The following is a 57,671-nucleotide window of genomic DNA, read 5'->3' on the forward strand; positions in this document are numbered from 1 at the left end:
TTCAAAAGCAGTATAACAGAAATCTACGACTTTCAAAACGGTCTTGACAAGGTATTAGCTGGTTTTACTTTTTAATATAACGTTTTCGCAAACTTTCGATCAGCGAGTGCGCAGGTGCGCCACTTCTTCGGACTGCTGTTCATTGTATAAATGCATTACATATTATAGATTTGTATTATTTTTGTCCCAAGCTCCCCTGGATACAATAAGAGCATCACAGATAAAGACGCAACAACGAGGGAGAGTTAATTATGACGAATGCCATGAAAATATCAAAGCGCAATAAGTTGGTCGACGGACTATGGGGATACGCATTCATATCGCCTTGGCTAATCGGGTTGTTTCTGTTGACGCTTATTCCAATGGGACAATCGCTATATTTTTCGTTAACGAATTATCATTTGCTTGAGAGTCCTCAGTTCTCCGGCCTTGGGAACTACAAAGAAATCTTTATGAATGACCAAACATTTACACAAGCATTAAAGGTAACCTTTCTTTATGTATTTGTATCGGTTCCGCTGAAGCTGGCGTTTGCGTTGGGCGTGGCGATGCTTTTATACAAATCGATCAAAGGGATGTCGATATTCCGCGCTGTCTATTATTTGCCATCCTTAATAGGCGGCAGTGTGGCTATAGCAGCGATTTGGCGTAATTTGTTCGGATACGACGGATTGGTCAACAAGCTGCTTGGCACGTTTGGAATACCTACGACGGATTTCATTAATATGCCTAACACTTCTTTATCTACACTTATTGTTTTGTCGGTCTGGCAATTCGGTTCATCCATGGTTATTTTTTTAGCGGGTTTAAAACAAATTCCGAAGGATTTATACGAAGCAGCTGCGGTTGACGGTGCCTCTAAGACTCGTATCTTTTTCAAAATGACGCTGCCGATGCTGACACCGATTATTTTGTTCAATACGGTTATGCAAACGATCAATAGCTTTCAAATGTTTACGCAGGCATTTGTTATTACAAAGGGCGGACCCATTGATTCGACTTTAGTTTATGCCTTGTATTTGTATCAAAAAGCGTTTGTATTTTTCGATATGGGTTATGCCAGCGCGCTTGCATGGATTTTGCTCGTCATTATCGGTATTTCGACTGTCATTATTTTTGGCACATCGAAAAAGTGGGTGCACTATGAAAACTAATACGAATAAGCGGCAAGAAGGAGGAGCTATGTGATGGCTCATACAAAGCTGTGGACGAAATATATCGTCCTGATTGCAGGCAGTATTTTAATGATTTACCCAATTCTATGGCTGTTCGGCAGCTCAGTGAAATCCAATACGGAAATGAACAGCACGAGCTTATTTCCCTCACATTTCGAATGGAATAACTTTTTGGACGGCTGGACCGCGATACCGGGATTTACTTTCGGACAGTTTTTTCTGAATTCGTTTTTTATTGCCGGTCTATCTGTTGTTGGCACGGTACTGTCAAGCGCGCTCGTTGCATACGGTTTTGCGCGAATTAAATTTCCGCTTAGAAATTTCTGGTTTGCGATTCTCATGATTACGCTTATGCTTCCAACACAAGTTACTTTGGTGCCGCAATATATATTGTTTAAAAATTTCGACTGGATTGGAACAGCGCTGCCGATTATTGTTCCTCACTTTTTGGCGGTAGGACCATTCTATGTGTTTCTTATTAACCAATTTGTGCGCGGCATCCCGAATGATTTGGATGAATCTGCGAAAATCGACGGCTGTTCACAGCTCGGCATAGCGTTTCGAATCGTGCTGCCGCTCTGTATGCCGGCTATTATTACTTCTGCACTGTTTTGTTTCATTTGGACATGGGATGATTTTCTTGCACAGATGCTCTATCTGACAGATACGGCAAAATATACGGTACCGCTTGCGCTTCGCCTATTTTTGGATAACTCTTCTGCTGTTACTTGGGGTCCGATGTATGCGATGAGTGTTCTGTCTATTTTACCTTGTTTTATACTATTTATGTTCTCGCAAAAATACTTTGTGGAAGGGATCGCTACAACGGGGATCAAGTAGAAAATTATTCTCGTGTACAATTGACTAAAAATCAATTAATCTATTAACCTGGAACCATGAGACTACTACCATGAGACGACGGTGAAGGAAATGAAAAATCCGATTAAAGTGTTTTCCCTTCAGGCCAATCTCTTTACTTCCTTTATTATTATTTCTGCTATTCTCATCTTAACGCTCGGAATAACCAGCTATATGATTACGAATCAAGAGGTCGTCGAAAAGACGATCTCTTCGCGCATTTTATTGCTGGATGAAATTAACAAGCAAATCGATATTCAACTGCAGGCTGTAGAATACGATTCCTTAGTTGCGGCCAGTCATCCCTTGATTGTAGAGTATTTGCAGGAGGAGGAAAACTCATTTTCCAGAATTGAGAAAAATGAGCAAGTGATCGATCTGCTAAGCAGACAGAGCTATATTAAGGAAGGTATTCATTCTGTTCAGCTGTATGCCAAGGGGAGTTCCAACAACTATTATTCAGGGGTTAACGGCATTTTTTCCTACTCGATTTTGGAGCAATCCCCTATGTATGACATGATCCAGCATGCTGATTATATTTGGCTGGGTACCAATAAACTTATTAATGGCAGCTTTGTGCAGCGCAAGGACGATGTCGTCAGCTTTAGCCGCAAGGTGCTCTCGCCTGAGGGCAAGGAGCTGGGGGTGCTCGTTTTTAACGTGAATATTTCATACATGCATAAGCTCATGTCGAGTCATGCAGCCGATGCCGGAAGATTTTTGCTGGATACGAATTCAAGGCTAATTCTCGATTCCAGTCAAGTGAAAAACGACGCTTTGCCCTATTCCGCTATTTCCGAAGCGCTTCCTGACATGATGAATCAGGGAAACTTTCAAAAGCAATATGCCATTCACCATTTTGATGAAAAACAGCTGTTGGTTTGGAGCAAGCAGCAGCGCACGCAATGGGTGTCGCTGGATTTGATTTCATGGACGAGCATCACGGCCGGCAGTCAAAAAATTAAAAATACAATTGTCATTGTGGCGATAATTTGTGTTCTGTTGGCGACAACGTTTGCTTATTTTTTGGCGAGACAATTTGTTCATCCGATTAAAGGGCTTGTAAATGCGATGAAACATTTGAAAACCGGCAGACTGAATACGCGAATCGACAATGAATATGATAACGAATTCGGCTATTTAAATAATCATTTTAATAATATGGCTATCCATATTGAGGAGCTTATCGAGCAGCTGAATCGAAAAAATCAGCAAAAAAGAGAAGCGGATATTAAGGTGCTGCAGGAGCAAATGAACCCTCACTTTATTTATAACACGCTGGATGTGATGAATTGGCATGCCATTGAAGCAGGAGCGGGCGAGATTAGCCGTATGCTTTCATTGCTTGGAAAAATGCTCAGGATCGCGCTTTCGAGCGGCGAATCCTTTATACCGATTAGAAAAGAGGTTGAGCATATTACCTGCTACGTTGAGCTGCAAAAAATTAGATATCAGGATCAAATTCATATCCTTCTTCATATTCCGGAAACAATCAATGATTATTATTTACCTAAATTAACTTTGCAGCCTTTTGTCGAAAATGCGATTATTCATGGCTTTCATTCCAGAAGAAAAGGGTTTATAGCCATTCGTGCTTTGGAGTTGACCGATTCCATCGTTTTTATTGTTGAAGATAATGGTCATGGTATGGAAGATACGGCGAAGGTAAGGGAACAGCAGCATCATGGCGTGAGTAATGTTTCGGATAGAATGGATCTTTACTTTGGTTCTGCCTATGGCGTAAATATAGAAAGCGTTCTTGATAAAGGCACAACGGTTACAATTTCAGTTCCGAAGCTTTCGTCTGTTCCATTGGATTGGGAAAGGTTAAGAGAGGGGCATGATGGTCATGAGCGCAAAGATTAAAGCAGTCATTATCGATGATGATCAAATGACTCTGCAGGGGTTAACCAGAACGATTGATTGGCAAAAGTTGAATGTAGAGATTGCAGGTCTCGCGATTGACGGCATGGAAGGGCTTGCGATGATTGAGGAGCATCAGCCCGACTTAATATTGACGGATATTTACATGCCCAGAATGGACGGAATCGCTATGCTGCAGTCAGCGCGACAAGCAGGCTCCAAGGCAGAGGTCATTATTCTAAGCGGTTATGATGATTTTAATTATGCTAAGTCTGCTTTAAAGCTGAAGGTTTCCGACTATTTGTCCAAACCGGCGACCGTTCCGGAAATTGAAGCCGTACTGCTGGAAACCATCCAAAAGATAAAGCAAAGCAATCAGCATGAGGAGAAAGAACGGGAACTTAAGGATCTTGTAAAATACCACTTGCCTGAAACAAAGAAGAGACTGCTTAAGGGAATGCTTGAGCCTCATTTTTGTGAAAAAGAGTTTTTTGGGAAGGCAACGAAGCAGTTAGGGCTGCACTTTACCAATCAGATTTTTACTGTTGCTGTGCTCGAGTACGTGGTTCCGATCGGCAAAGCTCATTTTGAAAGCAAAGATTTATTAACGTATACCTATGCGGTAACAAACATATTGGAAGAATTAATTTCCAAGCAAGCGAACGTTTATTTGGCGGATGTTCAGAAAAATAAATTTGTTCTCGTCTTCGCCCAGCCTCATCATCTAAGAAAAGAGACGTCTAAAAATAGAATGAAATATGTCATTAAACAGTTTATTGAGCCAATTAAAAATTATTTAAAGCTGGATGTATGGGTTTCGCTGGGCACAATTGAAAATGAGGTTTCTATGGTTTGGCGATCCTACCGCCAGGCGATCAATGCGCTGATTGAGAGAGCGTCTGTAGAGGAGAATTGGCTCGTAGCTGATGAGCAAAGCTTGAACAAGCCGTCCGAATCGCTTCCATCCAAGCCGATTGAACATTATCAGTCACTAATGGAAGTCGTATTGGAGGGACGCTCCGATGAACTTGCCGCGCATATTTCGGGTCTGCTTCTTACCTTGAATGAGCATAAGGCCATGAACGTGCATTATATGCGAAGCGTTGTCATTGATTTGATGGGTATGCTTGCGATCAGCTTGTACCAGCAAGGTATTAATGTAGAGGATATTTATTCGAATGTACGTTGGTATCAGGATCTGGAGCGTATCAATCATGCACAGGATTTGGAGTCCTGGCTGAAGGAAACGATGGCCCTCGTGTGCGATGCGATGGCGAATCGAGTCAATCACAAGCATAAGAAAACGGTAGATTATATTAAAAAGTATGTGAAAGAGCATTTGAATGAGGATGTTACGTTAGACATCATTGCCGATAAAGTGAGCTTGACTCGAAATTATTTGAGTCAAATTTTCAAAGATGTAACGGGTGAAAATTACAACAGCTACGTGACGCATGTTCGAATGGAGCGGGCTAAGGAGCTTATGATGAGCGGAAAGTATAAGCTATATGAAATTACGGCTATGGTTGGCTATAAAAACAATGCCTATTTCAGTCAGCAGTTTAAAAAGCATATGGGATGCAATCCGTCCGATTATTGTTAACCGTATTCATATATTAACGATACTTTTTATAGATTTATATTATTTTGTTTACGATACGGGTTCCTATAATTAAAGACAGCAAGGATAAACGCATACGAGGAGTGAATGACATGACGGGCAGCAACAAGTGGTTTAAAAAGCCTTTATTGATCGCATCCATATCTGCTTTACTAATGTCGCTATTAGCGGCATGCGGTCAAGACAACGGCAATGGCGGCAGCAGCACAACAAAAGGGGAAAATGGCAATAAGGAGCAAGGAGCACAAGAAGAAAAAATTGAATTGCGCTTTGCTTGGTGGGGATCGCAGGGCAGACATGACAGAACTTTGCAAGCGATTGCAAAGTTTGAACAGAAATATCAGAACATTAAAGTGATCCCCGAATATTCCTCTTGGGACGGGTATTGGGAGAAGCTTTCTACGCAGGTATCGGCAGGCAACGCGCCTGACGTGATGCAAATGAGTATTTTGTATATTAAAGAGTATTCCGAACGCGAAGTATTGGCAGATCTCAATCCTTTCGTTGGCAGCGCTCTAAAGATCGACGATTTAAATGCGGATGTGTTAAGCAATCAAGGTACAATAGGCGGAAAGCTGACAGGCATCCCGGTTGCCGATAACGCATCCGTCTTGCTCGTTAATAACGAAATGTTCGATCAAGCTAAAATCGGCAAGCCTGAAAAGGATTCGACTTGGGATGAGCTGTTTGCCATATCGCGTGAGCTGAAAGCGGCGTTAGGGGACAATGTTTACGGAATGTTCGACTCCTCTTCTTCGCTTGAGGCCTTTATGTACTATTTGTTCTCCAAAGGCGACAAGATGTACTCGGAAGATAATCGACTAGGCTATAACGATGAAAATCTTAAAGCATGGATGAGCATGTGGGAGACTGCACGCAAGGAAGGGATAGCTCCTCCCGCTAATATTACGGCTTCAGCCTTGCCGCTAAGCAATGCGGATCCGAATAAGGATGCGCTGTTAAAAGGAACAGTAGCGATGATGGGACCTACTTGGATTGCCGCTTTCCCAGCTTATCAATCCGTCATGACAGATAATGTGGATATGATTTCTTATCCGCGTGCAGAGCAAACAGGCAGCGTACTGCAAACAGCGATGTTCTTTAGCGCCTCCGCCAAATCCAAGAAGCAAGAAGCAGCCGCTTTGTTAATTGATTTTTTAGTCAACAGCGAAGAGGCGGCTGATATATTGGAAACAGAGCGCGGACTGCCTGAGAACAAAAAAGTACGTGAGTATTTAGCTCCGAAATTTACGGATCGCGACAAAAAGATGATTGCGATGCTGGAGCATGTATCGCAAAGCAATCCAGCCTGGTATGATGCTGGTCCAAAGGGGGCTGGCGAAGTAACGGCATTATTCGAGAAAGTTATTCAGAAGCATCAATTTGGCAAAGCTACGATCGAAGAAGCGGTTAAGGAATTCCGCGTAGAGGCTGACAAAATTTTTGCTAGAAACAACGGATAGAGTAAGACAGAGGAGAAGAGATATGGGAGAAAAAAAGTTTGCAATTATCGGCTGTCAGCATAATCATATTGAAATATTCATAGAGCAAATGTATCAGTTGGGCTACAGCTGCGCCGGTATTTTTGAGGAGCATGAACGAACGTTAGCTGCAGTGATTGCTGAAAAATACGAAATCCCACTCGCGGAGGACAAGCTCTCCTTGTTGGGAGAAGCGATTCAAATCGTAGGCTGCGCAAGCATGAATCATGAAAAAATAGAAGTGATTGAGCTGTGCGAGCAGTATGGAAAATCGATTATGGTCGATAAGCCGGCTGTCGTAAATCAAGATGGACTGGCGCGCTTGGAAGCGATTATTGAGCGAAACCGGATTAAAGTGGGGATGCTTTTAACCGAAAGGTTCCATCCGGCTATTTATACGCTAAAGCAATATATCAACCAAGGAAAGCTGGGGGAGCTTGTTCATATTGGCATGAGAAAGCCGCATAAGCTTAACGCTTCTTCACGTCCTGCATGGTTTTTTAACAAGGAGCAGTGCGGCGGGATTTTGATCGACCTATTAATTCATGACTATGACCTTCTGCGCTGGTTTACGGGGAAAGAGATCAAGAGCTCTGCAGGTCTGGTAGGCAAAAGCGTTCTTCCAGAGCATCCAACCTTCTATAATACGGTGAATGTTCAAGTAGAGCTTGACGATGGTTTACTGACGCAGCTTTACGCCGATTGGCATACGCCGTCAAAGAGCTGGACCTGGGGCGACGGGCGTATCTTCGTAACAGGAACAAAGGGCTTTGCCGAGCTGCGGCTTAGCGGCGATCCTTTAATGGGGTCAAGCGATCCAATCATGTTGTACGCTAGCGAGGAAGAGGAATGGAGCAAGGTGGATCTTATCCAGCCTCATGCCACCATTACGGCGGATTTTCTTGGTTTTATAAAAGGAGAAGCTTCTCTGCTTACGCATGAGGAGCTGATCAAAGCGAGCAGAGCTGTACTGGACGCCGATGCTGCCGTACTCTATCAGTTAATTCCATCATCCAAGGAGAGTGAGCCGCATGTTTAAGCCGGTTCGATTTGCGATAGTGGGCTGTGGAGTGATCGCCGATATTCATGCCCAGGGCATTAACCAGCTTGAAGAAACGGAACTGTCCGCCGTATGCGATGCAGATGAGGAGAAGGGCCGGGCATTCGCGGACAAGTATGGCGCCAAATACTATGCGAGCTTTGAGGAAATGCTTGCCGATCCGGATATTGAGGTTGTAAATATATGCACGCCAAGCGGGATGCATCCCGAGCACACGATGCTTGCCGCTCGTGCAGGCAAGCATATTATTTGCGAGAAACCGCTGGCAATCAAGCTGGACGACCTGCTGCATATGATTCGGGTATGCAAAGAGGAGAACGTAAAGCTGGCAACGGTTTTTCCTAGACGAATGGCGCCAGCTGCGCAATATGTAAAGCAGATGCTGGGAGAAGGCAAGCTGGGCAAACTCACCTTATGCGATGCTTACGTAAAAATATATCGTTCTCAGCAATATTACGACAGCGCCGGCTGGAGGGGAACATGGGCGGTTGATGGCGGAGGAGCGATGATGAATCAAGGCATTCATATCGTGGACCTTCTGCAATGGTTTGCAGGGCCCGTAAGAACCATCTATGGAAAGGCCTGCGCTCTGCAAAGAAGCATTGAAGTAGAAGACACAGCCGTTTCGGCACTTACCTTTGAAGGAGGCGGACTGGGCGTCATGGTCATGACGACAACCTCTAATCCGGAGCTTGGACAACGAATCGAGCTTCATGGAGAAAGAGGGACTCTCGTCTATGAAGATGATCAAATTAAGCAGCTTATGATAGACGGCGAACCTGTGGAACTGCCGATATTCGAGCCATTTGCAGTTCTTCCTGACGGCCACCGTATTCAAATCCGCGATATGGCGTATGCCGTGCGTGAAGGCCGGGAGCCTGTCGTAACGGGCGAGGACGGCATTCATGCTCTGCAAATGATATTGGGTACGTATGAATCTTCTCGAATGGGCAAAGAAATTGATTTGAGCATGACCGCAGACTGGTGAAGGATTCTGGATAAAACGTAAAAATAGTGAAATATGATTAATGCTAGTCGGTATGCCGGGTGTTTTAGCACTCGGCTATTTTTATGGGTTATGCGATATTTTTTGCCAAACAGGGGCAAGATATGCCATTATCATCTTAGACAATGCGGAAAAGGTGATGACAGATGAATATTCGCAAGCTCAGGCTGCATGACATAGGAAATACGCTATCGAGCGAGGATCGCGACGAATACGAGAAGGACTACGCCAGACTGATCCAGTCGCCGGCATTCCGGAGGCTGCAAGGCAAATCGCAGGTGTTCGGGGCGGGCTCCGGAGATTATTATCGCACCCGGCTGACCCACTCGCTGGAAGTATCGCAGATCGCCAGAGAGGTGGCGCGCCGGCTAGGCAAAACGTATTCGTTCCTGGCGAAGAACGAGCATCCGGGCTTGCTGCTGGTTCCCGAGGTGGTGGAATGCGCGGCGCTCGCGCACGACCTCGGCCACCCGCCGTTCGGCCACAAAGGAGAAGAGGTGCTGAATCATATTTTGCGGGCCGGATACGGCATTCCGTATGAAGGCAACGCGCAAAATTTCCGTATTCTCATGTTTCTGGAAAAGCGGGCCGGAAGCGATCGCGGGCTAGACTTATCTGCCGCCGTACTTCTTGCGACCAACAAATACCCCTTTAATCTGGACGACCCTGGGCGGATGAAGGGCGTTTATCCCATGGAGTGGGCGGGAATCGACTATTTGCGCGGATTATGGGGGATGCCGGAGGGCTGCAGCACGCTGGAAGCCCAGCTCATGGATCTTTGCGACGATATCGCCTATTCCACCCACGACATCGAAGACGGCATTCGCGCGGGCAAAATCCTGTTGTCCGACGACTTTTTTGAGGACGATCGGCTTGTGAAGCGGGTCGTGCAGGAAATCATCGATGATCCCGCAACGATGGAGGCTGTCCATTGGGAGAAGGCGGATCTAAGGGGCATGGTAAAGACGGTCCTCGACGACTACTACCGGCAATGGAAGGAAGTGTACGTCCAGTACGGTCGCGAGGCTTCGCGAACACGCCGCGAGATGAAGGCGCGGTGGGTCAGCAGGTTCGCCAACAGCGTCGGTATCATCGACGATCCCAGGACGGGGTGGAAACGAATTACATTCGTGAGAGACGGAGCGGAGGATCTGGAGCTGCTGCGGACGATGGAAATATTGAAGAAGCTCGCATGGGTGACGCTGATCAAGGATTTCCGCGTACAACGGCTGCAGAAGCGGAGCGAAAATATGTTGAAGCGTCTATGGGACAGCCTGGAAGATTACGAGACCGGGCGTCTCATCCTGCCGCCGGATTGGGTGGAGAGCTACGACACGCAAAATGGCGCATGGCCATGGGAACGGCTTGTCGCCGATTACATCGCCGGCATGACGGACGCCTACGCCGAGAAGGTGTATACGGAACTGTTCGCCAGCCGCTCGGGCTCCATCTATGAGCGGGATTAAGGGAAGTCGAAAGAAGCGGTTCAAACAGCAGATGATTCCTGGCAGGAAGCGGGAATCATCTTTTTTGTTCTTCTGCATATAGTTTAGGGCAGAAGTACGAGCCCGTTCCGCTGGCGCCAGCCTGTTGGAGACGAGCCGTCAGTCCCTGCGGATCGGAGTCGATGGAGGATGAAGAGAAGCGTAGCTTTCGAGGAGGCCGGTCGCGACGGAGTCGTGACGGAGCTGGATTTTACGATACAAGGGATGAGCTGCTCGGCCTGCGCGGGCAGAATTGAACGTGCGGTTGGCCGATTGGAAGGAGTTCATGAAGCGGCGGTCAGCTTCCCGCTTCGTACAGCGTGGGTGCAGATGGATGCCGGCAAGGTTTCGCGCGAGGAAGTCGAGCGCAAAATCAATACCCTCGGATTTACCGCTATGACGACGGAGTCGGCGGGACGAGGGCTGCGCAAGGAACGTACCGCATTGCTTGTCCGCTTTATCGCTTCGGCGCTGCTCACGCTGCCGCTGCTGGCTTCGATGCTGCAGCATATTCCCTTCTTGCAGCCCCTAGCGGGCTTCTTGCCTCTATGGCTTCACCAGCCTTGGCTGCAGTTGATTCTGGCTACGCTGATCCAGTTCGTCATCGGAATGCCGTTCTACTTCGGCGCTTATCATGCCATCAGGCAGCGAAGCGCCAATATGGATGTCCTTGTTGCGCTGGGCACGACGGCGGCTTATCTGTACAGCCATTACGTCGTTTTTACGGAAGGCTTTGTACATTCGACGGATTGGCCGCATCATGCGGCTCCGCTTTATTTTGAGACGTCGGCGGTCGTCATAACGGCCATTCTCCTCGGCAAGCTGATCGAGACGAACGCCTCTCTGCGCACATACGACGAATCGTTCGGTTTCGGACAACTTCAGAGCGGCACGGCGAAAGTGGAGAGAGAAGGGGAGATCGTCGAGATCCGGACGGAATTCGTCCGCGAAGGAGAGATCGTCATCGCGAACGGCGGCGATCTGATTCCGGTGGACGGTACGGTCGCAAGCGGCGAATCCATGGTGGATGAGTCGTTGCTGACCGGCGAAAGTCTAGGCGCGGCGAAGCTGCCCGGCGACGATGTATGGGCGGGGACAATGAATGTATACGGCACGCTGCGGATCCAGACCAAGGCGGCTGGTCACGATACGATGGTAAGCCGAATTGCGGAGCTGGTCAGACAAGGGCAGCGCTCCAAGTCGAGCATACAATCCCAGGTAGACGCAGCTGCGGGCTGGTTCGTTCCGATGATGCTTATGGTGGCTGCTTTGAGTTTATTGTTATGGGGATTATGGCTGAAGCCCGGCGATTGGGGGCATGCGGCGACTTGCGCCATTGCCGTCCTGCTCGCCGCTTGTCCTTGCGCGTTGGGACTGGCGGCGCCAATCTCGCTCGCCATCGCATCGGGCAGACTTGCGAAGCGCGGCATCATCGCAAAGGAAGCGAGCGTGCTGGAGCGGCTTGCCGCGATTCGGACTATCGTTCTCGACAAGACGGGAACGTTGACGGAGGGCAAGCCGAAGGTAAAGCATATGCAGGCATTTTCGATGGGCCAATCAGCCCTGCTGCGAGTGACCGCAGCCTTGGAAGCGGAGTCCCGCCATCCTTTGGCGGAAGCGTTACGGGAGGAAGCTCGAAGGCTCGGCATGAAAGTCACGGCAGCGGAGGAGATTGTGACGACCGTCGCCGGAGGCGTGAAGGGACGGATACATGGCATTACTTACACTTACGGCAATCTGAGGCATGTCGAACGCGAAGGATACCGCATCGGAGCTGTTGCTGGGCAGGCGGCCAAGCTGCGGGAGCGGCTTGGGGAGACGGTGCTGTATGCGATGAAGGAGGAGGAATGTATCGGTATCGTCGGCTATTCGGATCGTTTGAAAAGCGACGCGGCACAGACAGTCAAGGACCTTCGCAAGCTCGGCGTCGAACCGATGATCGCGACCGGAGATCATGAAGCCCCCGCAAGAGCCGCGGCATCGATGCTTGGCATCCGCGATGTAAGGTCGTCCATGCTTCCGGAAGACAAGCTTGCTTATGTCGAGAGCTTGAAGTCTCGCGGCGCAAAGGCTGCTTTTGCCGGAGACGGCTGGAACGACGCGCCGGCGCTGGCTGCCGCGGATGTCGGGATCGCGATGGGAGACGGGACGGAAGGCGCGCTGTCTGCCGGCCATATGACGCTGCTGTTCTCGAGGCTGCCCGCCATACCGGAGGCCATACGGATCAGCCGCCAAACCTTGAGCAACATTCGGCAAAATCTGGCTTTCGCGCTGCTTTATAACGCCTTCATTATCCCCTTCGCCGCGATGGGCATGTTGCAGCCATGGATGGCCGGAACCGCGATGGCGCTTAGCTCGGTATCGGTAGTCGGCAACGCGCTGCGCCTGCGGGGACGGCTGAGCATGGCGGAAGCAAGAGGATTGCAAGGATGATCACCTGGCAGACGGCCGGACTGGTGCTGCTGACGGGATTGTTCAGCGCTCCGCATTGCATCGGCATGTGCGGCGGCATCGTATCTTCGGTATCGTTGCATTCGGGATTGACGGCGACGAGGTCGATGCTGTTGTACAACGCGGGACGGATTTTGTCTTATAGCGCAATGGGCGCGATGATGGGCGCGGTAGGTTCGTTCGTCGATGTTGCGGGCGACCTGGCTGGCGTGCGGGGGCTGGCCTCCATCATCGGAGGCGCGTTCGTGCTTCTCTGGCTTTGGCGCAGATTTCAACTTCCGCTTATGGGCAGGCTGTCCGGCATGCTTCATCGAGGTTTGGCGAGCGGGGGAGCTTCGGCAGATGGAGAATCCGTTGCGCGCCCGAGTCGCACCAGCGACTCCATGCACGTGATCGCGACGGGCATCGCCTTCGGTTTTTTGCCTTGCGGCTTAACTTATGCCATGGGGATGAATGCAGCGGCATCAGGCTCGATGCTGGAAGGCGCTTTGATCATGATGCTGTTCGGATTTGGCACCTTCCCTGCGTTGGCTGCAGCCGCATCCATCGCGGCATTCGCGAACCGTCGCTGGCGGCGTTTTATGCGCAGGGCAGGCGTCGTCACGGCAGCTGCGGTCGGCGTTGTCGCGATTCTCAGAGGGCTGGCGGTAAACGGATGGATTCCGTCGATCTCGCCTTGGTTGTGGTAATCCGCCGGCGAATGCGAATACGAACAACTTATGGTGCAAGGCAGGACGTCATCGCATAAAGCAGCATCAGATAGCTGGACAAGTTACCGTGATTAAATATTAATGACATTAATATACTGCCTTCAAAGTTCTGGAGGTTGTAAAAGAATCGCCGTTAGCAGGCTCTATAACTGCGGTCGCACGCCATAGGCCAGCCATAAGTGGCATGCCGTCTCCTTCGTATTGACCGGGGGATGTTTCCTGCATGTCGAATAAATAATCGCCGCATAACATATTCAGCATTTCCAGCTTTACGTTAATAACGGAATCCGTTAGGGGCTCGCCGAAGTCGTCCCGCAAGACGAGTACAAAAGGGTTCGGTTGAAGTACGACGGCCGGATATTGTTCGATGGACCACTCGATTTGCGCATCGGGCCGATCATGCAGCGTTGTAGCGGAATCGGCAGCGCCGGCAGACAAGGAGAGCGTGGCCAGATAGATGACAATAGCTATTAATAAAATGGCTGCTGCCCAAAGCATATATTTCCATCGGTTTGACGATCCTGCTGTTTTTTGCCCGGTTGTATTCGTAAGCTCGGTTTTAGACAATCGATTACCTCCTTCAAACATGTACCGCCGGGTTCCGGAGCAGGTTCCCGTTTCTTACTCGTATGCAGGGACGCGCACCCGTTATGCGAATCAGGCATTAAAAATACGGATATACGATGGACAAATGTGGGGAGCAAGTGTATAGTTACTACTGACCAAGTTGAATAGCAATGATAGAGGCGTCAAGCTCTACCGCAAGGCCGCTGCCCAGCGTCCCGCGCGGTTGAGCCTTGACTTAATTGGGGAAGCCGGTTGAAATCCGGCGCGGACCCGCCACTGTAAGGAAGGGAGCCTGCATAGATTGTTTGCATGGTCTCCGAGCGCGGCAGCATGAAAACATTGAACATTCCGTTCGATAGAACATGCCGACTCAACTTCCAAGCCAGGATACCAGCCTGTATCTTTACGCCGTTGCCTACGCGGAATTAGGCTGGTGTTGGATGGGGCAATATCCGGCCGAATTGGCGGGTATACGCGAGCATTTCCGGCACATGTGCTGGAAGTGCTTTTTTGTTGTTAATTTCGCTGAAATCATGAACTGTGAAACGGGTCTAAGATGAAGAGAGAGTGGGGAACCAACCTTGAAACAAAAAAAAGTATGGAGCGCGCAATCCTGGCTTAGCTTGCTGATGATCGTCCTTATGCTGACGCTTGCGGCATGTTCGGGCAACAATGACAAAACGACGGGAGGCGCATCGGCCGAACCATCGCCAACGGCGTCGACACAACCGCAAGAGACGGAAGCGACAGCCGAAGAGACGGTTTATCCGCTGACGATAGTCGACGTTACCGGGACGGAGCTTGTGTTTGACAAAGCGCCGACTGCTGTCGTATCGATCGCCCCTAGCGAGACGGAATCCATCTTTGCCATCGGCGGCGGCGAAACGGTCGTTGGCGTCGACAGCAACAGCAATTATCCGGAGGAAGTGAAGGGATTGCCGCAGGTCGGCGATTATATAACGAATATCGAAGCCGTTGCCGCGCTGAATCCGGATCTCGTACTGGCTGCTTCCATGAACGGCGATGCCATTACGAAGCTCCGCGAACTGGATATTCCCGTATACGTAACGGATCCGAAGTCTTACGAAGAAGTCGTTGCCAAACTCGAGGATCTTGGTAAAATAATGAATATGAATACTGCAGCTGCGGAAGCGGCCGATAAAATGCGCTCAACGCTTGCCCAAGTGACGAACGCGGTGAAGGATGCCGAAAAGAAAAAGGTTTACCTGGAGATTAGCCCAGGCTGGACGGTCGGCTCCGGCGAGTTTCTGGACGCTATGATTACGCTGGCCGGCGGCACAAACGTCGCTGCTTCGCAGCCAGGGTGGTTCGAGGTCAACGTCGAGGAAGTCATTACGCAGAATCCTCAAATAATTATCTATCCTGAATACGGAGAAGGAAGCCCGGCTGAAGCGGATATCGTGGCGCGCCCTGGCTGGTCTGAGCTTGACGCCGTGAAAAACGATGCCATCATCGCTGTAGCGAACGATCCCCTCGTACGCGTGGGTCCGCGCCTGGCCGACTCCTTGCTGGAGCTGGCCAAGGCTATTCATCCCGAGCTTATAAAATAAGCACATGAACAGAACATTAATCGGTTATGGAGGAGCAGCTATGCTCCTTCTTGCTGTTTCTATCACTGCCAGTTTGTCTACGGGCTCCGCTGGGCTGTCTTTCGCGGACGTATGGGGCATCTTGCTCCATCAGCTGCCCTGGATGCCGGACGCGGATACGATATGGTCCCGCGGCGAGGTGGCGATCGTCATGCAGGTCAGACTGTCGCGCGTGCTGCTAGCCGTGCTAGTCGGCGCTTGTCTTGCGCTTGCGGGCACGGGCTTTCAAGGCGTGCTTCGCAACCCGCTTGCTGATCCGTACACGCTTGGCGTTGCTTCGGGGAGCTCGGTTGGCGCGGCTTTCTTGATTTTATTCGGTTTCCAGCTGGCCATTGGCGTCTGGACGATTCCGATTGTCGCTTTCCTGACGGGAATTGCGACCCTGCTGGGCGTAATCGCCTTATCGCGTTCCAATGGCGTGATGCAAATCCAGACGCTTATTTTGTCCGGAGTCATTCTGCAATCGTTTCTTGGCGCTTTCGTTTCGCTGATGGTGTCGATGTCGGAGGGCGTCGTCAATCAAATCCTGTTCTGGATCATGGGCTCGCTCGCGATGCGAGGATGGGAGCATGTGACGATGCTGCTTCCGTTTCTATTGATCGGGCTGGTCATATTGATCGCATACAGCGGCACGATGAATTTATTCGTCCTCGGAGAAAGGCAGGCCGCCCATCTTGGCGTGCGGGTCGAACGAACCAAGCTGATCGTGTTGGTCGCGTCCACGCTGCTAACGGCAGCCGCGGTATCCGTCTCCGGCGTAATCGGTTTTGTAGGTCTCGTTGTGCCGCATATGATCCGGCTAATCGTCGGACCGGATTATCGGTACATCACTCCTTTGTCGGCGATTGCCGGCGGTATTTTTCTACTGTGGGCGGATACGCTGGCCAGGACGGCGCTTAGTCCAAAGGAACTGCCGCTCGGAGTCGTTACGGCGCTGGTCGGCGCGCCTTTTTTTGCTTACTTGCTGCATCGCCGGATGAAGGATCAGAAAGGAGAGGAGTAGGATGGAGCTTTCGCTATGTAACATCTCCTATTCCGTGCCAGGCAAACGAATCTTGCAAAACATAAACGAGAGTTTTAAACCGGGGCGATTCTACGGCATAATTGGGCCTAACGGCGTTGGCAAGTCGACGCTGCTCAAGCTGCTGTCCGGGATCGAGAAGCCAGAGCAAGGTGAAGCTCGTTTGGAAGGACGCGACATTAGCGCTATCCCGCGCAAGGAACTTGCTCGTGACGTTGCGGTTCTACAGCAAGGCGGCTTGGCGCCGGTTGGTTTTACCGTAAAAGAGATTGTGCGGATGGGCCGATTTCCATATCAGAGCTGGCTTGGAGGCGAGTCCGCCGATCCGGAGCCATTAATTAATGAAGCGTTGGAGTCGATGGGGTTGACCGGGCTGCAGCATCGTCGCTTGCATCAGTTAAGCGGAGGCGAACGTCAGCGCGTTGCGCTTGCCAAGCTGATGGTGCAGCAGCCTCGGATTTTGCTGCTCGACGAACCTACGACGTACCTCGATATCGGGTATCAGATCCAATTGCTGGACAATGTGCGTGCTTGGCAAAAGAGCGAAGGGCTGCTCGTTATCGCCGTTTTGCATGATCTGAATTTGGCGGCGATGTATGCGGACGAGCTTATTGCTTTGCATGAAGGCAAAGTGCTGGCGAGAGGCGTGCCGGATGCCGTTTTGCAGCCTGATCTCATCGAGACGATGTATGAGACGCGAGCGACGATTATTCGTCATCCCGAGCTGGACGTTCCTCAGGTTATGCTCGCTCCTGGCGTTATAAAATCTAACGGGCTATAATCCAGAAGTTTAGAAGCGCATGTAAGACGTCTTTAGCCGCTATCAAGGAGGAAGTATCATAATGGCAATCGAGGAATTGGAGCAGAAGTTGAAGGACGTCATCATGTCTATTCCTGCATATGACACGGATGCCGCAGAACGGGCACGGCGACATTCGGATCAATTGACGAAGCCTCCCGGCAGCTTGGGCAAGCTGGAGGAAATGGCGGCAAGGCTGGCTGGCATAAGCGGCAAGCTGTGGCCGGACCTGTCGCGGCGAGCGGTTATCGTAATGGCCGGCGATCATGGCGTATGCGAGGAAGGGGTCAGCGCGTTTCCATCCGCCGTAACGCCGCAGATGGTCATGAACTTCCTGCACGGAGGCGCGGCAGTGAACGTATTAGCCCGCCAGGCCGGCGCGGAAGTGGTCTGCGTAGATATGGGGGTAGCGGCAGATCTGTCTCATCCGGATTTGATATCGCGTAAAGTTGTTTATGGAACCGCCAATATGGCGAAAGGCGCGGCAATGAGCCGAGAACAGACACTTCAGGCCATTGTGGCAGGCATTAATATCGCCGAAGAGAAGGCAAAGCAAGGCATCGCCCTGTTCGCTACCGGAGAGATGGGAATCGGCAACACGACTGCAAGCGCGGCAATCGCATCCGTGCTGGGCGGTTTGTCTGCGGAGCTGGCCGTCGGCAGAGGGACGGGTATCGGAGATGAAGCTCTGATGCGCAAGATCGAAGTCGTACGCAAGGCCATCGCGGTAAATGAGCCAAATCCGGGCGACCCCGTCGATGTTTTGGCTAAAGTGGGCGGCGCGGAGATCGCCGGACTGGCGGGCGTTATGATAGGGGCCGCGGCGAACCGTTGTCCCGTCGTGATCGACGGGTACATTTCGTCTGCCGCGGCATTGGCAGCTGCGCGGCTGGCGCCAGGAGCGTTGCCTTATATGTTGGCGTCCCATTTGTCGCATGAACACGCGCATGGCGCTTTGCTGGAGGTGATCGGTCTGTCTCCGATCATTCATCTTGAGATGCGCTTGGGTGAAGGAACGGGAGCTGTGCTTTGCTTCCACTTGATCGACGCAGCTCTTCAATTAATGACGGAGATGGCGACTTTCGACAGCGCGGGCGTCTCGAAAGGATAGGAGGAAACGAAGTATGGCCGTTCTTATCACGGGAGGAGCGCGCAGCGGCAAAAGCGCGTTCGCGGAGCGTTACGCCCGCTCCATCGGCAAGGAAGGCATCTACGTGGCGACAGGACAAGCGTTTGACGACGAAATGGCGGATCGAATCCGGCAGCATCGCCTTGATCGCGAGAAACAGGCCGGGATAACGTGGACAACAGTCGAAGAACCTTTCAAGCTAGCGGAATGGCTGCAAGCTTACACGGACAATAACCATTCTAATGGCAGCCTCCAATCAGAGTCCTATCATTCCCGTCCGAATTCGATAAGCGGCAATTTGCGTAGTCCCGTTATTCTTGTAGATTGTTTGACATTATGGCTGACCAATCATCTCCTGAGGGAAGAGGAGGACCCGTCTGTACAGTTATCCGTGGAAATCGACAAGCTGATCGCCGCCATCTCCGCGTTCCCCTTGCCCCTGCTCCTTGTCACCAACGAGGTCGGCGACGGAATAGTACCCGGCTATCCGCTCGGGCGTCGCTTTCGCGACGAAGCAGGGCGATTAAATCAACGCGCAGCAGCCGTGTCCGAACGGGTTTTTCTCGTGACGTCCGGCATCCCGGTTGATCTTCGTTCCATCGCGTTCCGCTTCGAAGAGGACATATGATCTACAGCTTCCAGGAGCTCCTGCTGTTATCGGCTGCGGCCATCGTCATTGACTGGATCATCGGCGATCCCCGTTGGCCGACGCATCCCGTTATCTGGATAGGGCGATGGATACGCTGGATCGAGAAGCGGCTATTGACGGATCGGCATCGAAAACATCCCTTCGCGGGGCGATCATTAGGCTGCCTGCTTACAGTTTCTACTATGCTGCTCTGCATGGGGACGGTATGGGGAATAGTCGCAATCGCCGACTTCATTCATCTTTGGCTTGGTTATGCGGTATCGGCTTGGCTGATCTCGACGACGATTGCGGTCAAAGGGCTGAAAGATGCGGCAATGCTTGTCTATAAACCGCTTGCCAATGGCGATCTGCCGGAGGCTCGCCGTTATGTCGGCTACATCGTCGGCAGGGATACTTCCAGTCTCGATGAACGGGAAGTGACGCGGGCGACAGTCGAGACCGTTTCGGAGAATACGGTTGATGCGTTCGTTTCGCCCATTTTGTTCGCGCTATTGGGAGGCGCGCCATTGGCCATGTTGTATCGTGGCGTTAACACGCTCGACTCTATGGTTGGTTACCGCAATGACCGTTATCGTTATTACGGATGGTGTTCCGCCCGAATGGATGATCTTCTCAATCTTATACCGGCCAGAGTAACCGGCCTCTGCATGATTATCGCGGCAGCTATTCTGCCGGGAATGAATCCATGGAGAGCATTGACAAGCATATGGTCCTTCGCCCGCCGTCATCCGAGCCCGAACAGCGGCATTCCGGAATCGGCAACTGCCGGCGCGCTCGGAATCGAGCTTGGGGGACGCAATGTATACTTTGGCACGGTCAGCGAACGGGCGAGAATGGGTTATCCGTTGCGGCCGATTTCTATTGAAGATACCCGCTCCGTCATCAGGTTGTTATATGCCGTTAGTTGTATGGTTGGAATAGGAGTGGTGCTGACATGGTTCGTCGTTCGTTGAAGGAAGAAGGGTTCGCGGCCATTGCGGCCATCCAATTTCTCACCAGATTGCCTATACCCGTTGTCGTGCCTTTCGAGCCGCGTGTTTTGGCGCGGAGCGTGGCTTACTTTCCATTGGCTGGTCTGGCTATTGGCGTTTTGACGGCAGGATTGGCATGGTTGCTGTCATTCGTGTTGCCGCTCTGGCCAGCATCGATTCTTACATTAGCCGTTTGGCTCGGACTAAGCGGGGGACTTCATCTCGATGGCTGGATGGATACGGCAGACGGCGTACTGAGCCATCGTTCCCGCGAGCGAATGCTGGATATTATGAAGGACAGTCGGGTTGGCGCGATGGGAGCGGCGGCGGCAATTCTGCTTCTCATGCTCAAAGCATCGCTGCTGGTTGAACTGATGGGTTATGGGATAACCGCTTTGTTGCCCGCACTGATTGCTGCTTCCTGTTTTGGAAGAACCGCGATGGCTTTGGCGATTATCGGCTGGCCGCCAGCACGGAAAACGGAAGGTTTGGGTTCGTTGTTTAACGGGGTTAATAAACGACGAGCGGCCGTTAGTTATGTTTTATCTGTCGCATTTTGTTACATTATGTTAAATGTTAATGGAGTTAATGAAATAATTTTATTGTCGAGTTCGCTCGTTGCATCATTGTTTATGTCGTTAATTGTCTGGGGATTTGGCGGCTGGTTGGCCCGCAAGCTAGGAGGTTTGACCGGCGATACATATGGAGCGATAAACGAGGCGGTCGAAGCGGCGATGCTGCTCCTGGCTGTCGTCGGCGTACGCCTTTGGTTATAAGCGGCCGTTTTAAAAAGCAAACGATTATTGGCATTCGGGAGGTGATGGCATGTTAGAGAGGTATGGACACGGAGGCGATCTGAGAACGGCCTCGGAAGTGTTCGGCAAAAGCGTCGAATCCTTCGACGACTTCAGCTCGAATATGAATCCGCTGGGACCGCCGCCGTCGATAAGGAATGTACTTGCAGGATACCTGGAACATATTCATGCTTATCCGGATCCGGCTTCACGGGCTTTAAAGAAGACGCTTGCGGATAGACACGGCATACCGGAGAACGCGATTCTTGTCGGCAATGGAGCGGCCGAGATTATTGATCTTGCCGTAAGAGCGATTAGGCCGGGAATAACCGCGCTTGCGATGCCTTGCTTCGACGAATACGGCGATGCCGTTCGCAAGTTGGGCGGAGAAATCTATCCCGTTCCGTTGGATGCGGCGAAAGAATTCGAATTGGGCGAAGCGGAGATCGATGCGGCATTAGAGCGATCCGGCGCCGACTTATATATGTTGGGTTCGCCAAATAACCCGACGGGGAGGCTGGTAGATTCCGGCCTGATTTACAGGCTGCTGGACAGCGGCGCGTTTGTCGTGCTGGATGAAGCCTTCCTTGACTTCGTCCCAGACGAAGGAAAGGTCACGCTTGTGCAAGCAGCTGCGCAGCATGAACGTTTTATCGTCATTCGCTCCATGACGAAGTTCTATTCGGTTCCGGGCATACGGTTAGGGTATGCCGTTGGAAAACCTTCGACAATCTCTCGGCTGCGAAAGCTCCAAGTGCCGTGGAGCGTCAATTCGCTGGCGCAGCAGATCGGGGAAGCGGCATTGATGGACGCCGAATTTGAGGCGAGAAGCAGGCAATGGCTGGTGACCGAACGAAAGTGGTTAACCGATGAGCTTAGACGCATGGACATGCAAGTCACGCCGAGCGAAGCAAACTATTTGCTGCTCCGCTTGCCGGAAAGCTCCCGGCTTCGGCTTAGCGCAAGTCAGCTGCAATTGGAGATGGGACGGCGCGGCGTCCTCATTCGCGATGCTTCCCGCTTTCAGGGTCTGGATCATCGCTACATTCGTGTAGCGATTAAGCTTCGGGAGCAGAATGAGCGGCTGCTGCGCGCTTTATCGGAATGCCTGGTCGCCGCAGAAGACGGAAGCGGGGATTCCGCATGACCCAGCCCTTCCGAACAATGGCCCGATACTCGCCTGTAATATGGCCAGAGCTGAGTCTGGAGCTGGAGGAAGATTTGCTTCGCGTCACGTTTCCTGTCGGGCTGCATGTACTGAGCAGCGCCATACTGCCCGGCGGCTTCTCGGAGGCCGAAACGCTGCTAAACTGGAAGGTACCGCTCGATTACGGCGGCGGCGATCCATTGTCCCAGCTCAGTTCACGATGTCAGCTGGCGGGGGAGGACCCGGCACGAACGATTGGATTTATGACGGCGGCAAAGCTGACCCATGCCTCCATCCAGGAGCGTGACGGAGATCAGTGCAAACTTGTATGCTGCGCGACCGCCGGCACGCGCAACGCCGCGCGTGCCGGCTATGGTCGCGAGACTTATTCGGCCTATGATCCGGGGACGATCAATATAGCGATCTTTATCGACGGACGCATGACAGAATCGGCGATGGCAGGAGCTATCATCACGGCAACGGAAGCGAAGAGCGCCGCGCTGCAAGAGCTGGGTATCAAGGAGTGGGGGACGGAGCGTCTGGCAACCGGCACCACGACCGACGCCATAGCCGTCTGCGTCAGTCAGCGAGGGAGCGAGACGCATGCTTATGCAGGCGTCGCGACGACGATCGGCTGCGCGATTGGCGAAGCCGTCTTCCAAGCCGTATGGGAAGCGGTTGCTACGCAAAGCGAAGCCTAGCGGGAGGTTTGAGCCGGATTCGACGGGGGAATGCTGAACAAATCGATCTTTTTTTGTAATGACCCTGCAACTTTTCCATTATCTGAACGTCTATACGATAGCGCGCAGGGACGGCTTAAGAGGGCGGCATACGCTTCTGGCGGACCATACATGGCATTGCGCAGGAATAGATAGAGGAGTTGTGGAGATGCTGCAAGGACAACGCAGACAAACCTGGAAACGGAAAGCCGCTGCACTGACGATAGCCGCTGCACTAATTGCTTCGCCAATCGGACAGGTGTCGGCGCTGGACGCGCCTATTACATCGGGCACCAGCTACGTCATTTTGTATTTGAATAACCAGGAGGCTTTCCTGAACGGGGAGCAGGTTACGCTGGATTCGCCCGCGACCGTCAAAAATGGACGTACATACGTACCTGTCAAATTCCTCGGGGATGCCTTCGGCATGAAGGTGGAATGGCAGGAGTCTACGCGGACGATCGTCATGGAGACGCCGTCTCACGAAATTTTGTTGGACACGGTGAACAAGTTTGCATGGGTCAATGGCATCCAGTTTCCATTCGATGATGTCGCGATGCTCAAGAACGGAAGGCTGCTTATTAAATTGACGTGGTTGTCGGATTACATGGGCGCCACCTACACGTACAACCACGAGCTTCGGCGCGTCGATGTCCTGTACGTAAACAAGCCGGAGGGCAATTATGACCCGGATCAGAACAATTCGAAGCCGGTTGCAAAGTTCGCTTTCGGCAAACCAACCTACCGGATCGGCGAACCTGTCAAATACATCAATCTGAGCTACGACCCCGATGCGGAAGGCGTTCGCATGGAGTGGGAAGGTAATGAAGAAGTTTTCTTTAAGGCAGGAACTTATCCCGTTACATTGACGGTTACGGATCAGAAAGGCAACAAAAGCAAGTCGTACACCCGTCACCTTGTCATTGAAGACGAAATCTACATGAACGAGGTCGAATATCCGATCTATACCAAGCCGATCGGCGGTTACATCGCGACGGATTGGAAGACGTTGTACGCGCATTATTTCAACCTGCCGGATTTGGCAAAGACCGTAACCGAAGACAAATCGCGGACCTTGCTGCTCAGCGATAGTCCGGAGACGTTTACGGAAACCGGCATTCTGTATCAGGATGTCATTAATGGCAAAGGCCGTCTGTACGCGGATCATCTCAATGGTACAGGCAGCAAGGTCGGTTTCGCCATTATGGCAACAAACAAGACGGATAAACCCGTCAAAATCCTGACGACGAACAAAGGCGAGGTGTTCCCGTCCATCTACGCGCATCTCATCGGAAGCGAAGCCATGGTAGACTTCCTTGCGTACGACGCCAAAACCGAGACGATGACGATTCCGCCGGGCGAGACTTTCGTATACAAGCAGTTCCCGGATTTCTATCCCGGTCAAGGCGTTAATTTGATGTACGATGTCGAGACGGACGGCGAGGTTCAATTTACATTCGCGACAGCCGATACCGTGTCGAAGAACATGCTGGATATGACCAAGCTTCCTTTCACCGGCCATATTCGCGGGACATTCCAGATTGCGGGTTTTGATTGGAAAGTGGACCTATCCGCGAACGGCCTGAAGAAACCGACTAAACTTGTCATCGGCGACGGCAAGATCGATCCGTTCCAAATGGGCTACGATCCGCAGCGCGGCGAAGAAGCTACGCTTTGGGGCAACTATGGGACGGTGTACCGTATCCATTCCGACAAGCCGCAGAAGATGGCCATCATGATACTGGCCAAGGGAGGTCCCTTCAAAGGTCCGTTCAAAATTAACGGAGAGCTTGTAAAGGTGCCGGCTTCCGGCGTATTGACGGCTTTCGACGGCATGATTATGCTGCACAAAACAACCGGCAAGGAAGATTCGCTCGATATTGAATTCAGCCCGCCGGCCGGATCGGCTTTCCCGATTAACCTGATCTTCTATCCGCTCGACGATCGCGCGTTATAAGCGCGAGTAATGGCAAGGCCATATGCTGCACCATTGAACAGGCATCGCTTCCTTCCTTCGAAGGCTGCGATGCCTGTTCCGCGCTAATCTTCATCTGGACAACTTGTGCGCTTCATATTAAAATATTAGTTCGGGTTTAAAAGGAGGAAGTTGATGAATCACGAAGCAGGGACGCCGCCCGGCAGTAGAAGAAAGCAGATCGTCATTGTCGTATCGGTGTTCATAGCTGTTATTGCGTTCGCGGCGGTCATTTTCATGTTGCTCGTCCAATCGCTAAATCAGAAGTCGGAACAAAAAAACAATGTGCTGGATTCCGTTTCGGGCTACACCTACCTGGCGGCCGAAGCGACGAATGGTTTGAAGCTGCATATCCTCAAGACGAAACCTTCGAACGTGACATTGGAGGTAATCTCGAACAATGTGACGTTGTCCGGCAAAGCGGGCGTTAACGGCGGCTTCTTTTACGGGACGGATCTGATGAGTCTAGCCGTGGTCGGGGGCCATCCGGTTAACGGTGCCAAAAGTGATTACGGCAGCGGCTGGGAAAATATGAAATATGCGCGAGGCACCCTCGTTTGGGACGGAAAATCGGATTCTCTAAGCGTTCAGGTCGTGAGGCAATCCGCGGAGCTGAAGATAAAGGATGTCGAGCGCTTCTGGGCGCAAGGCGGAATCAGCATGTCGCTTGGCGATGATGCGGGCTGGCAAGCGCAAACCCTTGCAGAGGCAGCGCCATTTCCGGATGATCTAAGGCTGCGATCCGGCGCCGTATATGACGATAAAGGTTTCCTGTATTTAATCGTGAGCGAAACGCCAGGCACATTAGAGTCGTTCCGGGACGGGATTAAGGAACTGCTGGACGATCAGGGACTAGTCGACGGCATTTTTCTGGATGGAGACGGATCCTCGCAGCTGCTCAGCAAAGAAGCGGCGCTGCCGGGGGACAATCGGCCAGTCGTTCAGATGATTCGCATTATGAAATAAAGCTTGGAAGGGTTGGATGGAGATGGGGCCTTTGCCGATCGACGAAGTGCTGCCGGAGCTGCTGGATTCGCTTGCGCGCGGACGCAATGCCGTGCTGGTCGCAGAGCCTGGAGCAGGCAAAACGACACGTGTGCCGCTGGCGCTGCTGAAGCAGAAGTGGCTGGCCGGCAAACGCATCGTTATGCTGGAGCCAAGACGGCTTGCCGCCCGTTCCGCCGCCATCTATATGGCTCGCGAACTTGGCGAGCAGGTCGGCGACAGGGTCGGTTACCGCGTACGGCTGGATTCGAAGATCGGTCCACGTACCGTCATCGAGGTAGTGACGGAAGGCATTTTGACAAGAATGCTACAGGACGATCAGGCGATCGAGGAAGTCGGAGCCATTCTGTTCGACGAGTTCCATGAACGGCATCTGCATGGGGATCTTGGTCTTGCGCTGAGTCTTCAGACGCAGACATTGCTTCGCAATGACCTGCGCCTCCTCGTGATGTCCGCGACGCTGGACTCCGCTCCTGTTGCGGAGCTGCTTGGCGGTGCGGACATCATTACAAGCAAGGGGCGAAGTTATCCGGTTGAGACTGTGTATGCTCCCATGAAGCGGGACCGCTTATCGATTGACCGTTCTATGGCGGCGACGATTGCCAATGCTCTGCGCGTGCATGACGGAGACGTGCTGGCCTTTCTCCCGGGAATCGGGGAGATCCGTCGAACGGCAAAAGCGCTCCAGTCTCTTAACCTGTCTTCCGAAACGGATATCCGCGAGCTGCATGGCGGCATGCGGCTCGAGGAGCAAACGGAAGCTGTCGCGCCTTGTTCGGCAGGCAGACGCAAGATCGTGCTCGCGACGTCCATCGCAGAATCCAGCTTGACTGTAGCAGGCGTGAAAATCGTCGTCGACAGCGGGCTTATGCGCGTCTCGCGCTTCTCGTCACGGACCGGGATGAGCCGCCTGGAAACTGTACCCGTGTCCAAGGCTTCCGCGGATCAACGACGGGGACGCGCGGGCAGGCTGGCGCCAGGCGTCTGCTATCGCATATGGTCCGAGGAAGAGCACCGTTATCTCCCGGAGCAAGGCAAGCCGGAGATTGCGGAGACGGATCTTGCGCCTCTGGCGCTGGAACTGTCCGTGTGGGGCATTCGAGATCCCGGGGAGCTGGATTGGATGACGCCTCCTCCGGAGTCCGCTTACGGACAAGCCGTTACGCTGCTTCAGGAGCTTGATGTGCTGGACGCATCCGGCTTGCCGACAGCGGAAGGCAAGCGGATCTGCAAGCTGGGTTTGCATCCCAGGCTCGGTTCCATGCTGCTTCGTTCCGCCAGGGAGGGCAGCGCCCGGGAGGCATGCGAGCTTGCCGCTCTCATCAGCGAACGGGACCTGCTGCCGTCGGAGCGCAGTCCGGATATTAGCCTTCGCCTGGCGGAGCTTCGCCGGGGCAACGGCTATGATCCTGCCATCCAGCGGATAAGACAGCTGGCGGAGCAGTGGAACAGAATGCTTGATCGGGAAGGCTCGGCGGTTAGAAACGGGGCAGATCGTTTATCTATCGGCCGGATGCTGGCGTATGCCTTCCCGGACCGGGTGGCCAAGCGCAGAAGCGATGGCCGTTATTTGTTGGCGAACGGCCGTGGCGCCGTGATGAAAGCAGACGGTCCGCTGGCGCAGCTCCCGTATCTGGTTGTAAGCGAGCTTGACGATGCGGGGCAGGAGGCCAGCATCCGATTGGCGGAAGGGATCACCAGCGCAGAGATGGAATCCGGTCTTGCGGACTTCCTGCGACTCGACAAGGTTGTAGAATGGGATAGCGGAGCGAGAGCCGTAAGAGCGCTTGAACGGTTAAGATTGGGAGCTGTCGTGCTGCAGGAGAAGCCAATGGCTGACGCCGATCCGGATCGGGTTGCCGATGCGCTGCTCGAAGCCATTAGGCAGCGAGGGTTGACTATGCTCCCGTTCAGCAAACAGGCGCTCGCCTTGCTGGGGCGCATACGGCTGATAAATGGAAGCGGAGCCGCGGATTGGCCCGATGCAAGCGAAGAGGGGCTGCTGTCCACGCTTGACGAGTGGTTGAAACCTCATGTGTACGGCATACGCAGGGAAGCCGAGCTGCAGAAACTAAATATGCAGTCTATCGTAGAGGACATGCTGACATGGAAGCAGCGTCAGGAGCTCGATGAGGAGGTACCCACTCATTATGTGGTGCCGAGCGGCTCGCGTATCCCTATCGATTATAGCAATCCCGAGATGCCTGTACTGGCTGTCCGCCTGCAAGAGATGTTCGGGCAAAAAGAGACACCTCGCATAGCGAGGGGCACGCTGCCGCTTACGCTTCATCTGCTGTCGCCCGCGCAAAGGCCCGTTCAGGTTACCCGGGATCTCGCAAGTTTTTGGGAAACTGCTTATTTTGAAGTCAAGAAAGACTTAAAGGGGCGCTATCCGAAGCATGTATGGCCGGATAATCCATACGAGGCCGTGGCGACAAACAGAACAAAGCCGCGGCCAAAGTCTTGAACGAGGGAAAGGAATCTTGATTAAGGGAGGAACGGCATGATGACGATCATCTATGCATGTATCTTGTTATGGATCGGATTAAGCGGGTGGGCGTTCCTCTTGATGGGCTGGGACAAACGAAGGGCCAAGCAGCGCGGGAGACGGCGCGTGCCGGAGAAGCAGTTGTTTTTGCTTGCCGCCATCGGAGGAGCGATTGGCATTTGGGCGGGCATGAAGACGTGGCGTCACAAGACGCAGCACCGAACATTTACGGTAGGCATACCTTATCTGGTCGCCGTGAATATCCTGGTTTATTTGACGTTGATCGGGTTTAGCGCCATGCGGGCAATGAAATAACAGTAAATGACAAAGCAGCTGAGTCTGAACGGACTCGGCTCTTTACGGTTGGGAGGAAGAGAGATGGAAGAGCAGGACATCTATACGGAGGAACAACGCAGATTGGCAGAGTCGCTCCGGGATATCGAGGCGCAACTTGGAGAGATCGGACCGCGCTATACGGGCAACGATTTCACCGAGCAAATGCTCGATTTGCAGCGCGAGGAGAGGAAGCGCCGGCTGGAAATTGCGAGGAAAGAGCCTTATTTCGGACGAATTGACTTTCAGGAATTGCCGGAGATCGCAAAGACTTCGATAGAAGCGGAAGCGGGCAAAGAGAAAGCTCTTTATATCGGCAAGGCAGGAGTCGCCAAGGGCGGCAGCAACGAGCTGCTCGTCATCGATTGGCGGGCGCCCGCCGCCAGCTTGTTCTATTCGTTTACGGGCGGCGACGCGCCGGCGGTTTATGACTCTCCCGACGGGGAGGTCTCCGGTTACGTTCACCTTAAACGAAATCTGATGGTGCGCAGCGGCGAGCTGATCCGTGTCGTCGACAGTTATGTTCGAGGCCAGGAGGAAGGCGCCGTGTCCGATGAATTCCTGCTTTATCGCCTGGGCGAGAACAAAGACAACAAGCTGAGGGATATCGTCTCGACGATTCAGGAGGAGCAGGACCGCATTATCCGTGCGGAGCGGAATAAGGCGCTATTTATCCAGGGCGTCGCGGGCAGCGGCAAAACGACAGTGGCGCTCCATCGATTAGCTTTTCTGCTTTATCAGTATGAAGGCCGGATCAAAGCAGAACGAATGATTATTTTTGCGCCCAACCGCATGTTCCTGGATTATATCTCAGGCGTATTGCCCGAACTCGGCGTTGGCGACATTAGCCAGACGACCTATTCCGATTGGGCGATCGGACTGCTCCAGCATGAAGTGGCGTTATCCGATCCTTCGGAGACAATGGCTTATTGGTTCGAGCAGCCCCGGACGCACGCGGAGCTTGAGCAAGCCTCCGGATTATATAAGGGAAGCCTTGACTTCAAGGAGGCCATCGACGAGCGGTTGAAGGAGCTTGCGGACAACATCGTTCCGGATGTATCGTTTATGCCGTTGCCGCGGATGGAGCTTAAACCGGAGCAAATGCAGGAGTGGCACGATACCGATTATGGCGAGCAATCGCTCATGGAGAAGCGGGATCGTCTTGCCAGCCGGATTCGCCGCTGGTTGGAGTCGGAACTTAAGACAAAAGGAATCGCCGACAAGAAACTGCGATCTACGGCGTTATCGAAGCTTAACGCTTTCGTAAAACGTATGCCATCTTATACGGCTGTTAAGCTGTATGCCTCGCTGTTCAAAGGAAAACAGGCGCTGACTACCGTACCGAAGCCGATCGCCAAAACGACGTCGGAGCGGCTGGCCCGAGGCGAGGCGGCGGCCGAGGACTTGGCGGCGCTTGCCTATATCCAGCTTCGATTATACGGATTGCAAAATGCGCCGTTCGATCATGTCGTCATCGACGAAGCGCAGGATTACTCGCCGTTCCAGCTCGAGACGTTGAAGCTATGCCAACGAACCGTGTCCATGACCGTGCTCGGCGACCTGCAGCAAGGCATACATGGCTATACGGGGATTCGGGATTGGGACGAGCTTAAACAATTATTCCCGGACGATCAGGCGGACTTCTTCGAGCTGAACCGGAGCTATCGATCTACGATGGAGATCATTGAGTTCGCTAACGTCATCCTGGGAGGCATGACTGGCGGCGTCAAACCGGCCGTCCCTGTTTTCCGCAGCGGAGACCCCGTCACTGTAGAACATGCCGGGGCGACGAATGGGGATTGGCTGCGTCGTATTGCGGACACGGCTAGGCAGTGGCAGGAGGCTGGCGAATACGATACGATCGCGATTGTAGGCCGAACGGCCAGAGAATGCGAGGACATTTACAGCTATTTTATGCGAGATGGAATGACGGCATCGCTTGTCCTCAGCAAGCAGCCCGCTTATGATGGAGGACTTACCATCGTTCCCGTCTACTTGTCCAAAGGGTTGGAGTTCGACGCCGTGCTAGTTGCGGATGCAGGAGCAGATGCTTACGGTCCCATGGACGCTAAACTCCTTTACGTAGGTTGTACCCGCGCGCTGCACAAGCTTTCGTTGTTCTATCGCGACACTAGAACATCGCTATTGGAAGGCTGGCATCCTGCCGATTAATCAACATTGACAAAGGTACGACTAAATACGTTATGTCTCCTCCGCGTTCCATATGATATTCTATAATAACGACACCATTTTATCGGGGGGAAAAGCTGGCGTGGATTTTCGTATGGAGTTTTTATCGTTTTTTGTCATCCTGACCGACGGGGACGGAGATGATTCGTCCGGCAGGCGGTTCAAACATTATCAGACGCTGGATGGCGTCGATTACGAGCAAAGCGAAATCAAAATTTTTTTGGATGAGGAATTCAAACGAATCGTGAAACGCAAGGTGGAGCGCAACCCGAACAGCGCCGGAGCGCCGACGAAGATCGGACGATTTATGGTGGAACCGGGATACGAGCTTGGAAGCAATCAGAACTACAATCTGTTCCAGCGGCTCCGCGACGCCGATACACGAGAGCGGTTCATTGGCATTGCCGACGAGCTCGTGCGCATCTATATGGATACGAGCGCGGTACGCGGCGGCGCCTTCGTCATCGCCCGCGCCAAGCTGAATACTTATTTCGACGAGCCGTTTTTGTTTTTGTTGAAATGCGATTTCGAGCCCAAGATCGCCCGGATCTCCGACGAACGCAGTTTGATCTCCCATGTGGAGATGGCGATCAGCGCCAGGAGCATCAAGTCGATCCAATATCCTCATATGCCGGAGGAGGGTTCGCTCGATCAGTGGGAGCTTAAAATTCATCAAGCCTCGCATGCGCGTTATTTCGAGGATTTCTTGAAATATGTATCTTACGAGAAACCGCTGCCTGAAGTCATCGGCGATCAGGTGGTAGAGATGGTCCATCAATATATTGCGAACAAATGGCAAGAGGAGACAAGCTCCGAACGCAGCGAGGAAGAAAATGCGGTTGAAGTATGGGCGGCAAGCGAGAAACGGGAGCTGCAAGAATGGTGGTCGCAAGAGCAGGTCGAGACGGCAGCCGCCGCGCTGGTGGAGCAGAAGCCGGATCTTCCGTTTAGCTTCAAGCTGGGCGGCGTAACGGTAAAAGGATTGTTGTCCGACTTCGGAAATTCGCTTCGCTTCGCCAAACATAACGGCCGATACATCGCGGTAATCGAAGGTGACTTTTTCCAATTCGAGAAGGGGATGTCGCCCGTCGAGCTGTTGCAGCCGATGGAGCTTGTCGACGTCATCCCCCTTATCGGTACGAAGGTGGAACAGCAGGAGGACGCAACCGGCCGCTATAACGAATCAGAAGCAGCGGCTGGCAGCGAAGACGACGTTCCCTGGTAAAGGGTTAAGGAATTGGCTAGGTATGCCGACCCGTTTTGCGGGCAAGGATGATAGGTAGACGATCAAACCCTGGGGAGACGGTCCTTGACCGTCTTTCCAGGGTTTGCTTGTTCCAACTAACCTTTTGAAGGGAGTCCTATCATGATTCTCAATCTTGCCGCATTCGCTTTGTTGCTTATATGTACGGCTTTTTTTGTCGCGGCGGAATTCGCAATCGTACGGATGCGCCCCAGCCGGGTTGCGCAAATGGTGGATGAAGGTGTCAAAAACGCCAAGTCCGTTCATCATGTGACGTCGCATCTCGACGGCTATCTGTCCGCATGCCAGCTCGGCATTACGGTCACGGCCCTCGGATTAGGCTGGCTTGGAGAACCTACGGTGGAGAAGCTGCTGCATCCTCTTTTCCATACGCTTGGTATTGAAGGCAAGGGGCTTGCGGTACTTTCCTTTCTGATCTCGTTTCTACTTGTCACTTATTTGCATGTCGTCCTGGGCGAGCTGGCTCCCAAAACCGTCGCCATCATTCAGCCTGAGCGGATCAGCTCATGGACGGCGCCTGTACTGATCGGATTCCACCGCGTAGCGTATCCCTTCATCTGGCTGCTTAACGGCTCCGCTAATGGATTGGTCCGACTGCTTGGCTTACGTCCAGCCAGCGAGCATGAGGCGCACTCCGAGGAGGAGATTCGCCATATTTTATCTGAGAGCTTCGAAAGCGGCAAAATCAATAGCAACGAATTTGGTTATGTAAACCGAATCTTCGACTTCGACGAACGGCTTGCCCGTGAAATCATGGTGCCTAGAACGGATATGGTATGTTTGTTCGTCGGTCAGGATCGCGAAGAGCATGCTGCCATCATTCGGCGAGAACAATATACCCGATATCCGGTGGCAGACGGGGATAAAGATACGATAATCGGTATCCTAAATACAAAACATCTGTTTATCCACGATTACGGGGAGGTAAAGCCCAGCCTCCGGGAGCTGCTACAGCCAACGATGTCCGTGCCCGATGTTATGCCTGTCAGCAAGCTGATGGGGCTGATGCAGATGAATCGGGTACATATGGCAATTCTTCTGGACGAATACGGCGGCACTTCCGGACTGCTTACGATGGAGGATATCGTCGAAGAAATCGTTGGAGAAATTCGGGACGAATTCGACGAGGACGAGACCGTTGAGATTGAAAGGCTGGAGAGTCGACATTATCTGGTTGATGGCAAAGCGTTAATTAATGAGGTTAATGATGCGGTTGGCATTGGTTTGCCTGTCGATGAAGCGGATACGATTGGCGGTTGGATCTATCGGCAGCAGCCGGCATTGTCCGAGGGCGAGGTATGGCGTTATCACTCGACACGATTCATTATTCGGGAGCGGGACGAACACCGCATTCGCAAAATCGAAATTTTCGCCGACGATGCGGAAAGCGAAATGAGCGAGTATGGACATGCATAGCTAAAAATCAACTGAAAATCAATAATCTCAAATTAAAGATTCTTAACTTGCATTTTATTCATTTGAGTGGTAAAGTGATAACAAGGTCACCGAAGGGGAGGAAACGAAATGCGCAATAATACAAGAGGTTCATTAATCTGGTTGCGATTATTGCGTTTTTCGAACCACAGTAACCAGTTTTCAAACGAATTTTTAAAAAGATTTGATCTAACAACAGCGCAGTTTGATGTATTAATACAAATCAAAGTATATCAGCCGCTTACACAAATGGAGTTAGCAGAAAAAGTAACCGTCACGCAAGGGGGTATTTCCCGCATGCTTGCACGTCTTGAGAAAGAAAAATATATTGTTCGCAAGCAAGATTGGAAAACGAAAACGATTCGTTTAACCGAGAAGGGAGAAGCGATTGTGGAAAAAGCAATGCCAGCTCAGCTTGCGCTGCAATCTTCCTTTTTTGAGGATGTATTAAATGAGGAGGAAATGAAAACATTATATTCACTGATTACACGCGTGCATAAACATAGCTTAATCAAAGAAATACCGCCCGAGTAGTTTTTTAAAGTATCACTTGATTAATCAAGCGAAATTAGAGGAGGAATTATTATGTATAAAATCCCCGGACATCATCATATCTCGATGATCACAAAAAATGCTCAGACGAATAATCATTTTTATCAACATGTGTTGGGTTTACGAAGAGTTAAAAAGACGGTCAATCAAGATGATCCATCCATGTATCATTTGTTTTACGGAGATTTAACGGGAAGTGCAGGCACGGAGTTATCCTTTTTCGAAATGCCTATGGTTGGAAGAACCGTTCGCGGGACGAACGCAATTACTCAAATCGGTTTATTGGTACCATCCATTGAAAGTCTGGCATATTGGAAAAATCGTTTTGATCATTTTAGTGTCAAGCATGGAGAAGTGACCATGTATGCAGGTCGAGCGGCACTTCCGTTTGAGGACTCAGAAGGGCTTCGGCTTATTTTACTAAACAATAATGGCGAAGAGATACCCGATTTCTGGTCGCCTTGGGATGATTCTGCTGTTGAGCAAGACCATCGTATTTTAGGTATGGGTACTGTTGAATTGACTGTGCGTTCTTTGGAAAAAACGGCGAGAACTTTAAGGGATATGTTTGGATATATAGAAGTGTCGCACTCGGATCGTGAAACCATATATCAGTCTGTTGCAGGACAAGCATTTGGCGAAATTGTTGTAAAGCAAGAAGATGGGCCGAGTGAAAAGCCTGGTCGAGGAAGTATACATCATTTGGCGATTCGGGTGAAAAACGAGGAGGAGCTCAGTTATTGGGACAAAGCGGTAAAAGATCGCGGCTTTCATTCGTCAGGCATCGTCGATCGTTTTTACTTCCAAAGCTTATATTTCCGTGATTCGAATGGCATTTTATTTGAAATCGCAACAGATGGACCCGGTTTTACAATAGATTCTCCTGTTGAAGCGTTAGGAAAAGAATTGGATTTACCGCCATTCCTAGAAGCGAGACGACAAGAAATCGAAGCCCATTTAAAGCCGCTTGATTAAAGGAGAGGACGATAATGGAACAATATCGCATTGTTCTGGTCGATGCTTATGCAGCGATTCGACAAGCAAAAGATGCGGAATATGATTTTTAACGAACACCGCATTCGCAAAAATCTTATCCACGCGAACAATCGCGGCTTCTCGGTGCAACTGCCGACTGCCGCGATTGTTTTGTGTTCTGGCATATAAACCTGTGTGGCAAGGTTAGCCGTTATTTCTCTTCGCGCAGAATCTTGCGGTCGAAGATAAACGGGCCAAATGGTAGGACCGATGCGATACAAGCGGCGCCGAGCTTAAGGATCGTCCAGCGGTAACGGATGGCTGCCCATATGGCAGCGACCAAATAGAGCACAAACAATCCTCCGTGAAGCGCGCCGACCACAGCTACAGCCTCCGGAATATCCGCCCAATATTTGAGAGGCATGGCGACAAGCAGCAGAACGAGGAACGAGGTGCCCTCGAGCAATCCGACAAAACGAAGTCGGCCGATTGCGGTATTATTCATTCAAAATAACCTCCGGATGCAGATATCGTATTAAAGGTTGTGACCTCGCACTATTAAGTCTGGACAGGGGCAATGCCCGTCCATAGCAATTGTACGATTTCTTCGGCGGCTTGTCCCGAAGTTCTCAGATCGTTCACAATTTCCGTCCGATTGCGAACTGTCATCATGGCCACGAACGCATGGGAGAGCAGCAGGGGATCGCTTCGGTTCATCTCGCCGTCATCCATTGCCTTGGCGAACAATCGCTCCAGAAGCCGGTGAATATCCGCTTCGCGCTCGCGCACGGAACGGATTTGCTCCTCCGAGAGATCGGCCGAAGCTTCCCGCATCATCGTCTCGAAGTCGACATGTTGATTGCGCATATGGCGCCTCGCCACCTCTTGCAGCCGTTCCTTCAGCGTGCCAGGACTTTCGATGACGGCAGCGGTCTGGTCATGCGCCATCTTGAGGACGAACAGCAGCGCCTCGGTAAAGATGACGGATTTATTGGCGAAATAATAATAAACGCTCGCTTTGGTAACGCCGCATGCCTGCGCAACCGTCTCCAGTGACACTTTTTCGTAGCCATGTTCCATAAAAAGGAAGGAAGCGGTGCGCAGCAGCAGCGCCATTGTCTGCGGAGACTCGCTCGCTTTGGGGCGTCCCGGCTTTCTCTTGATTTTGTCCGACTTCAATGTCGTGTACCTCCTGTAGATACCCGTTCAACGAATGTTAACAAATTGCTCATTGATTAATTAACCTTTGGGTATATATAATAATGTCATCAACTTTATTTTACCACGAGTTGCCGTCCGAACCAAAGCCATAACATCGTTCGGGATCGAACAAGGAGGAGTAATGCACATGCTGGAGAAAATGGGGGCCTGGTTCGCCGGGCCGCGATCACGCTGGGTGACGCTTCTGGTCTGGATTGCCATTGCCGCAATCTTGACGTTGACGTTGCCGGCGGTAGGGGACAAAGAGATTAACAATGCGCCGAACCTGCCTGCCGACAGTCCATCGGTCATCGCGGACGAACTTATTCGTACGCACTTTCCGAATGAATCTGGATTGCCGGCTTTGCTGGTCTGGAACAGAGCTGGCGGACTGACGGAACAAGATTATGCCGCCATGCAGGCTTTAACCGCGGAGCTTGCCGAATCCCCTCTGGAAGGGCAAGAGGCAATCATCCCCCTTCACGAGATGCCGGCACCTGCGTTAAAGGGTATTTCATCGGAGGACGGGACTACACTCGTGTTGCCTGTCACCTTTGAAACTTATCTGGAGACGGATATCGTAAAAGAAAATTTGCATGCGATTCAAGAGAAAATTGAAGCTTTGACAGGCGGATTGCCTTTCGAGGCTGCCATTGATTCGGATTCGGAACTCAGCGTCCGTGTAAGCGGGCCAGCAGGAATTAGCGTTGACGCAACCGGCTTGTTCGAAAATGCGGACTTCGTGCTGATGGTAGCGACAGTATTGCTTGTCCTGGTGCTGCTGCTGCTCATCTACCGCTCGCCCATCCTTGCAATTATTCCGCTTATCGGCGTCGGGTTCGCTTATGCCGTAACAAGTCCCATCCTCGGCTGGATGGCCGGAGAAGGCTGGATTACGGTGGATGGACAAGCGATCGCCATTATGACGGTGCTGCTGTTCGGCGCAGGCACAGACTATTGCCTCTTTTTCATCACCCGCTTCCGTCAAGAATTAACCCGGGAAGGCAACCGAATGTCGGCGCTCCGCCGCTCCTATAAAAATGCGACCGGAGCGATTGCGATGAGCGGCTTCACGGTTGTTCTGTCGCTGTTCGCATTATTGTTCGCGCAATACGGTGCCGTCCATCGATTCGCGGTTCCGTTTAGCCTCTCGATTTTCATCATGATGATTGCAAGTCTTACGCTAGTACCGGCGCTTTTGTCCATTATCGGCCGCGCATCGTTTTATCCGTTCATCCCGCGTACGGAGGAGGAGGCCAAAGCTCGTGCCGCTGCAAAGGGGAAAACGTATGTTCGCCGGGATCCGGAGAAGAAGCTTGGCGCGAGGATCGGCAATCTTGTCGTTCGCAAGCCATGGACCGTTGCGCTCGTAAGTACGCTGTTGCTAGCAACGCTTGCTTCCTTTGCGCTGCCGGTCAAATACACGTACGATCTGCTGTCTACGTTCCCCGAAGATACGCCATCCGTTGAAGGCTTTAAAGTCATCTCGGAGGCTTATACGCCGGGCGAGCTGGCACCTGTTACCGTTGTCGTTCGTTCGGAAGGAGGAGCGCCTGCCGCCGTCGCGGAGAAGCTGTCGCAGCATCCTCTGGTCGATCACGTAGGCGAACCTGAGGTTAGCACCACTGACACTGCGCTCACGGCGTATACCGTTGTTTATCGTATGAATCCTTACAATCAAGCGGCAATGAATGCAATTCCGGAGCTTAAGGAAGCTGCTGCTGCAGCGCTTGCCGAAGCAGGGACGGCCGATGCGGCCAGCAACGTCTGGATCGGCGGGCAGACGGCCGAGCAGCATGATTCCCAGCAAGTTACGGTGCGTGACAACCAATTGATCATTCCGATCGTAATCGGTCTAATCGTAGTCTTGTTATTGGCTTATCTGCGCTCCATTACGGCAACGATCTATCTTGTCGCCACGGTCTTGCTCTCTTACGCCGCTGCACTTGGTCTGGGCTGGCTGATCCTGCACGAGCTTATGGGAATCGAGGCGATACAGGGCTCCATTCCGCTGTACGCGTTCGTATTTTTGATCGCCCTGGGGGAGGACTACAATATCTTTATGATCTCGAGCATCTGGCAGAAACGCAAGTCCATGCCTCTGCGTCAGGCAATCAAGGAAGGCGTTGCGGAGACGGGCGGCGTAATTACGTCAGCCGGCCTGATCCTCGCCGCCACATTCGCGGTGCTAGCTACGCTGCCTATCCAGGTGCTTGTCCAATTCGGCTTGATTACCGCCATTGGCGTACTGATGGATACGTTTATCGTACGCCCGTTCCTGGTGCCGGCCATAACCACGATTCTGGGCAAACGGGCGTTTTGGCCAGGCAAGGCGGAGGAAGCAGGCGTTAAGATGAAAGAACCGGGACGTTAATCGGCTTATATCGTTATAAATCTGTAAAGGCTGCATAACTTGCCCTTATTAATAGGGAAGGTTAGGCAGCCTTTTCAATTTGCCTGCGGAATGCAACATTTTACCATTATTGTTCGTTGTATAGTGGAATGGTATTCATAATAGGGTACAAGCAAGGGGGACACAATGAGAAAAAGAGTACATTTGGGAATTTCCATGCTTCTCGCCATCATTATTCTGGCTTCCAGTCTCGCATTGCCGCCAAAGCCGGTGTATGCGTGCAGCTGCGCCATATCGGATTCCGTGTCGGAAGCGCTGAACCGCAATGATGCCGTATTCGACGGCACGGTTGTTGCCAGCCATACGCCGCGGAAGTGGTTCAGCTTCAGTCAATCGTCGGCCGATCCCGTCACATGGACGTTCGAGGCCCATGAAGTATGGAAGGGAAAGGTTGCTCCCCGAATTACAGTGACCTCTGCGCAGAGCAGCGCAAGTTGCGGCTTCGAGTTCCGAGAGGGACAGCGATATATCGTGTACGCGAGAGGGACGGGGGATTCGCTGGAGGTCAGCTTGTGCAGCCGGACGACATTGACGTCAGCCGGCGGATCCGATCTTGTCGAGCTCGGCAGCGGTTCGATTCCTCCAAAGCCTTCATCGGGAGTGGATGGAGCGGGAGCATTCGGTATTAGTCAAGTGATGATACTGCTCGGTCTTATCGTTGTATTAGCAGCAGCTATCTACGCAGGGTTGCGTATCAAGCGGCAAAAGTAATTAAATCAAGAAAATCGCGACCAGCGTTGTTGCAGCCAGACCAATCAATACAGGCTTCAAATTGCGGCGTGCCAGCTCGAAAGGGCTGACGCCGCAAATCGCTGCGGCAGGGATGAGCGCCCAAGGAATGATAGTCCCTCCGCCGACCCAGATAGCCGCTACTTGACCGAGCGCGGTCAACGTGGCAACACCCGATCCGAGTGCGTGACCGAACAGCGCAGCGACGGAGCCGGCAAGCGATATGCCGGAAAATCCCGAACCGTCAAGCCCGGTAATAGCCCCTACAACAGTCAATGTGATCGCGCCGATCGTACCGTTTAAGGGAACTTCCGCTGCAAGCGCGACGCCAAGATCGTTGACAATACCGGCAGATGCCTCAGGAAGCTTCTCGCCGAACAAAGAGAAAAAGCCGGCGTCGCCCAGATAAAAGAACGCCGCGATTGGAATAACGGGTCCAAACACACGAAAGCCGAATACAAAACCTTCGATCAAATACCCCGTAGTTTTCTCCAGCCCTTTGCCCCGATGCGCCAACATGGTAATGACAAGCATAATCAGAATCGACGTGCCGCCAATGAGCGCCGTTGCATCGCCTCCCTGCAGATTAAGCAAGAACATCGCGACTACATTAAGCGCGAACAGGAGCGGGATGATCACCGCAAGCCACCGCCTCGTAACCAGCGACAACAATTCGCGGTCAGCCGCTTCATTGCTGTTTTCGCCAGAACCACTTGTATCCACAGACGCAATTAAGCCATCATTCCAGCGACCCAGACGTTGATCGCGACGCATCATCCAGAAAGCGGTCACCGTCGTTACGACGCCCATGACGATAACCAGGGGAATGCTCGCAAGCATCACTTCTTCGACATGAATGCCTGCAGCGCCGGCTGTCAGCCCGGGAGCGCCTTGTATAATGTAGTCGCCGGACAACGCGATGCCATGACCGAACAAGTTCATCGCCACCGCAGCGCCAAGAGCAGGCAAACCTACTCTCATCGCGACGGGCAACAGGACAGCTCCGATTAACGCCACCGCCGGAGAAGGCCAGAAAAATAACGATACGGTGAACATGATGATGCCGATGCCCCAGAAGGCGAGTGTTGGCGTTTTCAAGAATCGTGTGAACGGAGCAATCATAATTTCATTAATTCCGGTGCGAATGAGAATCCGGCTTAACGCAACGATCACGGATATGATGAGAATCGTACCGAGCAATTCCTTAATGGCATAAATAAAGCTGTTGAAAATACCGCTCACGGAACCGTCGATCGACACCGTCGCCAATATGCCGATGCCGAGAATGCCCGCGATGCAGACGAGCGTAGTATCCTTGCGCATAAGCATAAAGCCGATGATCGCAACGATAAAGGCCAAATAGACCCAATGCAGTGCTGTCAGTTCGATAACCATGCCTCTTCATCCTCCCGACGAATTGCGACAGCCTGCAGGCGCTGCCGTAGTGTACAGTATGCAGACGGGAGGGTAGGCGTTCATCCAATCAACGCCAGTCGTTCCTTGCCGGACGCGGCCTCTCAATTTGGGAAACAGCCATTGTTGCGCAGGCGATGACAGCTGTGCTATTCTACATAGCAGACAGCTCCGGATGTAAGGAAAGGAAGGGATATACATATGTTGCAGATCGTTATTATCGACGCGTCGATGACTCATTCCAAAGAAGATGGTTTTGTAGGCAGGGTGCAATTTAGCGTAGAGGGCCACGACAACGAATATGAGATTGCCTTGCAAAGCAAACGCGGCTCGGATTGGGGGTACGGGTTGTTTTTCTTGCACAATTCGGGCAACGAGGAGCAGCTTCTGGCGCTGGAGGACGAATTGGAAGAGGATGACGAATTGTTCGATTACCTGATTCAAACGGCAAAGAGCAAGCTGGAAGCATAACGAAAACGAAGAACCTCTGCTTGCCGGGAACGGCGAATTGCCATTCTTGGGCTGCAGAGGCTTTCTATTGTCTACATATTGTCTACAGTTCGATGGAGGAATCTTGTCCCCGGACCTTGCTTCGCTTCTGAACACGGTACACGAGGTAAGCAGCCGCGACAATGGCAATCGCAACAAGGATCCAAATGCCATACCGATAGATGACATCCGAAATATGCTGAACCTGGTCGCCGACGAAGCCTCCGATAAGGAAGTAGATCATCGTCCATACGAACGCAGAAGGATACGCAAATAACGCGAAGCGGCCGTACTTCATTTTGTTCATGCCCATTACATAAGGAGTCACGTGTCGCAAGAACGGCAAGCATAAGCTGATGCTGATCGCATATCCGCCGAATCGATGGCTCAGCTCCTCGGAACGGTCGATAAAGGCTCCGATATTTTTGCGCTTGCGGAACCAGTCGGCGAGTCTGGCGCCTGCGAATCGTCCGATGCTGTAACCGAAGCTCATGGCCGAACATATGCCGAGGCAAGTCATGATAAAGGCGGGAACGGGAGATAATACGCCTGAGAAGGCAAGTGCGCCTCCCGTCATGACAACGGCTTCGTTCGGGATCGGCAATCCGATCAGACCCAGACATAACACCAGGAACAGCGCGACATAACCGAGTTGTTCAATTATAGATAATAATAAATCATAGCCCATATGGCATTTGCTCGCTTTCTGAACATCACTCGTTTGATATTCGTACAGTCTCTTCTTATAAGTTATCACAATTTCGAAGGCCTGAGAACCTTACTTACGTCTCCTGAGCGGTCGGCGTTTCACTCTTTAACCATTTCGTAACTATTTTCGACGGCTGTTGCGCTAACATAGAAAATAGCGAATGGGGAATACCGAGGGAGAGAACGTCGAGATGTATGTATTCCAGCAAAAGGTGGCAGAGCTTAGAGAGATCGAGCCAGTTGTATATACAATATGTTTGTCCCTGACGGATAACGAGCAGGCTGCTTGTGCCGTCGCCAAGAGGGCGTTAACGGCTTTATTTCAGGATAACGAATTTTGGATACTGGATGCGCGGAATCGAAGGCCTTATATTCTCAAGCAATGTTTGCGCAGTCAAATGGGGCAAGAAACAACGAATTTTCAGAAAAAACAAGCTGCTGCTGGTATTTGAACGAACAAAATGACAACATTTACATACAGGAGCGCTATCATGTCTTACTTACTCGAAAAGGGGCAATGGAGAGATTGGCAAATCACTTCGGTAATCGTCCATAAAGGAAATCGAAAGGAGACAGAGTGGCACGAGGGGGGCGAGGACGCCATCGGACCGCTCTATTCGTGCACCAAAAGCGTATTATCGGCGCTAATCGGTATCGCCGTCGACAGAGGTGACTTGCCGGGAGTAGATGAACCCATTGACAGGTGGTTCCAGCGATATGCAGCCGGCGGAGGAGACGACTCTTGGGGGCAAATCACGATAAAACAATTGCTTACCATGACGCCTGGATTCGAATGGCCGGATTTCGACAAGCCTTATTGGGAGCTGCGCAAATCCAGGGATCCCGTCGCCTATGCGTTAAATCAGCCCCTTGTACATTTACCGGGGCATGCTTTTACATACAACTCCGGCGGATCGCATCTTTTATCTGCGATTCTGACGGAAGCGACTGGGAAGTCTGCCCTCCAATATGCGAGGGAGCATCTGTTCGAGCCGCTTGGATTCCGGGCGGCAAAGTGGTCGGAGCGGGGAGGCATTAGCGAGGGCGGGACGGGTCTTGCGCTGACAGGAAACGATCTGGTGAAGTTCGGGGTCCTTTATTTGAAGGAGGGCCTATGGGATGGCAAGCGGATTTTGTCCACATCGTGGATATCGGATTCAACGACCATGCATCATCGTGCCTTATTGCATTACGAGCCCCCGATCTACGGCGGCTTCGGGTATCATTGGTGGTGCACGCCATCCAACCATAACGGCGTAGCCGATGGTTACTTCGCTTTCGGCCATGGCGGCCAATATTTAATGATCGTGCCGGAATTGGATACGGTCATTATGGTGCGCAAACGGATTACGAAGCGTAATGAAGCGATCTGGTCGCGCAAGCTGATATTTGACATTATTCTTCCGGGGCTGCTCCGGACCTAGTTAGTCCTAACAAATTCTAACGTTGTCATCAATCGGCTTTCGTTCCTGTCGTCAGTTGCCAAACCGATTCGTCGAATGATGTCCGACATGTTCGAATTACGATGACAATTGTACGATATTAGTCAGAATTACCCAAAACTAGCGATTGGCAAAGAATAGGGCTTTAACGCTGGCAACAAAAGTTGTATAATCATGGAAGCTGCCAAGCGACACAAAACCCAACCTAAGAGAGAATAGCTGATCTTGGGCTGGGTTGTTTTCTTTAGAAATGGAGATTAATAGCGATGAACGTACATTCTATCAACCATTTATGTTTTTCTGTCACGGATCTTGAACGATCTATCTCCTTCTATCAACATGTGTTCGACGCGAAGCTGAAAGTAAAAGGAAGGAAGCTGGCTTATTTCGAGTTTAACGGATTATGGATCGCGCTAAATCAAGAAGATATCGAGCGGCATCACCATGTTCGCACGTATACGCATATTGCGTTTACGATTGCCGAAGAGGAATACGACAACGAAGTCAGGCGGCTTGAAGCGCTGGAAGTTGAGCTGTTCGCAGGGCGGCCAAGGGATGATCGGGACAAAAAGTCGATCTACTTCCTCGATCCGGACGGTCATATGTTCGAATTGCATACCGGAACATTAAACGATCGGCTTGCCTACTACAAAGCGGATATGAGTCATATGGAGTTTTATGATGAATCCTGACGAACGCGCACTGGCGCTGGTACAATCCGAGATGGATTATATGTCGGACCGGATGACGGCTATGCTGGAGCAGCCGGGCAACCCTATGGGAGTCGAGATGCTGCGATTGGACCATGCCATCGCTTATTACAGCCGCAGTATGCCATGGCCGCTATTCAATCATGTAAAGGGGCGATTGTCCCCCGATGATGTTGAAAAAGTCATCTTGTTCTATGAGGAACGAGATCGTCAGCCGGAGCTTCAAATCACGCCAAGTCTTTATGAAGCCGATACATTAAAGCTACTCGCCAAGCGGGGGTTCTACCAATCCGGCTTCCATGTATCCATGTATAAGGATTCGTTTAAGGAGTCGGATGCACGCTTACCCGATGACAAGATCGAAGTCCGAGAGCTGTCGGATGACGAATGGTCAACCTATGGAGACATTCATTGTCTGGGTACAGGACTTTCCATCACCGGAAGGGATCACGTCGCGGATAATAACCGATTGCTACATGACAGACCAGGCTGGCATTATCGGCTAGGCCTTGTAGATGGACGGGCTGCTTCTGTAGGCGTCATGTTCGTGAGGAACGGAATGGCTTCATTTACCTTCGCGGCTACATTGCCGGAGGAGCGGGCTAAAGGTCTTCATACCGCTATTCTCAAGGATCGTCTGCTTCTTGCTCGCCAGCTTGGATGCAGGCTTGTTGTTGCACAATGCGCATATGGATCTGCAAGCCATCGCAATATGGAACGGGTTGGCATGAGGATTGGCATGACTCGATCCACTTGGTCCAAACTATAGTTGACATAACTATTATTATGACACTTTACGGAGGCTTACATTTTATGCAAAATCCTATACTTAATCGGATAAGCGGCATTTTTGTACCCGTGAGCGATATTGAAGCGGGAAGAGCCTGGTATTGCGAATTGTTGGGGATGGATCCAAGTATGGATATTATCTCGGGCCATTTGTGCTGCATCTCCATGCAAGGCGGACAAAATATCGTATTGGATAGCAAAGTGTATGCACCTGAGAACGTGTTCAAGACGCCGATGTTTCATTTTGACACGGATGATATTGATGAGGCTTTTTCCTATATGAAGGAAAAGGGAGTAACGCTGACAACCGGCATTGAAAACGGCCATTGGTTCGGATTCCAGGATCCCGACGGAAACCATCTAATGATCTGCAAGATCGATTAATGTATTGCTTACCATAAAGGTGTGTGTCACAATAAGGGCAGCACGAGCAGAACAACAGAAAGAATCGAGGGTTATCCGTGAAATTCAGACCTTGTATCGATCTACATGACGGCAAAGTGAAGCAGATTGTAGGCGAGACGTTAACAGAGGGCGTCATCGTCGAAAACTTCGTCTCCACATACGATTCGGGCTATTACGCCGAGTTGTTCAAGCGAGACGCTCTGACAGGCGGACATGTTATCATGCTCGGCCCAGGCAACGAAGCTGCAGCCATTACGGCACTCAACCGGTATCGGGACGGCCTGCAGATCGGAGGCGGCATTAAAGCCGACAATGCCGCTCTTTATCTGGAGCAAGGAGCGACCCATGTTATTGTAACGTCCTATATTTTCCGGGATGGCAGATTGGATGAAGACAACTTGTCCCGAATCGTTAGCGAAGCCGGCAAGGACAAGCTCGTCATCGATCTAAGCTGCAAGCAGAAAGACGGCAAGTGGTACGTGGTTACGAATCAGTGGAAGCTCTTCAGCGACTTCGAGGTCAATGCGGACAATATCCGTTATCTGGAGCAGTATTGCGACGAATTTCTCGTACATGCAGTAGATGTGGAAGGCAAGCAGAGCGGCATTCAGCAAAGCCTGGTAACCGATTTGGCGAAATGGACCTCGATCCCGACTACTTATGCGGGCGGAGCAAGATCCATTGCCGATATGGAGCTATTCCGCGATTTATCCGGCGGCAAGCTGGATTTGACTATCGGCAGCGCGCTGGATATATTCGGCGGCGCCTTGTCGTATGAAGATGTGGTGCGGTTCGGACGTTGATGGTTCATAATCTCGTTAAGTCATAAGAATAGGATTGCCGCAATACATTAATAGAAGTTCTTAACACCAGGAAGCCGACGTTCCCGTAGAGGAACTCGGCTTTTTCGGACTTTCTGCATGACAAAGGTTATCGAGTGCATTATAATGTGAAACGATGGTAAAATCGGGATCGTAAGGGAAGGGATCTCTTTAAATAGGCTTAATCGTATTTATACGTAAACAGGAGGGATTCCGAATGACCGCCGCGCTGCTAGGCAGCTTTATCTCCGCAATGGCCACCGTTCTAGGGGCGGTGCCGTTGTTATTCGTTCGATCATTGTCCGAGCGCTGGAAGGATATTCTGGTCGCCTTTACAGCCGGCATTATGGTATCGGCTTCGATGTTCGGTCTGCTCCCGCAGGCACTTAAGGAATCGGGGCTGATCCAGCTCACGATTGGGCTTATACTGGGCGTCGTGGCGCTGGATTGGATCGAGAAATCCATTCCTCATATCGACGTTGAGCAAAAAAAATATGTCAGTTCCTTCGATTCGAAATCGCTGCTCGTCATGTTTGCGTTATTTATCCATAACATACCGGAAGGGTTAAGCACGGGGTTCAGCTACGCGAGCGCGAATGAAGGGTTAGGGCCAATGGTAGCCATTGCGATCGGGGCTCAGAATATGCCTGAGGGGCTGGTTTTGGCCGTATTTTTGACAAGATCCAATGTAAGCAAGCTCAAGCTTATGCTTATCGTCACGTTGACCGGACTTATGGAGGTCGTATCGGCGATTGCGGGCTACTTTACGGCGAGCTATATCAACGCATTAATCGGGTACGGCCTGGCATTCGCTTCCGGAGCGATGCTGTTCATCGTGTATAAGGAACTGATCCCGGAATCGCATGGACATGGCTTTGAACGATCCGCTACTTATTCGTTTATATTGGGATTGCTGCTTATGATCTACATTAGCCATTTCTTCGGATAGGGATAACCTTTGGGTTGTCCTTCAATCACTTAAGAGTTTACATAATAAATTATATGTTAATATACTGATGTTCGTTAACGTAAAAATTATTATGTAAACAATTGCGACAAATGACTTTATTTAATGTGATTAAGTATAATCAAAAAACGCGAGTTTCGGGCTGAAACAGTCCCGGAACTTGCGTTTTTTTGTTTCATCTTTGACTTCTCGTGAAAATTTGCGTGGTTTGTCTCTCGTGCAGGGATACCGGGATAACGATTTGCTCCAGGGTGGAGGGTTCTCGAATGGTTTTCAGTAACAGTTTAACGGCTTCAGTGCCAATCAGCTCAAAGTTTTGTTCGATCCAACTGAAGTAATCACTATCCAAATTTCTAATTTGGGGATGATCAAAGCAGAGGATCGCGAGATCCTCGGGAATTCTCTTGCCAAGTTTGCCTGCCATCATGGCAAGGTAAATGGCTGTTTGTGGAGAAAAGGCGAAAACGGCAGTAATTTCTTGTTCTTTTTGCAGCCACTCCTCGATCATTTCTTTCATGCTGTCTTCGTCCTGATAAGAGATATCATCAAATTGGGTCAACCAATAATTGGTTTCAAGTTTAAGCTTATTTTTTTGGGCTGCATCCAGATAACCACGAAACCTGTCTTCCGAGCTGGATGTCTTGGATTTGGTGAAAGATAAAATACCAATATGCTGATGACCCAGTTTGGCCAGGTAATCAGTGCCGATCTGCCCGCCATCATAGTTGTCGGAGTAGACCGCATTTGTTTTAATGCCAGGGAGATAGCGATCGACCAGGACAAAGGGGAACTGCTCGGATTTAAGCCTGAGTATTTCATCACTGTAAGCTTCTCCATCAACGGGAAAGATGATTAATCCTTTTGCACCGGCATCAATCATTTGGCGGATGGCGGCACGTTCTTCGGACTGCGTCAAAACGGATTGAACCATCAAAATGATCCCTTCATCGCGGCACACCTCTTCGATGCCGCGAAGCAACTGGATGCTTAGGACATCTCCGATTGCAGGCATTAAAAAACCGATTTTATTAATTTGGTATTCCAAGGCTCCTTCTTGTCTGGTCGGCTGAAGCTTGGGTGAAGAAACAAAAGATCCTTTGCCTGCCACGCGATAAATCAGGCCTTCGTCCACAAGATGTCTTAGCGCTGTCTTGATGGTAATCCGACTGACTTGAAATTGGTTTGTCAGATCTGTTTCTGTGGGGATTTGATCTTCTGGTTTAAGGGCGCCTATGTCAATCTGGTTTTTTATATATTCTCTGATTTGAATGTAAAGCGGTTTGTTTTTTTGTTGACTTTTCATATTTATCCCTTCCAACTAAATAGTGGGAAAACCTAAAAGCATATTATTATATGATATTATCATCTTTCTTGATAAAGTTCCATACATAATACTTCGACATGAAGCTTGAGAAACCCCCTAAACGATAAAAACTTTTTGGGAGCAATAGCTGTAACGGAGAGGTGTTCGCCTATTTTAGTATAACAAAGTTTTTCAAAATCCTAAATATTATATTGACATATTACAATATGAAATATAGGATGATGAAGAGCAGAATTGCTTGACTAGCCAGAGCCTGATCGGGGTTATTTTTTGGAAGGAGAGAGGGGGGGCGCATCATGTAATGTGGAAGTGGTCAATATCGTTTTGGTAAGCGGTTGCAGGATGGGAATTGCTTTCATTTTCAGACATGTATGAAGGGGCCAGGAATGATCACAAGGGAGAGGAAAGGTACAAATTATGAAAGTGAATATGATTGGGGCGGGCAACATTGCGGATTACCATGCACGGTCCATAAAGGCTTTGGGCTATGAATTGGGAATTATTGCGGACTTTAATGAGAAGGCGGCGCGGCAATTGGCCGATAACTATGGCTGCCGCTGGACAACGAATACGGATGAGCTGTTGGCAGAAAAAGCGGATTTAGTTACGGTGGCGGTTCCGAACGCTTTTCATTTTGATGTGGCAATGGCTGCTGTAAAAGCGGGGCATGCTGTTCTGTGTGAAAAACCGATGACTCGCTCAGCACAACAGTCCAGTCAACTCGTTGAGCTTGTCGAGCAAAGCGGACAGCCATTTTTTGTTGGCTACATGAAGCGGGTGCACCCAACGGTGCAGAAGTTTAGAGAATATGTCGCGCGAATTGGAACGATGCGAAGCGGCTTGGTCAGGGTGTATCATCCCATGCCAAGTGCGAGTTGGCCAATCATAAAAAACCAGCTTGCCCAATCTCCAAATGCGGCATTGGACGGGGTGTTCGTTAATTCAGGCAGCCACATGCTGGATTTGCTGCTCTATTTGGCAGGACCGGTAAAGAAGGTACTGGCTGCGCGCATGCAATACCAGGAAGGCTGTTTTCCTAAAGTGGATCAAATGACCCATGCGCTGCTGGAGATGGAGAATGGATCGACTGTAACGGTCGAGTGCGGATGGCTTCCCTTGTTCGGTGTTGGGAAAAGGGAGAACGGATGGGATGAACTCATCGAACTTCGCGGTGAATCGGGGTTAAGTACGCTTCATACCACACTGTGGGAGCGTCCGCAGTATGAATCGCCGGTAGCTGAATTGTGGGATGAATCGATAAAAACGAAAGAGTCGTTTAATGCGGGCATGGTGGATAACTTCCAGGAAGAATATCGCTTAATCGAAAAAGCGTTGTCGGGAGAAGAGGTCACTTTGGCTACAGCGCGAGAAGCCTTCGCTGTTGATCAATTAATTGATGATATCTTTGCCGCCGCCAAACATACAGGAGAATGATGTCATGTTAATTAGAACCGCCTACTTAAAATCGCCTTGGCAATGCACATTACGGAATATTGATTTGCCTAATGAAATACCTGATGGCCATGTGTTGATACGAGTGGAGGCATGTGGCATTTGTGGTACGGATTTGAGTAATGCAGCCGAAGGAACGGCGGATTGGCAGCCGTTCGGTCACGAAATAGCCGGAGTTATTCATGAGCTGGGCAGCAATTGTGAAGGCTTGAATGTTGGAGATCGCGTCGTTTTGGAGTCGGCTGGATTTTGCGGGAGATGTGACCTGTGTCGGAAAGGCAGAGTGGATTTGTGTAATAAAGCGCCTCACTTTTGGCATGCAGGGCCTTCTATGGGATTCAGCGAATTCATGTTTGCTCCGGCTTGCGGCGTGGTCCGCTATGAAGGGCTGACGCCCGAAGCGGCCAGCTTGGCGGAACCGGCAGGCGTTGCGCTTGATATGGTCAAAACAGCGGATATTCAACATGGCGATCGCGTTTGTGTGATCGGACCGGGACCAATTGGATTAATGGCCATTCCGATGGCGCTGCGAAGCGGCGCAGTTAAAGTGGTGTGTATAGGCCGAACCAGGAATCAAGCCCGACTGGAAGCAGCAGCGCGTTTAGGTGCAGAAGTACTGGCAACCGACCGTTCTCTAATCGAGCATGATGAACTGCACCGGCAGTTTGATCGGGTACTGGTGACCGCCCCCGTCTCGATTATTCCGGAGGCGATTTCTTTGTTAGCCTACGGGGGAATCATCTCCTACATTGGCATCGGGGCAGGATCCGGAACGATTCAATTTGATGCAAACGATTTTCATTATAGAAAGCTCCAGTTGCGGTCCAGCTTCGCCAGTCCAGCCCTGTATTATCCGATTGTATTAAACATGCTGAAAAATGGCACTATTCCTTCCGACATCATTATATCCCACCGTCTGCCCCTGAAAGATATCCAAGAGGCAATGACATTGTGTAAAGAAGATAAGGGCCAGATCGTTAAAGTCGTGGTGGTGCCGGAAACGGATATGAAATCGAATAAGGGAGGTTGAATAACTATGTTGAAAAAGCGAGCTATCTCCTTGGCCCTGGCACTTATTATGGCGGCGACAACATCGATAACCTTACAGGCGGAGAGCGCACTGGCGACAGGCAGCACGTTTCCCAAGATGGAATCGGCTGACACGCTTTATGTCTATGACATCCGCAACGATTCGGCTGAAGCGAAGCTGGCTGCCTTGACGTTGCAGGGGCTGATTAACCAGAGCTCGGCCGAAGTTTATGTATTGACGAGAGAAAAGAATCTTGACCAGTTGTGGCTGGATGAAAGCGGGAAAAGCTATACGCCTGTTACCTTGGTCACAGGAAGCAATCCCGGGCTAAGAACGATGTACAGAGATTATCAAACCTTGATCGACAAGCTCATCGTATGGGAGGGCAGCAAAGACTGGACCTTCAACATTGCCTTGATGAAAGGCGCTTTGGAGGCAGGTTTGCCTGTAACGGACAGTATCCGAAGCAGTCTGATTTCAGAGTTTGGAAGCCAAACGGTCGAAGACATTCGTTCCAACTGGAGCAGCCGGGTCGATGCGTATGAATGGGCAGTCGATCATCTTATGCCTTCCCTGGACAAACGAATTTTGTTTTCTGCCGGTCTGCGATTGCCCGATTGGGTAGATTATCCGTGGAATATCTTTGATTACGTGGTAGCGAGCAAATCCTTCACTTTCTACCTGGATCCTCGCAATCCCGACGAATATGATGTGTTGATACATATCATCCAAGAGGGAGGGTACCCGCCTGGTACGTCAGTGCTGGGTTATGCACCGAATTCGGATGACCTGAACGCATACACCAATCCCCACGGGGTCGGGTACGTGGTCTCTGATTTCTATTCCAATGGCAGCGTCTGGTCGAGCTTTGAGAACAAGACCTATACCCAGCCAGCCGGAGCAGCTGTTGAGGCAGAGCCTGGCAAGGTTTATGTGTCCATCACGGCGAGCGACGGCGACAACCTGCAATACGCGCAGCAACTGATTGATTATTTCCAGGATCCCGCTATGGGCGATGTTCCCGTAGGTATTACCATAGCGCCGGTTCTGCGTGAGCTGGGTTCGCCAATCCTGGATTTCTTGTACGCCGAAAAAGGCAATAACATTGAGCTTGTTGCTGGCCCGTCAGGCTATCAGTTTATTTACCCGGATCATTATTCGAGCAGCGGATACGAGGCATGGTTGGATAACAACAAACAATGGTTGACGGACACGGGGATTCATACCGCAAATGTATGGCGCATGCCGATAAACAGCGTGTACCACAAACAGATGGTAGACAGCTTGGCGGGCAGCGGAGTGAAGGGGATTTTGCGGGGAGACGATATCCAGCCGATCAATGCCTACCATGGTATTTATACAATATCTCAAGGCAATATGCTCATGAACGACGGAGATATCTATAACATTTTGAGCCATGTATCTGCAGATGCTTCCCAGCCTGTTTTTCACAATCTGTACCCTATATTGGCTTATTACGGCGTGGACGCCAATGGAGAGGCAGTGTTCTTTGAACGGTTGAAGGAAGAGATAGACAGATTGCAGCAGGACTTTCCCGGCAAATATGTATTTCTTAAACCTCAGGATATCGTAGCCACCATTGACCAATTGAACACGGACATCCAAGGCGTCAGCTTTGCGGCTAACAACTCGGATAAAGAGACGCTACATATCTATGAAGATCAATTTTCCAATCTTGATAATGGTCATAGATTTGCAGATGGCGATACAAGCTGGGTCTATAAATTCGATCTCGCGGATGATATCGATCGAGCTACTCTCACTTTGGATATTGGCGGAGATTATGAAGTGGACATATCCAAGGATGGCACGAACTGGAGTGGCGCTGCCAGGGCTAACGGCAATATAAACAGAACTACGGTAGAAAGCGACCTAAGCGGGTGGTTGATCAACAATCCATCAAAAATCATCTATGTAAAATTTATGGATGGAAGCCCGTTGGATGGGAATGGACCGAGCTTGTACCATCTTACGCTGTCATCGGAGATAAGCGGCATTTCCATGACGACTCCGAGCTATCTGGATAACCAGTTCATTGTTCAAAATACAGGTGCGATTGACAACGATCATCGTTATGCCGACGAAGACAGGGTCATCGTATATAAATTTGATTTGACTGACGATGTGACAGACGCGACGCTTACCATGGATATAGCCGGCGATTACGTAGTCGATGTGTCCAGTGATGGAATCAACTGGATCACTGCTGCCAATGCCAATGGCAATTTAAGCAGGACTACGGTGACCAGCAACTTAAGCGGATGGTTAGTCAGTAATCCTTCCAAAATCGTTTATGTGAAATTTAGGGATGGAAGCCCGTTGGATGGGCATGGACCAAGCTTGTACCATCTTAATGTATCTACTTGAGTTGGCCGAACGCTATCAGTGACAGTTCTGCATCTATTTTGCCGTTTTTGGGGGGAGAAATAGGATGTTGAAGAAATGGCCTATATCAGTTGCGCTTGGTTTGTTATGTATAGTTATCCTGGCAGGTGCAATAGTAGCGCTGCAGATTAGAAATAAACAGTCAGCAAGCAGCACGTTTCCCAAGATGGAATCAGCTGACACGCTGCATGTCTATGACATCCGGAACGATTCGGCTGAAGCGAAGCTGGCTGCCTTGACGTTGCAGGGGCTGATAAACCAGAGCTCGGCTGAAGTTTATGTATTAACGAGAGAAAAGAATCTTGACCAATTGTGGCTGGATCAAAGCGGAAAAAGCTATTCGCCTGTTTCCTTGGTCACAGGAAGCAACCCCGGGCTAAGAACGATGTACAGAGATTATCAATCCTTGATCGACAAATTCATCGTATGGGAGGGCAGCAAAGATTGGACCTTCAACATTGCCTTGATGAAGGGGGCTTTGGAGGCTGGTTTGCCTGTAACGGACGGGATCCGAAGCAGCCTGATTTCAGAGTTTGGAAGCCAATCGGTCGAAGACATTCGCTCCAATTGGAATGGACGAGTCGATGCGTATAAATGGGCGGTCGAACATCTTATGCCCTCCCTGGACAAACGAATTTTGTTTTCTGCCGGTTTGCGATTGCCGGATTGGGTAGGTTATCCGTGGAACATCTTTGATTACGCGGTAGCAAGCAAATCCTTCACTTTCTACCTGGACCCCCGCAATCCTGACGAATACGAGGAGATGAAACACATCATTCAAGAAGGAGGCTACCCGCCTGGTACGGCTGTGTTGGGCTATGCCCCGAATGCGGATGATCTGAACGAATACACCAATCCCCTCGGAGTCGGGTACGTGGTCTCTGATTTCTTCTCCAACGGCAGCGTCTGGTCGAGCTTTGAGAACAAAACCTATACCCAGCCAGCCGGAGCAGCTGTTGATGCTGAACCTGGCAAGGTTTATGTGTCCATCACGGCGAGCGACGGCGACAACCTGCAATACGCGCAGCAGTTGATGGATTATTTTCAGGATCCGGCCAAGGGAGATGTTCCTGTAGGTATTACCATAGCGCCGGTTCTGCGCGAGCTGGGTTCGCCAATCCTGGATTACTTGTACGCCGAAAAAGGCGATAACATTGAGCTTGTAGCGGGCCCGTCAGGCTATCAGTTTATTTACCCGAATCACTATTCGATCCATGGATACGAAACCTGGTTGAATGAAAACAAGAAGTGGCTGACGGATGCCGGCGTTCATACAGCGAATGTTTGGCGGATCCCTTTAAACAGCGTATACCACAAGCAAATGGTAGACAGCCTGGCGGGCAGCGGAGTGACGGGAATTTTGCGGGGAGACGATGTCCAGCCGATCAATGCCTACCATGGAATTTATACCTTGTCTCAAGGCAATATGCTTACGAGGGACGGGGATATCTACAGCATTTTGAGCAGTGTATCGGAAGATCGCGAGCATCCGGTGTTTTATAATCTATACCCGATTCTGGCATTTTACGGTGTGGATGACAATGGTGAAGCGGTGTTCTTTGAGCGCTTAAAAGATGAGGTAGCCAGGCTGCAACAGGATTTTCCCGGCAAATATGTGTTTCTTAAACCCCAGGATATCGTAGCCACCATTAAAAAATTGAACACGGACATCGAAGGTGTCAGCTTTGAGGCCGATAACTCCAGTGCGGAAACTCTATACCTGTATGAAGATAATCATTCGGCTATGGATGAAGGTTACCGGTATGCAGATGGAGATGCCAGCTGGATCTATAAGTTCGACCTGGCGGACGATATTGAGCAAGCTACGCTTACGTTGGACATAGGTGGAGATTATGAGGTGGATGTGTCCAAAGATGGCACGAACTGGAGTGCTGCTGCCAGGGCAAACGGAAATATGAACAGGACTACTTTGGATATCGACTTAGTTGATTGGTTGACTAACAATCCATCCAAGACCATTTATGTCCGATTTAAAAGCGGGAATCCGCAAGGCGAAAATGGAATGATTTTATATTACAATTCTTTGTCAATATTATATTGACACATTACAATATAATATATAATATGACATTGGGAAGCGTTTGCAATACGATTGAACAAACAAAGGGATCTTACAATGATCAAAGGAGAGGTACATGTATGAAAGAAAGCAGAAAGACATTATTTAAATGGGTGGCAGCGATGGTGATGGTCGCCATGCTGGCAGCTTGCTCTACAAAAGCACCTGCACCATCTACGAACACACCTACGAACTCTGTAGGAGACAGCGATCCGGTCAGGCTAACGGTGTGGGCCCAGCCCAGTCTGGACTGGCCAACGAATACGGACAAAAAAAACCAGGATTTGTACGAGTATATCCAAGGAGAGATGGAGAAGAAATTCCCCGGAATCATTATTGATTATGTAGGTAAAGGCTGGGGGGATGATCTTCGGCAAAATCTGATGTTAGCGGTTATGGCCGGGAATCCGCCAGATGTATCGTTTGGTGAGGATTTTGTCCCGGAATTAGCGAAGCTGGGTGCTCTTTCCGAAGTGCCTGCTGATTTTACAACGGATCTTGCAGACGGGCCCATGGAAGCAGCGAAGTTTGAAGACAAGATCTACGCGGTATCAGGTATGACCGGGATTTTCGCATTAATGTATAACAAAGATGTTATGACAAAGGCGGGTTTAAATCCGGATGCGCCTCCACAAACTTGGGATGAATGGTTAGATCTGTCCAAGAAAATTACAGAAGCAGGCAAAGGCGAATACTTTGGCTCGGTGGTTCAAACGACGGGGCTTGGCGGCACGTTCCGAATTGCACCGTTTATGAGACAGCTTGGAGGGGATCTGACATCACCCGATTCGGAAAAGATAACTTTCCAGTCGCCGGAAAATGTGAAAGCATTAAGCTTCTTGAAGGAACTTTCCCTTACAGCTCCCAGCGGTTCAACCGCTTTGAACGATGAAAATGCGTTGTATAACTTGGTCCATCATGGAAAAGCGGCATTTGGTGTTGCAGGTCCTTGGCACATCTCCTGGTCTCAGAACGAAAAGTGCAATTGCGGCTTTGCTCCGTTACCTGTCCCTGAAGATGGGGAGCGAGCTAATGTGATCGTAGGCAATACATTGTGGTTTGTATTAAAGCAATCGAAGAACCAAGAAGCGGGAATGGAATATCTGAGAATTATCGCGAGCAAGGAATATCAAGAGAAGTTCGCTATTGCCTCAGGCAGAATGCCTTCAAATAAACTGGCGATTGCTAATACTGAACTGGTAGAGCTTGTACCGCAGTTGGCGGTTTATGGTGAGATTGTAGCGAATGAGCAAGCCGGTCCGCTTCCGTCATACCCGAAGAACGGTCCAAAGATCTGGGAGGCTTGGCATAAAGCTCAGGAGTCGGTATTAATTGGAGATAAGTCAATCGAAGAGTCATTGGCTGAAGCACAGAAAACCGCGGAAGACTTATTGAAATGAGCAGGATTTTAAACAAAAAGGCTATCCCCCGTGAAACTTTGGTTTCCGGGGGAGGTTCTGCTCCCGATAACGTACAGTCCACTCACTTGCAGAAATGGATGCGTCGACATAAAGAAGGAATCATCGGCTATTCCATTTTATCTCCCATGATATTGTATTTTTCGATTTTCGCCGTGTTCCCGGCCTTGTTTGTTATTTATTTATCGTTAACAGAATGGACGGGTGTGGCCGGATTGCCCGAATGGGTGGGAATAAAAAACTTTCGCACATTTTTTACACAAGGCGATTATGTAGAGACGCTGATACGAGCTGGCGTATATGGCATTATTATTTTATTCTGCAGCTTGATCATCGGTTTATTGATTGCTCTGTTATTGAATCAGAAGGTATTTGGAAGCGGGGCCATACGTACGATTTGGTATTTGCCAGTGCTTGTCCCTTTCGCAGTCGTTGCCCAAATGGTTAATACCCTGCTCAGTCCGGTTGATGGGGTAGTTAAACAAATGATGATTCGTTTTGGCATGGAGCCTATCGTTTTTCAAGAGAGTGCCTTATGGATGAG

Annotated in this window: 50 protein-coding genes and 1 riboswitch (1 of these 51 running past the window's edge); of the genes, 44 read left to right on the top strand and 6 right to left on the bottom strand. The window is 50.7% G+C overall.

Annotation, left to right across the window (positions count from 1 at the left end; translation table 11 throughout):
- Positions 1-251 precede the first annotated feature (251 nt).
- From B1748_RS13825 to B1748_RS13870, 10 genes are all read left to right on the top strand, one after another.
- Positions 252-1,154: a carbohydrate ABC transporter permease gene (locus tag B1748_RS13825; protein WP_256975653.1), complete on the top strand. Its 903-nt coding sequence runs from the start codon at positions 252-254 to the stop codon at positions 1,152-1,154.
- A 33-nt stretch (positions 1,155-1,187) separates the two neighbouring features.
- The gene (locus B1748_RS13830; RefSeq protein WP_087568514.1) at positions 1,188-2,015 is read left to right on the top strand and encodes a carbohydrate ABC transporter permease; all 828 of its coding nucleotides are present in this window, start codon (positions 1,188-1,190) and stop codon (positions 2,013-2,015) included.
- A gap of 90 nt (positions 2,016-2,105) precedes the next feature.
- Positions 2,106-3,899 carry a sensor histidine kinase gene (locus tag B1748_RS13835; RefSeq protein WP_087568515.1) on the top strand — a complete coding sequence of 598 codons (1,794 nt, stop codon included), beginning with the start codon at positions 2,106-2,108 and terminating at the stop codon, positions 3,897-3,899.
- Entirely contained in the window at positions 3,883-5,499 is a 1,617-nt protein-coding gene (locus B1748_RS13840) for a response regulator (RefSeq protein ID WP_179215580.1), read from the top strand. Before B1748_RS13835 ends, B1748_RS13840 begins: the two co-directional genes overlap by 17 nt.
- 110 nt (positions 5,500-5,609) lie before the next feature.
- Positions 5,610-6,980, top strand: a complete 1,371-nt coding sequence (locus tag B1748_RS13845) for an ABC transporter substrate-binding protein (RefSeq protein WP_087568517.1) — start codon at positions 5,610-5,612, stop codon at positions 6,978-6,980.
- A 22-nt stretch (positions 6,981-7,002) separates the two neighbouring features.
- Positions 7,003-8,037, top strand: coding sequence for a Gfo/Idh/MocA family protein (locus B1748_RS13850; RefSeq protein ID WP_087568518.1), 1,035 nt, complete (start codon positions 7,003-7,005; stop codon positions 8,035-8,037).
- Positions 8,030-9,046: a Gfo/Idh/MocA family protein gene (locus tag B1748_RS13855; protein WP_087568519.1), complete on the top strand. Its 1,017-nt coding sequence runs from the start codon at positions 8,030-8,032 to the stop codon at positions 9,044-9,046. The genes B1748_RS13850 and B1748_RS13855 overlap by 8 nt, the downstream gene beginning before the upstream one ends.
- 164 nt (positions 9,047-9,210) lie before the next feature.
- Positions 9,211-10,530: a deoxyguanosinetriphosphate triphosphohydrolase family protein gene (locus B1748_RS13860; protein WP_087568520.1), complete on the top strand. Its 1,320-nt coding sequence runs from the start codon at positions 9,211-9,213 to the stop codon at positions 10,528-10,530.
- Between the two features lie 168 nt (positions 10,531-10,698).
- Positions 10,699-12,981 carry a heavy metal translocating P-type ATPase gene (locus tag B1748_RS13865; protein ID WP_087568521.1) on the top strand — a complete coding sequence of 761 codons (2,283 nt, stop codon included), beginning with the start codon at positions 10,699-10,701 and terminating at the stop codon, positions 12,979-12,981.
- A complete protein-coding gene (locus tag B1748_RS13870; RefSeq protein ID WP_087568522.1) occupies positions 12,978-13,688 on the top strand; it encodes a sulfite exporter TauE/SafE family protein in 711 nt (236 codons plus the stop codon). Before B1748_RS13865 ends, B1748_RS13870 begins: the two co-directional genes overlap by 4 nt.
- A gap of 108 nt (positions 13,689-13,796) precedes the next feature.
- Here the strand turns inward: B1748_RS13870 and B1748_RS13875 are convergent, their stop codons facing one another.
- Positions 13,797-14,276 carry a hypothetical protein gene (locus B1748_RS13875; RefSeq protein ID WP_087568523.1) on the bottom strand — a complete coding sequence of 160 codons (480 nt, stop codon included), beginning with the start codon at positions 14,274-14,276 and terminating at the stop codon, positions 13,797-13,799.
- A gap of 184 nt (positions 14,277-14,460) precedes the next feature.
- A riboswitch (cobalamin riboswitch) is annotated at positions 14,461-14,689 on the top strand.
- Between the two features lie 168 nt (positions 14,690-14,857).
- Between B1748_RS13875 and B1748_RS13880 the strand changes: the two genes are divergently transcribed.
- The 18 genes from B1748_RS13880 to B1748_RS13965 all read left to right on the top strand — a co-directional run bounded on the left by B1748_RS13880 (position 14,858) and on the right by B1748_RS13965 (position 35,331).
- Positions 14,858-15,847 carry an ABC transporter substrate-binding protein gene (locus B1748_RS13880; protein WP_256975654.1) on the top strand — a complete coding sequence of 330 codons (990 nt, stop codon included), beginning with the start codon at positions 14,858-14,860 and terminating at the stop codon, positions 15,845-15,847.
- Between the two features lie 4 nt (positions 15,848-15,851).
- The gene (locus tag B1748_RS13885) at positions 15,852-16,889 is read left to right on the top strand and encodes a FecCD family ABC transporter permease (protein WP_087568524.1); all 1,038 of its coding nucleotides are present in this window, start codon (positions 15,852-15,854) and stop codon (positions 16,887-16,889) included.
- Position 16,890: 1 nt separating this feature from the next.
- Entirely contained in the window at positions 16,891-17,688 is a 798-nt protein-coding gene (locus tag B1748_RS13890) for an ABC transporter ATP-binding protein (RefSeq protein WP_087568525.1), read from the top strand.
- A 61-nt stretch (positions 17,689-17,749) separates the two neighbouring features.
- Positions 17,750-18,817: a nicotinate-nucleotide--dimethylbenzimidazole phosphoribosyltransferase gene (cobT, locus tag B1748_RS13895; protein WP_087568526.1), complete on the top strand. Its 1,068-nt coding sequence runs from the start codon at positions 17,750-17,752 to the stop codon at positions 18,815-18,817.
- Between the two features lie 13 nt (positions 18,818-18,830).
- Positions 18,831-19,463 carry a bifunctional adenosylcobinamide kinase/adenosylcobinamide-phosphate guanylyltransferase gene (locus B1748_RS13900; protein ID WP_087568527.1) on the top strand — a complete coding sequence of 211 codons (633 nt, stop codon included), beginning with the start codon at positions 18,831-18,833 and terminating at the stop codon, positions 19,461-19,463.
- The gene (cbiB, locus tag B1748_RS13905) at positions 19,460-20,437 is read left to right on the top strand and encodes an adenosylcobinamide-phosphate synthase CbiB (RefSeq protein WP_087568528.1); all 978 of its coding nucleotides are present in this window, start codon (positions 19,460-19,462) and stop codon (positions 20,435-20,437) included. The genes B1748_RS13900 and cbiB overlap by 4 nt, the downstream gene beginning before the upstream one ends.
- Complete coding sequence (cobS, locus tag B1748_RS13910) at positions 20,419-21,231, top strand: adenosylcobinamide-GDP ribazoletransferase (protein ID WP_087568529.1); 813 nt, start codon at positions 20,419-20,421, stop codon at positions 21,229-21,231. Before cbiB ends, cobS begins: the two co-directional genes overlap by 19 nt.
- Positions 21,232-21,280: 49 nt before the next feature.
- Positions 21,281-22,396, top strand: a complete 1,116-nt coding sequence (cobD, locus tag B1748_RS13915; RefSeq protein ID WP_087568530.1) for a threonine-phosphate decarboxylase CobD — start codon at positions 21,281-21,283, stop codon at positions 22,394-22,396.
- A complete protein-coding gene (locus tag B1748_RS13920) occupies positions 22,393-23,097 on the top strand; it encodes an adenosylcobinamide amidohydrolase (protein ID WP_087568531.1) in 705 nt (234 codons plus the stop codon). The genes cobD and B1748_RS13920 overlap by 4 nt, the downstream gene beginning before the upstream one ends.
- 187 nt (positions 23,098-23,284) lie before the next feature.
- Positions 23,285-25,072, top strand: a complete 1,788-nt coding sequence (locus B1748_RS13925; RefSeq protein ID WP_087568532.1) for a copper amine oxidase N-terminal domain-containing protein — start codon at positions 23,285-23,287, stop codon at positions 25,070-25,072.
- A gap of 153 nt (positions 25,073-25,225) precedes the next feature.
- Entirely contained in the window at positions 25,226-26,056 is an 831-nt protein-coding gene (locus B1748_RS13930) for a phosphodiester glycosidase family protein (RefSeq protein ID WP_087568533.1), read from the top strand.
- 16 nt (positions 26,057-26,072) lie between these two features.
- Positions 26,073-28,562: an ATP-dependent helicase HrpB gene (gene hrpB, locus B1748_RS13935; RefSeq protein WP_483874413.1), complete on the top strand. Its 2,490-nt coding sequence runs from the start codon at positions 26,073-26,075 to the stop codon at positions 28,560-28,562.
- A 36-nt stretch (positions 28,563-28,598) separates the two neighbouring features.
- On the top strand, positions 28,599-28,898 hold the full coding sequence (locus B1748_RS13940; protein WP_256975655.1) for a DUF1294 domain-containing protein: 300 nt from the start codon (positions 28,599-28,601) through the stop codon (positions 28,896-28,898).
- Between the two features lie 63 nt (positions 28,899-28,961).
- The gene (locus B1748_RS13945; protein WP_087568535.1) at positions 28,962-31,088 is read left to right on the top strand and encodes a HelD family protein; all 2,127 of its coding nucleotides are present in this window, start codon (positions 28,962-28,964) and stop codon (positions 31,086-31,088) included.
- A gap of 100 nt (positions 31,089-31,188) precedes the next feature.
- Entirely contained in the window at positions 31,189-32,331 is a 1,143-nt protein-coding gene (locus B1748_RS13950) for a DUF3900 domain-containing protein (protein ID WP_256975656.1), read from the top strand.
- A gap of 141 nt (positions 32,332-32,472) precedes the next feature.
- Positions 32,473-33,786: a hemolysin family protein gene (locus B1748_RS13955; protein WP_087568536.1), complete on the top strand. Its 1,314-nt coding sequence runs from the start codon at positions 32,473-32,475 to the stop codon at positions 33,784-33,786.
- A gap of 108 nt (positions 33,787-33,894) precedes the next feature.
- A complete protein-coding gene (locus B1748_RS13960; protein ID WP_087568537.1) occupies positions 33,895-34,338 on the top strand; it encodes a MarR family winged helix-turn-helix transcriptional regulator in 444 nt (147 codons plus the stop codon).
- 51 nt (positions 34,339-34,389) lie between these two features.
- Complete coding sequence (locus tag B1748_RS13965) at positions 34,390-35,331, top strand: ring-cleaving dioxygenase (RefSeq protein WP_087568538.1); 942 nt, start codon at positions 34,390-34,392, stop codon at positions 35,329-35,331.
- A 211-nt stretch (positions 35,332-35,542) separates the two neighbouring features.
- Here B1748_RS13965 and B1748_RS13970 read toward each other — a convergent pair whose 3' ends face one another.
- Complete coding sequence (locus B1748_RS13970; RefSeq protein WP_087568539.1) at positions 35,543-35,836, bottom strand: DUF3817 domain-containing protein; 294 nt, start codon at positions 35,834-35,836, stop codon at positions 35,543-35,545.
- Positions 35,837-35,889: 53 nt separating this feature from the next.
- The gene (locus tag B1748_RS13975; protein ID WP_087568540.1) at positions 35,890-36,510 is read right to left on the bottom strand and encodes a TetR/AcrR family transcriptional regulator; all 621 of its coding nucleotides are present in this window, start codon (positions 36,508-36,510) and stop codon (positions 35,890-35,892) included.
- A gap of 163 nt (positions 36,511-36,673) precedes the next feature.
- Here B1748_RS13975 and B1748_RS13980 point away from each other — a divergent pair, with 163 nt between their 5' ends.
- Together B1748_RS13980 and B1748_RS13985 are read left to right on the top strand one after the other, a co-directional pair.
- Complete coding sequence (locus tag B1748_RS13980) at positions 36,674-38,905, top strand: MMPL family transporter (protein ID WP_087568541.1); 2,232 nt, start codon at positions 36,674-36,676, stop codon at positions 38,903-38,905.
- A 165-nt stretch (positions 38,906-39,070) separates the two neighbouring features.
- Positions 39,071-39,655: a hypothetical protein gene (locus tag B1748_RS13985; protein WP_087568542.1), complete on the top strand. Its 585-nt coding sequence runs from the start codon at positions 39,071-39,073 to the stop codon at positions 39,653-39,655.
- On the opposite strand, the gene B1748_RS13990 is transcribed toward B1748_RS13985, so the two are convergent.
- A complete protein-coding gene (locus B1748_RS13990) occupies positions 39,656-41,068 on the bottom strand; it encodes a hypothetical protein (protein ID WP_087568543.1) in 1,413 nt (470 codons plus the stop codon).
- Positions 41,069-41,287: 219 nt separating this feature from the next.
- On the opposite strand from B1748_RS13990, the gene B1748_RS13995 reads away from it, so the two are divergent.
- Positions 41,288-41,557, top strand: a complete 270-nt coding sequence (locus tag B1748_RS13995) for a hypothetical protein (protein ID WP_246608646.1) — start codon at positions 41,288-41,290, stop codon at positions 41,555-41,557.
- An 82-nt stretch (positions 41,558-41,639) separates the two neighbouring features.
- Here the strand turns inward: B1748_RS13995 and B1748_RS14000 are convergent, their stop codons facing one another.
- Entirely contained in the window at positions 41,640-42,263 is a 624-nt protein-coding gene (locus B1748_RS14000) for a DedA family protein (RefSeq protein ID WP_087568732.1), read from the bottom strand.
- A 211-nt stretch (positions 42,264-42,474) separates the two neighbouring features.
- On the opposite strand from B1748_RS14000, the gene B1748_RS14005 reads away from it, so the two are divergent.
- The 7 genes from B1748_RS14005 to B1748_RS14035 all read left to right on the top strand — a co-directional run bounded on the left by B1748_RS14005 (position 42,475) and on the right by B1748_RS14035 (position 47,399).
- Positions 42,475-42,735: a hypothetical protein gene (locus B1748_RS14005; RefSeq protein WP_087568544.1), complete on the top strand. Its 261-nt coding sequence runs from the start codon at positions 42,475-42,477 to the stop codon at positions 42,733-42,735.
- A gap of 39 nt (positions 42,736-42,774) precedes the next feature.
- Positions 42,775-43,707 (top strand): serine hydrolase domain-containing protein, encoded by a 933-nt coding sequence (locus B1748_RS14010; protein WP_179215581.1) that lies wholly within the window; start codon positions 42,775-42,777, stop codon positions 43,705-43,707.
- Between the two features lie 284 nt (positions 43,708-43,991).
- On the top strand, positions 43,992-44,417 hold the full coding sequence (gene fosB / locus B1748_RS14015; protein WP_087568546.1) for a metallothiol transferase FosB: 426 nt from the start codon (positions 43,992-43,994) through the stop codon (positions 44,415-44,417).
- Positions 44,407-45,204, top strand: coding sequence for a GNAT family N-acetyltransferase (locus B1748_RS14020; protein WP_256975657.1), 798 nt, complete (start codon positions 44,407-44,409; stop codon positions 45,202-45,204). The genes fosB and B1748_RS14020 overlap by 11 nt, the downstream gene beginning before the upstream one ends.
- A 44-nt stretch (positions 45,205-45,248) precedes the next feature.
- Positions 45,249-45,608 carry a VOC family protein gene (locus tag B1748_RS14025; protein ID WP_087568548.1) on the top strand — a complete coding sequence of 120 codons (360 nt, stop codon included), beginning with the start codon at positions 45,249-45,251 and terminating at the stop codon, positions 45,606-45,608.
- Between the two features lie 77 nt (positions 45,609-45,685).
- A complete protein-coding gene (hisA, locus tag B1748_RS14030) occupies positions 45,686-46,432 on the top strand; it encodes a phosphoribosylformimino-5-aminoimidazole carboxamide ribotide isomerase (RefSeq protein WP_087568549.1) in 747 nt (248 codons plus the stop codon).
- A 235-nt stretch (positions 46,433-46,667) separates the two neighbouring features.
- Complete coding sequence (locus B1748_RS14035; RefSeq protein WP_087568550.1) at positions 46,668-47,399, top strand: ZIP family metal transporter; 732 nt, start codon at positions 46,668-46,670, stop codon at positions 47,397-47,399.
- A gap of 193 nt (positions 47,400-47,592) precedes the next feature.
- On the opposite strand, the gene B1748_RS14040 is transcribed toward B1748_RS14035, so the two are convergent.
- The gene (locus tag B1748_RS14040; RefSeq protein ID WP_087568551.1) at positions 47,593-48,720 is read right to left on the bottom strand and encodes a GntR family transcriptional regulator; all 1,128 of its coding nucleotides are present in this window, start codon (positions 48,718-48,720) and stop codon (positions 47,593-47,595) included.
- 438 nt (positions 48,721-49,158) lie between these two features.
- On the opposite strand from B1748_RS14040, the gene B1748_RS14045 reads away from it, so the two are divergent.
- From B1748_RS14045 to B1748_RS14070, 6 genes are all read left to right on the top strand, one after another.
- Positions 49,159-50,175 (top strand): Gfo/Idh/MocA family protein, encoded by a 1,017-nt coding sequence (locus B1748_RS14045; RefSeq protein ID WP_087568552.1) that lies wholly within the window; start codon positions 49,159-49,161, stop codon positions 50,173-50,175.
- Positions 50,176-50,179: 4 nt separating this feature from the next.
- On the top strand, positions 50,180-51,223 hold the full coding sequence (locus B1748_RS14050) for a zinc-dependent alcohol dehydrogenase (RefSeq protein ID WP_179215582.1): 1,044 nt from the start codon (positions 50,180-50,182) through the stop codon (positions 51,221-51,223).
- A 6-nt stretch (positions 51,224-51,229) separates the two neighbouring features.
- Positions 51,230-53,611 (top strand): GxGYxYP domain-containing protein, encoded by a 2,382-nt coding sequence (locus B1748_RS14055; protein WP_087568554.1) that lies wholly within the window; start codon positions 51,230-51,232, stop codon positions 53,609-53,611.
- A 64-nt stretch (positions 53,612-53,675) separates the two neighbouring features.
- Entirely contained in the window at positions 53,676-55,691 is a 2,016-nt protein-coding gene (locus tag B1748_RS14060; RefSeq protein ID WP_087568555.1) for a GxGYxYP domain-containing protein, read from the top strand.
- 98 nt (positions 55,692-55,789) lie between these two features.
- Complete coding sequence (locus tag B1748_RS14065; protein ID WP_179215583.1) at positions 55,790-57,109, top strand: sugar ABC transporter substrate-binding protein; 1,320 nt, start codon at positions 55,790-55,792, stop codon at positions 57,107-57,109.
- Positions 57,106-57,671, top strand: partial view of a carbohydrate ABC transporter permease gene (locus B1748_RS14070; protein WP_087568557.1) — the 5' portion only. 406 nt of this gene lie beyond the right edge of the window; the window shows 566 of its 972 coding nt (coding positions 1-566); its start codon is at positions 57,106-57,108; the stop codon falls past the right edge of the window. Before B1748_RS14065 ends, B1748_RS14070 begins: the two co-directional genes overlap by 4 nt.

It is taken from the genome of Paenibacillus sp. MY03 (genome assembly GCF_002165585.1).
Classification (GTDB): domain Bacteria; phylum Bacillota; class Bacilli; order Paenibacillales; family Paenibacillaceae; genus Pristimantibacillus; species Pristimantibacillus agaridevorans.

Excerpts from the sequence above, each read along its gene's own strand:
- B1748_RS13825 (WP_256975653.1), top strand. The coding sequence starts at position 252 with ATGACGAATGCCATGAAAATATCAAAGCGCAATAAGTTGGTCGACGGA.
- B1748_RS13830 (WP_087568514.1), top strand. The coding sequence starts at position 1,188 with ATGGCTCATACAAAGCTGTGGACGAAATATATCGTCCTGATTGCAGGC.
- B1748_RS13835 (WP_087568515.1), top strand. The coding sequence starts at position 2,106 with ATGAAAAATCCGATTAAAGTGTTTTCCCTTCAGGCCAATCTCTTTACT.
- B1748_RS13840 (WP_179215580.1), top strand. The coding sequence starts at position 3,883 with ATGAGCGCAAAGATTAAAGCAGTCATTATCGATGATGATCAAATGACT.
- B1748_RS13845 (WP_087568517.1), top strand. The coding sequence starts at position 5,610 with ATGACGGGCAGCAACAAGTGGTTTAAAAAGCCTTTATTGATCGCATCC.
- B1748_RS13850 (WP_087568518.1), top strand. The coding sequence starts at position 7,003 with ATGGGAGAAAAAAAGTTTGCAATTATCGGCTGTCAGCATAATCATATT.
- B1748_RS13855 (WP_087568519.1), top strand. The coding sequence starts at position 8,030 with ATGTTTAAGCCGGTTCGATTTGCGATAGTGGGCTGTGGAGTGATCGCC.
- B1748_RS13860 (WP_087568520.1), top strand. The coding sequence starts at position 9,211 with ATGAATATTCGCAAGCTCAGGCTGCATGACATAGGAAATACGCTATCG.
- B1748_RS13865 (WP_087568521.1), top strand. The coding sequence starts at position 10,699 with ATGAAGAGAAGCGTAGCTTTCGAGGAGGCCGGTCGCGACGGAGTCGTG.
- B1748_RS13870 (WP_087568522.1), top strand. The coding sequence starts at position 12,978 with ATGATCACCTGGCAGACGGCCGGACTGGTGCTGCTGACGGGATTGTTC.
- B1748_RS13885 (WP_087568524.1), top strand. The coding sequence starts at position 15,852 with ATGAACAGAACATTAATCGGTTATGGAGGAGCAGCTATGCTCCTTCTT.
- B1748_RS13890 (WP_087568525.1), top strand. The coding sequence starts at position 16,891 with ATGGAGCTTTCGCTATGTAACATCTCCTATTCCGTGCCAGGCAAACGA.
- cobT (WP_087568526.1), top strand. The coding sequence starts at position 17,750 with ATGGCAATCGAGGAATTGGAGCAGAAGTTGAAGGACGTCATCATGTCT.
- B1748_RS13900 (WP_087568527.1), top strand. The coding sequence starts at position 18,831 with ATGGCCGTTCTTATCACGGGAGGAGCGCGCAGCGGCAAAAGCGCGTTC.
- cbiB (WP_087568528.1), top strand. The coding sequence starts at position 19,460 with ATGATCTACAGCTTCCAGGAGCTCCTGCTGTTATCGGCTGCGGCCATC.
- cobS (WP_087568529.1), top strand. The coding sequence starts at position 20,419 with ATGGTTCGTCGTTCGTTGAAGGAAGAAGGGTTCGCGGCCATTGCGGCC.
- cobD (WP_087568530.1), top strand. The coding sequence starts at position 21,281 with ATGTTAGAGAGGTATGGACACGGAGGCGATCTGAGAACGGCCTCGGAA.
- B1748_RS13920 (WP_087568531.1), top strand. The coding sequence starts at position 22,393 with ATGACCCAGCCCTTCCGAACAATGGCCCGATACTCGCCTGTAATATGG.
- B1748_RS13925 (WP_087568532.1), top strand. The coding sequence starts at position 23,285 with ATGCTGCAAGGACAACGCAGACAAACCTGGAAACGGAAAGCCGCTGCA.
- B1748_RS13930 (WP_087568533.1), top strand. The coding sequence starts at position 25,226 with ATGAATCACGAAGCAGGGACGCCGCCCGGCAGTAGAAGAAAGCAGATC.
- hrpB (WP_483874413.1), top strand. The coding sequence starts at position 26,073 with ATGGAGATGGGGCCTTTGCCGATCGACGAAGTGCTGCCGGAGCTGCTG.
- B1748_RS13940 (WP_256975655.1), top strand. The coding sequence starts at position 28,599 with ATGATGACGATCATCTATGCATGTATCTTGTTATGGATCGGATTAAGC.
- B1748_RS13945 (WP_087568535.1), top strand. The coding sequence starts at position 28,962 with ATGGAAGAGCAGGACATCTATACGGAGGAACAACGCAGATTGGCAGAG.
- B1748_RS13955 (WP_087568536.1), top strand. The coding sequence starts at position 32,473 with ATGATTCTCAATCTTGCCGCATTCGCTTTGTTGCTTATATGTACGGCT.
- B1748_RS13960 (WP_087568537.1), top strand. The coding sequence starts at position 33,895 with ATGCGCAATAATACAAGAGGTTCATTAATCTGGTTGCGATTATTGCGT.
- B1748_RS13965 (WP_087568538.1), top strand. The coding sequence starts at position 34,390 with ATGTATAAAATCCCCGGACATCATCATATCTCGATGATCACAAAAAAT.
- B1748_RS13970 (WP_087568539.1), bottom strand. The coding sequence starts at position 35,836 with ATGAATAATACCGCAATCGGCCGACTTCGTTTTGTCGGATTGCTCGAG.
- B1748_RS13980 (WP_087568541.1), top strand. The coding sequence starts at position 36,674 with ATGCACATGCTGGAGAAAATGGGGGCCTGGTTCGCCGGGCCGCGATCA.
- B1748_RS13985 (WP_087568542.1), top strand. The coding sequence starts at position 39,071 with ATGAGAAAAAGAGTACATTTGGGAATTTCCATGCTTCTCGCCATCATT.
- B1748_RS13990 (WP_087568543.1), bottom strand. The coding sequence starts at position 41,068 with ATGGTTATCGAACTGACAGCACTGCATTGGGTCTATTTGGCCTTTATC.
- B1748_RS13995 (WP_246608646.1), top strand. The coding sequence starts at position 41,288 with ATGTTGCAGATCGTTATTATCGACGCGTCGATGACTCATTCCAAAGAA.
- B1748_RS14000 (WP_087568732.1), bottom strand. The coding sequence starts at position 42,263 with ATGGGCTATGATTTATTATTATCTATAATTGAACAACTCGGTTATGTC.
- B1748_RS14005 (WP_087568544.1), top strand. The coding sequence starts at position 42,475 with ATGTATGTATTCCAGCAAAAGGTGGCAGAGCTTAGAGAGATCGAGCCA.
- B1748_RS14010 (WP_179215581.1), top strand. The coding sequence starts at position 42,775 with ATGTCTTACTTACTCGAAAAGGGGCAATGGAGAGATTGGCAAATCACT.
- fosB (WP_087568546.1), top strand. The coding sequence starts at position 43,992 with ATGAACGTACATTCTATCAACCATTTATGTTTTTCTGTCACGGATCTT.
- B1748_RS14020 (WP_256975657.1), top strand. The coding sequence starts at position 44,407 with ATGAATCCTGACGAACGCGCACTGGCGCTGGTACAATCCGAGATGGAT.
- B1748_RS14025 (WP_087568548.1), top strand. The coding sequence starts at position 45,249 with ATGCAAAATCCTATACTTAATCGGATAAGCGGCATTTTTGTACCCGTG.
- B1748_RS14035 (WP_087568550.1), top strand. The coding sequence starts at position 46,668 with ATGACCGCCGCGCTGCTAGGCAGCTTTATCTCCGCAATGGCCACCGTT.
- B1748_RS14040 (WP_087568551.1), bottom strand. The coding sequence starts at position 48,720 with ATGAAAAGTCAACAAAAAAACAAACCGCTTTACATTCAAATCAGAGAA.
- B1748_RS14045 (WP_087568552.1), top strand. The coding sequence starts at position 49,159 with ATGAAAGTGAATATGATTGGGGCGGGCAACATTGCGGATTACCATGCA.
- B1748_RS14050 (WP_179215582.1), top strand. The coding sequence starts at position 50,180 with ATGTTAATTAGAACCGCCTACTTAAAATCGCCTTGGCAATGCACATTA.
- B1748_RS14055 (WP_087568554.1), top strand. The coding sequence starts at position 51,230 with ATGTTGAAAAAGCGAGCTATCTCCTTGGCCCTGGCACTTATTATGGCG.
- B1748_RS14060 (WP_087568555.1), top strand. The coding sequence starts at position 53,676 with ATGTTGAAGAAATGGCCTATATCAGTTGCGCTTGGTTTGTTATGTATA.
- B1748_RS14065 (WP_179215583.1), top strand. The coding sequence starts at position 55,790 with ATGAAAGAAAGCAGAAAGACATTATTTAAATGGGTGGCAGCGATGGTG.